Origin of the sequence: Microbacterium sp. EST19A, assembly GCF_019969685.1 — a bacterium.
GTDB lineage: Bacteria > Actinomycetota > Actinomycetes > Actinomycetales > Microbacteriaceae > Microbacterium.
The window spans coordinates 1300080-1357750 of record NZ_JAHXYZ010000002.1 but is presented as its reverse complement, the minus strand read 5'-3'; the positions used below and the strand labels follow the sequence as shown (position 1 = coordinate 1357750).

The 57671-nt window shown below is 67.0% G+C and carries 49 protein-coding genes and 1 tRNA gene (1 of these 50 only partly in view); 37 read left to right on the top strand and 13 right to left on the bottom strand.

The genetic code is table 11. The features are described from left to right. The 4 genes from LC452_RS16580 to LC452_RS16565 form a co-directional block, all read left to right on the top strand. Positions 1 to 108: the final stretch of a TIGR03885 family FMN-dependent LLM class oxidoreductase gene (locus tag LC452_RS16580; RefSeq protein ID WP_223627242.1), read on the top strand. Its footprint begins 858 nt before the window's first position; only the last 108 of its 966 coding nucleotides appear in the window; its start codon lies beyond the left edge, outside the window; its stop codon occupies positions 106 to 108. After that, a complete protein-coding gene (locus tag LC452_RS16575; protein WP_223627240.1) occupies positions 105 to 1769 on the top strand; it encodes an alpha-amylase family protein in 1665 nt (554 codons plus the stop codon). The genes LC452_RS16580 and LC452_RS16575 overlap by 4 nt, the downstream gene beginning before the upstream one ends. Before the next feature lie 659 nt (positions 1770 to 2428). Beyond that, positions 2429 to 7354 carry a DUF11 domain-containing protein gene (locus LC452_RS16570; RefSeq protein ID WP_223627238.1) on the top strand — a complete coding sequence of 1642 codons (4926 nt, stop codon included), beginning with the start codon at positions 2429 to 2431 and terminating at the stop codon, positions 7352 to 7354. Between the two features lie 229 nt (positions 7355 to 7583). Then, positions 7584 to 8210: a GntR family transcriptional regulator gene (locus LC452_RS16565; protein ID WP_223627236.1), complete on the top strand. Its 627-nt coding sequence runs from the start codon at positions 7584 to 7586 to the stop codon at positions 8208 to 8210. Between the two features lie 143 nt (positions 8211 to 8353). Here LC452_RS16565 and LC452_RS16560 read toward each other — a convergent pair whose 3' ends face one another. After that, positions 8354 to 8869, bottom strand: coding sequence for a hypothetical protein (locus LC452_RS16560; RefSeq protein WP_223627234.1), 516 nt, complete (start codon positions 8867 to 8869; stop codon positions 8354 to 8356). Here LC452_RS16560 and LC452_RS22130 point away from each other — a divergent pair. The 4 genes from LC452_RS22130 (at position 8862) to LC452_RS16540 (ending at position 17630) form a co-directional block, all read left to right on the top strand. Next, positions 8862 to 14075 carry a DUF11 domain-containing protein gene (locus LC452_RS22130; RefSeq protein ID WP_223627232.1) on the top strand — a complete coding sequence of 1738 codons (5214 nt, stop codon included), beginning with the start codon at positions 8862 to 8864 and terminating at the stop codon, positions 14073 to 14075. The genes LC452_RS16560 and LC452_RS22130 overlap by 8 nt on opposite strands. A 503-nt stretch (positions 14076 to 14578) precedes the next feature. After that, on the top strand, positions 14579 to 15886 hold the full coding sequence (locus LC452_RS16550; RefSeq protein WP_223627230.1) for an extracellular solute-binding protein: 1308 nt from the start codon (positions 14579 to 14581) through the stop codon (positions 15884 to 15886). 122 nt (positions 15887 to 16008) lie between these two features. Beyond that, entirely contained in the window at positions 16009 to 16806 is a 798-nt protein-coding gene (locus LC452_RS16545) for a carbohydrate ABC transporter permease (RefSeq protein ID WP_223627228.1), read from the top strand. Further along, on the top strand, positions 16803 to 17630 hold the full coding sequence (locus tag LC452_RS16540) for a carbohydrate ABC transporter permease (RefSeq protein ID WP_223627226.1): 828 nt from the start codon (positions 16803 to 16805) through the stop codon (positions 17628 to 17630). The genes LC452_RS16545 and LC452_RS16540 overlap by 4 nt, the downstream gene beginning before the upstream one ends. A 7-nt stretch (positions 17631 to 17637) precedes the next feature. Here LC452_RS16540 and LC452_RS16535 read toward each other — a convergent pair whose 3' ends face one another. Next, positions 17638 to 18570 (bottom strand): MurR/RpiR family transcriptional regulator, encoded by a 933-nt coding sequence (locus LC452_RS16535; protein WP_223627224.1) that lies wholly within the window; start codon positions 18568 to 18570, stop codon positions 17638 to 17640. Between the two features lie 107 nt (positions 18571 to 18677). On the opposite strand from LC452_RS16535, the gene murQ reads away from it, so the two are divergent. From murQ to LC452_RS16485, 10 genes are all read left to right on the top strand, one after another. Then, on the top strand, positions 18678 to 19598 hold the full coding sequence (murQ, locus tag LC452_RS16530) for an N-acetylmuramic acid 6-phosphate etherase (protein WP_223627222.1): 921 nt from the start codon (positions 18678 to 18680) through the stop codon (positions 19596 to 19598). 1 nt (position 19599) lies between these two features. Beyond that, complete coding sequence (locus LC452_RS16525; protein ID WP_223627220.1) at positions 19600 to 20544, top strand: N-acetylglucosamine kinase; 945 nt, start codon at positions 19600 to 19602, stop codon at positions 20542 to 20544. Next, positions 20541 to 21560 carry a Gfo/Idh/MocA family protein gene (locus tag LC452_RS16520; protein ID WP_223627218.1) on the top strand — a complete coding sequence of 340 codons (1020 nt, stop codon included), beginning with the start codon at positions 20541 to 20543 and terminating at the stop codon, positions 21558 to 21560. The genes LC452_RS16525 and LC452_RS16520 overlap by 4 nt, the downstream gene beginning before the upstream one ends. A gap of 5 nt (positions 21561 to 21565) precedes the next feature. Next, positions 21566 to 22618, top strand: a complete 1053-nt coding sequence (locus LC452_RS16515) for a serine hydrolase (RefSeq protein ID WP_223627216.1) — start codon at positions 21566 to 21568, stop codon at positions 22616 to 22618. Between the two features lie 583 nt (positions 22619 to 23201). Beyond that, positions 23202 to 23567, top strand: coding sequence for a SpaA isopeptide-forming pilin-related protein (locus LC452_RS22185; RefSeq protein ID WP_223627706.1), 366 nt, complete (start codon positions 23202 to 23204; stop codon positions 23565 to 23567). 261 nt (positions 23568 to 23828) lie between these two features. Further along, positions 23829 to 24359, top strand: a complete 531-nt coding sequence (locus tag LC452_RS16505) for a hypothetical protein (protein WP_223627214.1) — start codon at positions 23829 to 23831, stop codon at positions 24357 to 24359. 399 nt (positions 24360 to 24758) lie between these two features. Beyond that, positions 24759 to 25376: a hypothetical protein gene (locus LC452_RS16500; protein ID WP_223627212.1), complete on the top strand. Its 618-nt coding sequence runs from the start codon at positions 24759 to 24761 to the stop codon at positions 25374 to 25376. Between the two features lie 577 nt (positions 25377 to 25953). Continuing rightward, entirely contained in the window at positions 25954 to 27588 is a 1635-nt protein-coding gene (locus LC452_RS22125; RefSeq protein WP_223627210.1) for a LuxR family transcriptional regulator, read from the top strand. Between the two features lie 996 nt (positions 27589 to 28584). Beyond that, the gene (locus LC452_RS22120) at positions 28585 to 29502 is read left to right on the top strand and encodes a helix-turn-helix domain-containing protein (RefSeq protein ID WP_223627208.1); all 918 of its coding nucleotides are present in this window, start codon (positions 28585 to 28587) and stop codon (positions 29500 to 29502) included. Positions 29503 to 30009: 507 nt separating this feature from the next. Then, positions 30010 to 30136: transfer RNA gene (locus LC452_RS16485), tRNA-OTHER, on the top strand. A gap of 160 nt (positions 30137 to 30296) precedes the next feature. Here the strand turns inward: LC452_RS16485 and LC452_RS16480 are convergent. Then, positions 30297 to 31706, bottom strand: a complete 1410-nt coding sequence (locus LC452_RS16480) for an LLM class flavin-dependent oxidoreductase (RefSeq protein ID WP_223627206.1) — start codon at positions 31704 to 31706, stop codon at positions 30297 to 30299. A 230-nt stretch (positions 31707 to 31936) separates the two neighbouring features. Between LC452_RS16480 and LC452_RS16475 the strand changes: the two genes are divergently transcribed. The 4 genes from LC452_RS16475 to LC452_RS16460 are packed head-to-tail and all read left to right on the top strand — an operon-like array spanning position 31937 to position 37145. Beyond that, positions 31937 to 33583 (top strand): ABC transporter substrate-binding protein, encoded by a 1647-nt coding sequence (locus LC452_RS16475; protein WP_223627204.1) that lies wholly within the window; start codon positions 31937 to 31939, stop codon positions 33581 to 33583. Next, on the top strand, positions 33561 to 34580 hold the full coding sequence (locus LC452_RS16470; protein WP_223627202.1) for an ABC transporter permease: 1020 nt from the start codon (positions 33561 to 33563) through the stop codon (positions 34578 to 34580). Before LC452_RS16475 ends, LC452_RS16470 begins: the two co-directional genes overlap by 23 nt. Beyond that, the gene (locus tag LC452_RS16465; protein ID WP_223627200.1) at positions 34577 to 35443 is read left to right on the top strand and encodes an ABC transporter permease; all 867 of its coding nucleotides are present in this window, start codon (positions 34577 to 34579) and stop codon (positions 35441 to 35443) included. The genes LC452_RS16470 and LC452_RS16465 overlap by 4 nt, the downstream gene beginning before the upstream one ends. A 1-nt stretch (position 35444) precedes the next feature. Further along, complete coding sequence (locus LC452_RS16460; protein ID WP_223627199.1) at positions 35445 to 37145, top strand: ABC transporter ATP-binding protein; 1701 nt, start codon at positions 35445 to 35447, stop codon at positions 37143 to 37145. Here the strand turns inward: LC452_RS16460 and LC452_RS16455 are convergent. From LC452_RS16455 to LC452_RS16440, 4 genes are all read right to left on the bottom strand, one after another. Beyond that, the gene (locus tag LC452_RS16455) at positions 37142 to 37528 is read right to left on the bottom strand and encodes a hypothetical protein (RefSeq protein ID WP_223627197.1); all 387 of its coding nucleotides are present in this window, start codon (positions 37526 to 37528) and stop codon (positions 37142 to 37144) included. The genes LC452_RS16460 and LC452_RS16455 overlap by 4 nt on opposite strands. Before the next feature lie 89 nt (positions 37529 to 37617). After that, positions 37618 to 38010 (bottom strand): ester cyclase, encoded by a 393-nt coding sequence (locus LC452_RS16450; RefSeq protein WP_223627195.1) that lies wholly within the window; start codon positions 38008 to 38010, stop codon positions 37618 to 37620. Between the two features lie 24 nt (positions 38011 to 38034). Next, positions 38035 to 38388 carry a nuclear transport factor 2 family protein gene (locus LC452_RS16445; protein ID WP_223627193.1) on the bottom strand — a complete coding sequence of 118 codons (354 nt, stop codon included), beginning with the start codon at positions 38386 to 38388 and terminating at the stop codon, positions 38035 to 38037. 42 nt (positions 38389 to 38430) lie between these two features. Next, the gene (locus LC452_RS16440; protein ID WP_223627191.1) at positions 38431 to 38964 is read right to left on the bottom strand and encodes a cysteine hydrolase family protein; all 534 of its coding nucleotides are present in this window, start codon (positions 38962 to 38964) and stop codon (positions 38431 to 38433) included. Positions 38965 to 38999: 35 nt separating this feature from the next. Here LC452_RS16440 and LC452_RS16435 point away from each other — a divergent pair, with 35 nt between their 5' ends. Then, entirely contained in the window at positions 39000 to 39179 is a 180-nt protein-coding gene (locus tag LC452_RS16435; protein ID WP_223627188.1) for a hypothetical protein, read from the top strand. 6 nt (positions 39180 to 39185) lie between these two features. Here the strand turns inward: LC452_RS16435 and LC452_RS16430 are convergent, their stop codons facing one another. Continuing rightward, positions 39186 to 39809, bottom strand: coding sequence for a TetR/AcrR family transcriptional regulator (locus tag LC452_RS16430; protein ID WP_223627186.1), 624 nt, complete (start codon positions 39807 to 39809; stop codon positions 39186 to 39188). A 55-nt stretch (positions 39810 to 39864) separates the two neighbouring features. On the opposite strand from LC452_RS16430, the gene LC452_RS16425 reads away from it, so the two are divergent. Further along, positions 39865 to 41268, top strand: a complete 1404-nt coding sequence (locus LC452_RS16425; RefSeq protein WP_223627184.1) for a DHA2 family efflux MFS transporter permease subunit — start codon at positions 39865 to 39867, stop codon at positions 41266 to 41268. Between the two features lie 102 nt (positions 41269 to 41370). Continuing rightward, positions 41371 to 42936, top strand: a complete 1566-nt coding sequence (locus LC452_RS16420) for a CoA-acylating methylmalonate-semialdehyde dehydrogenase (RefSeq protein ID WP_223627182.1) — start codon at positions 41371 to 41373, stop codon at positions 42934 to 42936. Between the two features lie 24 nt (positions 42937 to 42960). On the opposite strand, the gene LC452_RS16415 is transcribed toward LC452_RS16420, so the two are convergent. Next, a complete protein-coding gene (locus LC452_RS16415; RefSeq protein WP_223627180.1) occupies positions 42961 to 44487 on the bottom strand; it encodes a PucR family transcriptional regulator ligand-binding domain-containing protein in 1527 nt (508 codons plus the stop codon). A 126-nt stretch (positions 44488 to 44613) separates the two neighbouring features. On the opposite strand from LC452_RS16415, the gene LC452_RS16410 reads away from it, so the two are divergent. Then, the gene (locus LC452_RS16410) at positions 44614 to 45945 is read left to right on the top strand and encodes an aspartate aminotransferase family protein (RefSeq protein ID WP_223627178.1); all 1332 of its coding nucleotides are present in this window, start codon (positions 44614 to 44616) and stop codon (positions 45943 to 45945) included. A gap of 7 nt (positions 45946 to 45952) precedes the next feature. On the opposite strand, the gene LC452_RS16405 is transcribed toward LC452_RS16410, so the two are convergent. After that, the gene (locus LC452_RS16405; RefSeq protein WP_223627175.1) at positions 45953 to 46468 is read right to left on the bottom strand and encodes a hypothetical protein; all 516 of its coding nucleotides are present in this window, start codon (positions 46466 to 46468) and stop codon (positions 45953 to 45955) included. Between the two features lie 173 nt (positions 46469 to 46641). Here LC452_RS16405 and LC452_RS16400 point away from each other — a divergent pair, with 173 nt between their 5' ends. The 3 genes from LC452_RS16400 (at position 46642) to LC452_RS16390 (ending at position 49054) form a co-directional block, all read left to right on the top strand. Further along, on the top strand, positions 46642 to 47505 hold the full coding sequence (locus LC452_RS16400; RefSeq protein WP_223627173.1) for an AraC family transcriptional regulator: 864 nt from the start codon (positions 46642 to 46644) through the stop codon (positions 47503 to 47505). Positions 47506 to 47596: 91 nt separating this feature from the next. Next, positions 47597 to 48244, top strand: a complete 648-nt coding sequence (locus tag LC452_RS16395; protein WP_223627171.1) for a GyrI-like domain-containing protein — start codon at positions 47597 to 47599, stop codon at positions 48242 to 48244. 9 nt (positions 48245 to 48253) lie between these two features. Further along, a complete protein-coding gene (locus LC452_RS16390) occupies positions 48254 to 49054 on the top strand; it encodes a DUF1206 domain-containing protein (RefSeq protein WP_223627169.1) in 801 nt (266 codons plus the stop codon). 23 nt (positions 49055 to 49077) lie between these two features. Here LC452_RS16390 and LC452_RS16385 read toward each other — a convergent pair whose 3' ends face one another. Then, on the bottom strand, positions 49078 to 49725 hold the full coding sequence (locus tag LC452_RS16385) for a LysE family translocator (RefSeq protein WP_223627167.1): 648 nt from the start codon (positions 49723 to 49725) through the stop codon (positions 49078 to 49080). Positions 49726 to 49818: 93 nt separating this feature from the next. Between LC452_RS16385 and LC452_RS16380 the strand changes: the two genes are divergently transcribed. Beyond that, a complete protein-coding gene (locus LC452_RS16380) occupies positions 49819 to 50580 on the top strand; it encodes an SDR family oxidoreductase (RefSeq protein ID WP_223627165.1) in 762 nt (253 codons plus the stop codon). A gap of 312 nt (positions 50581 to 50892) precedes the next feature. On the opposite strand, the gene LC452_RS16375 is transcribed toward LC452_RS16380, so the two are convergent. Then, positions 50893 to 51279: a hypothetical protein gene (locus tag LC452_RS16375; RefSeq protein ID WP_223627164.1), complete on the bottom strand. Its 387-nt coding sequence runs from the start codon at positions 51277 to 51279 to the stop codon at positions 50893 to 50895. Beyond that, the gene (locus tag LC452_RS16370; RefSeq protein ID WP_223627162.1) at positions 51276 to 52151 is read right to left on the bottom strand and encodes an RNA polymerase sigma-70 factor; all 876 of its coding nucleotides are present in this window, start codon (positions 52149 to 52151) and stop codon (positions 51276 to 51278) included. Before LC452_RS16370 ends, LC452_RS16375 begins: the two co-directional genes overlap by 4 nt. Positions 52152 to 52287: 136 nt before the next feature. On the opposite strand from LC452_RS16370, the gene LC452_RS16365 reads away from it, so the two are divergent. From LC452_RS16365 to LC452_RS16335, 7 genes are all read left to right on the top strand, one after another. Then, entirely contained in the window at positions 52288 to 53595 is a 1308-nt protein-coding gene (locus LC452_RS16365) for a cysteine desulfurase (RefSeq protein WP_223627160.1), read from the top strand. Continuing rightward, complete coding sequence (gene sufU, locus LC452_RS16360) at positions 53592 to 54026, top strand: Fe-S cluster assembly sulfur transfer protein SufU (protein WP_223627158.1); 435 nt, start codon at positions 53592 to 53594, stop codon at positions 54024 to 54026. Before LC452_RS16365 ends, sufU begins: the two co-directional genes overlap by 4 nt. Positions 54027 to 54059: 33 nt before the next feature. Then, a complete protein-coding gene (locus LC452_RS16355; protein ID WP_223627157.1) occupies positions 54060 to 54998 on the top strand; it encodes a GNAT family N-acetyltransferase in 939 nt (312 codons plus the stop codon). 58 nt (positions 54999 to 55056) lie between these two features. Then, complete coding sequence (locus tag LC452_RS16350) at positions 55057 to 55698, top strand: NADPH-dependent F420 reductase (RefSeq protein ID WP_223627155.1); 642 nt, start codon at positions 55057 to 55059, stop codon at positions 55696 to 55698. Between the two features lie 133 nt (positions 55699 to 55831). Beyond that, the gene (locus tag LC452_RS16345; RefSeq protein WP_308116481.1) at positions 55832 to 56449 is read left to right on the top strand and encodes a GntR family transcriptional regulator; all 618 of its coding nucleotides are present in this window, start codon (positions 55832 to 55834) and stop codon (positions 56447 to 56449) included. Between the two features lie 106 nt (positions 56450 to 56555). Continuing rightward, positions 56556 to 56801, top strand: coding sequence for a hypothetical protein (locus LC452_RS16340; protein ID WP_223627152.1), 246 nt, complete (start codon positions 56556 to 56558; stop codon positions 56799 to 56801). Positions 56802 to 56809: 8 nt separating this feature from the next. Further along, positions 56810 to 57670: a hypothetical protein gene (locus LC452_RS16335; protein WP_223627151.1), complete on the top strand. Its 861-nt coding sequence runs from the start codon at positions 56810 to 56812 to the stop codon at positions 57668 to 57670. Position 57671: the final 1 nt, after the last annotated feature.

Below are 57671 nucleotides of genomic sequence, written 5' to 3'. Positions count from 1 at the left end.
CAGATCGGATTCGAGCGTGTGTATCTGCACCACGTAGGCACCGACCAATCGTTGTTCCTCGATGCCGCTGCATCCGAGCTGATCCCTGCGCTGAAGGAGCGAGCATGAAGATCACAGACACCAGCGACCTCTGGTGGAAGACCGCAGTCGTCTACTGCCTCGACGTCGAGACCTTCCTCGATTCCAACGGCGACGGAGTCGGTGACCTGCAAGGACTCGCGGAGCGGATCGACTACCTTTCGCAGCTGGGCGTCACCTGCCTGTGGCTGATGCCGTTCTACCCGACACCGGATCGTGACGACGGCTACGACGTCAGCGACTTCTACGGTGTCGATCCTCGTCTCGGGAACCATGGCGACCTCGTGGAGGTGATCCGCACCGCACGCGATCGCGGCATGCGCGTGATCGTGGATCTGGTCATCAATCACACCTCTGACCGGCATCCATGGTTCGTCGCCGCCAAACGCAGCGTCGACTCTCCGTTCCGGGACTACTACGTCTGGCGCGACGACGCGCCCCCGAAAGGCCAGAAGAACGCCGTGTTCCCCGGCCAGGCGAACGGCATCTGGGGCAAGGATGAGAAGTCCGGGCAGTGGTATCAGCACAGCTTCTACGAACACCAGCCCGACCTCAACATCGCGAACCCCCGCGTGCGCGACGAGATCGCAAAAGTGATCGGGTTCTGGCTGCAGCTGGGTATCTCCGGATTCCGGGTCGACGCCGTGCCATTCCTTCTCGAGATCCCTGAGGGTGCGAACATTCCCGAGCCGCACGATCTGCTGCGCGACATTCGACGCTTCCTGCAGCGTCGGTCCAGCGAAGCGATCCTCCTCGGCGAAGTGAACCTCCCCTATGAGACGCAGGCACAGTACTTCGGCGGCGAAGACGGTGACGAGCTCACCATGCAGTTCGACTTCGTCGGGATGCAGTCCCTGTACCTGTCCTTCGCACGCAAAGATCCTGCCCCGCTGATCGCCGCACTACGCGCACGGCCTGCACTCGGATCGGAGGTGCAGTGGGCCAACTTCCTGCGCAACCACGACGAGCTGACGCTCGACAAGCTCAGCGACGGTGAAAGGCAGGAGGTGTTCGACGCGTTCGCGCCCGACGAGCGGCAGCGGGTGTTCGGTCGCGGCATCACCCGGCGTCTCCCCCCAATGCTCGACGGCGACCCGCGGCGAATTCGGATGGCCTACAGTCTGCTGTTCACCCTGCCGGGTACGCCGGTGCTGTTCTACGGCGAGGAGATCGGTATGGGTGAGAACGTCGAGATCCTCGGTCGCGAAGCCGTGCGGACACCGATGCAGTGGTCCGCGGATCGCAACGGAGGCTTCTCGGATGCCGCGCCGAGCAGGCTCATCGCTCGCCCACCTTCCGATGGGTACGCACCGGAGCACGTCAACGTGGCCGCACAGCTCGAGGACCGCGGATCGCTGCTTCACTTCATCCGCGCTCTCACCGAGCGGTACCGTATCTCTCCGGAGTTGGGGTGGGGCACCCTTCAGGTGATCGACCAGTCTGTCGACTCGCTTCTCGTGCACTCGCTGTCGGCTGACGTCGGACGTGTCATCGCCCTCCACAACTTCGCAGAAGTGCCCGTGACCACGGCCTTCCAGGTAAACGACGAGCCGGAGGGGACGACCCTCCTCGATCTGCTCGAACCGTTGCATCTCACTCTCGGCCCGACCGGGACGGTGGAATTGGAAGTCCCGGCGTACGGCTACCGCTGGCTTCGCGTATCGCGACCCGGCGACGGCCGCGTGATCTAGGGTCTAGTCGGGTCAGGGATCGACGAGGCTCCCGAAGTCGGGCCGCCGGTGACAAGCGTGCTGGTCTGGGCGGTGCCAAGTGTCCCCCAGGTGACCCCAGGCATAGTGAGAATACTGATAGAGACAGCTTCGCGCGTGTCCGACGTGCGCCAGGTGCGACACGAGATTCCCTGGTCAGCCGAGAAAACTTGGACTTTTCTCGGCTGATCAGGTGCGACGCCGTGGTATCCGAAAGTCGCTCGAATCACCCTGCTAGGGTGGAGTCCCCTCACGGGGACCAGGGGTTCAAATCCCCTCGTCTCCGCAGTACAATTCCCCGTTCAGGCGGGATTTGTTCGTCCTGGAATATTGCGCCAGTCCAGCGTGACAGCCGCGTTTCGACCGCCAGGTGTCTCCCGATAGGCTGGCGGGTTCCGAGACTGCCGAGCGCGCCGCCGCATGACCCTCGAGAGACATCTGCTCGCTCGCCGTAGGGGGGAGCGCCTCGGCGGGAGCGTGGCTGGGACAAGCAGCATGACGTCCGAGCGGGGTGAGACGAGGGTGAAAACCGCAAGGCTGCGGTCTTTCGTACGCCAGAGTGAGTGATGCCGTGGGCGCTCAGCGTCCGGGCTCAGGTGACAGGAGAGCGTGCAGTGAGATCCATCCTTGGTCGGAAACCCTTGAGCCACCGGCTTCGACTGGTCGCGGCGGCGGTCTCCGTGCTCGTGCTGGGCGCCACCCTCGCGACGCCCAGCGCAGCGCTCGCCGCGGTCCCCGGAGGGCCGGCAACGGTCACCACCACGGTCGACTACGTTTCGGCATCCGACTTCGTCACGCCCATCGCCGAACTCAAGGCCGCTCCGGCCCAGGGCAACGGGCCGGAGCGGCAGTTCGCCCTGCGCATAGGATACGGCTGCGGTTCATCCGCGGCGTGCACGGGGGTGTCGATCACCGTGGACCCGCAGCAGCTCGACCAGTTCTATGGCACTCAACGGTTCGCCTCCTTCGTCTCGGTCACCCTGCCTGCCGGCGCCTCGCGCACGGGAACCGACGCGACCGGCTACACGATCACCCTGGGCAACCTCGCCGCCGGTGCGACCGGTACGTTCACGATGGTCTTCGACTGGCAGGGCCGCAGCGGCGCACCCGCACCGCAGTCGTTCTTCCTCGACGGCACGAACATCGTCAACCGGGTCACGATCGATGCCAACAACGCAGGAGCGACCGCGTCGGCGACGGACAGCCTGGTCTGGCACGTCGACACCAAGGCACCCCAGGTGGCATTCGGCACGCAGGGCATCGCGCGGGCCGACACGAACTACGACTACGTGGTCCGCATGGGCAGTGACTGCATGTGGTACCAGTCGGTCGGCACGTTCGGCGAGCCGTCGAAGCTCTGCGCCCAGTCCTACACGAACACCTTCCATCTTCCCGACGGTGCCGTCTTCGTGCAGGCGTCGGACGGCGGAACATACGACAGCGCGCAACGCACCGTCACCTGGAGCGACAACGGTCAGGCGGCGGCCCCCGGGTGGGAGTCGATCACCGGCTTCGGTCTTGCGCGCACCGTGACCGTGCAGTTCCCGTCGTCGATGTTCTCAGAGGCGTGCACGGTCGACGTCACGGCTGGTTTCGACACCTCCGTCGTCTATCTCGACGGCCAGTCGAAGACCGCTCTGACGTCGGTGACGAACAAGGCGACCTCGTGCACGCCGTTCGCGGCCGCGCAACCGCTGGAGAAGTGGTCGTCGACGCAGCAGGCTCCGAACATCGTGTGGGACGGGGCGCAGACGAACAACTGGAACGTCCAGGTCGGCAACAAGGCGAACGTCGCCGGCGTCGCGGTGATCACTGACGACCTCCGCGACGTCGAGCACATCCGCGTCGACCGCGTCGTCGCGACAGGCGGCACCATCCGGTACACCCTGGACAACGGCGCGACCGGCACGGCCAGCGGCAGCTACACAGCGCCCGCCGCGCGGAGGATCGTCGAGGTCACGGTCACGAGCCCCGTGCTCGAAGGCCCGAACCTGACTCAGGCCGACATCTCCGCCACGACGAGGTGGACGTTCACCATGCGCTATTCGATCGTGGGAAGCGCACCGGCCGAAGGGTGGCCCATCTCGAACACGGCCAGCGCGGTCATGACCTATCCGGACACGGGTCTGGCCGACTTCGATGAGGGGGTCTCGACCGCCAGCGTCGTCGCCGCCCCCCGGCCGGCGAACTTCCTTGCGGACATCCGCTTCACCGCCCCCGAGGGGAACCCCGTGGCGGGCACGCCGGTCACGTTCTCGATGAGCGGCACGACCAGCGCGATGGATGCCGGTGCGACGCTCGAGCCGCAGTACGTCTTCACCGCCCCCTATCAGTGGACGATCATCGATGACTCCTGGGCGCTCGACGCGGGCGCACCCGCTGGAGCGATCGTCGAACGCAAGGTGGTCACTGTCGACGGCGACCAGCGACAGAGCCTCGGGGTCAGCTGGCCCGAGGGTACGGTCTGGGGTGTGAACAGTCGCTGGCCCGCACTCACGGTGCAGGCCACGCCGACCGCTGCGGCTCCGGCCGGGAGTCGCGTCACGGCCTCGGGCTTCATCGGTGACGCGTCCGGCACCTTCCGGGGGCTGGCTGCGACCTGGGGTGGCACCAACAACGGCCAGAGGTACGTCGACGCCACAGATCTCGACGGAGACGGCGATGTCGCCGAGTACCTCGGCCGCACGAGCACGAACATCATCACGGTCGGCGCCGCGTCGGCGCTGAGCACTCTGAAGGAGATCTGCCAGGCGGATCCCGAGGCGCGCGACGGGTGCGAATGGATCTCCGACAGCTCCCGGTCGATCCTCGTGTCGCCCTTGGAGACCGGCATCCGCTACCGGGTGACGATCCAGAACAATGGCAACACTGCGCTCCAGGACGTCGTGGCATACGACGTGCTGCCGTACGTGGGTGACGTGGGTGTCAGCGCCGGCAGCTCGACGACGCCGCGCGGCTCGCGGTTCGCCGAGTCCCTGTCCGACGTGTCCGAGGTCTCTTCGGCACTGACGCTCAGCTACTCGGCATCGACCAACCCGTGCCGCGAGCAGGTGTACCCCGGTGCGCCCGACTGCGTGGACGACTGGGATCAATTCGTCGACGGCAAGGTCGCCATCAGGGCCGCGCTCGGCGGCCCCCTCTCCGCGCACGCGTCGGTGTCGTTCGAGTACACCGCCTCCGTGATCGGCACCCCCGGCGCCGGAGAGAAGGCGTGCAACTCGATCGCTTCGGCCGCGACCGGCGTGCCGATAAGCGAGCCGAGCCCGGTGTGCGCAGAGATCGTCGCCGCCGACCTGGCCGTGACGGCCGGCAACGTGCCGAACCCGCAGGTCGGGCGCCCCGCCGTGCTGCCCTTCACGGTCGCCAACCTGGCCGGCACCGACTCGGCCGCGCTCGCCCCGATCAGCATCCCGGCGGGTATCCGGGTCACCGGGCTCGCCGGCGATGGCTGGTCGTGCGCCGCCGATGGCGCGGGCGATCTGCCGATCGACGGGCCGTTGCAGTTGGACTGCACCGTGAGCGAGCCGCTAGCACCCGGCGACGAGACCCGCATCGAGCTGCCAGTGGTCATCACGGCGGCGAACGCTGTGATCGATGCGGGCGTCGAGGGGCCGCTGTTCGACCCCGACACCGACAACAACGATGCGCGGATCACCATCGCCGCTGCTCCCCCCGGCGGTCTGACGGTGACCAAGGACGACCAGAAGTCCGCGCTCGTGCGCGGCCAGGAGACCACGTACGCGATCACCGTCGCGAACCAGCTCGTGGGCGAATCCGTGGCCGGCGTCACGGCGGTCGACACCCTTCCGGAGGGCATGGAGGTCGTCTCGGTGGGCGACGGCGGAGTGTTCGACGACGACGCGAGGACCATCACCTGGAACATCGCGCAGATCGGCGCAGCCGGCACCTGGGAGACCTCGGTGACTGTGCGAGTGGCGCAGGATGCCGTCGGCACGACCCTGTCCAACCTCGTCGAGGCGGATGCCACAGACCCGGCGTTCCCCGAGGCCACCCTCACGAGTGAGGCGACCGACGTCGATCACCTTGATGCCATCAGCCTGCGCAAGACGGGCGAGATCGTCGCGCCGGGAGACGGCGCGGACCCGAGGCCGGGCGACGTGGTCGAGTACCGCTTCGTAGTCGCGAACGTCGGTGGTGGAACGCTCACGGGCGTCGACCTGACCGACGGCATGGAGGGTCTGTCCGCCATCACGTTTCCCGAAGGCTGGCCGGCCGCCGTGGGCACACTGGCCGCCGGGCAGTCCGTGAACGCGGTGGCGAGATACACGCTGACCGGAGCCGACATCGACGGAGGACGGATCGAGAACCTGGCCGAGGTCACGGCGGACTCGGCCGGAGGCGGCCAGGTGAGCGACGAATCCATCGCGCCCCTCGACCTGCCGGCCATCGGCGGGATCGAGCTAACGAAGGACGTGGACTTCGCGGAAGACGCCGACGTCAGGCACGAGGGCGACGAGATCGTGTATTCGTTCGAGATCGGCAACTCCGGCAACGCGACCCTGCACGATGTCGCCATCTCCGATGCGCTCGAGGGACTGTCGAACATCGAGTACACGTGGCCGACCGACGCCGACGGCATCCTTCCCGCCGGATCTTCGGCGACTGCTTCGGCGACCTACGCCCTGACGCAGGCGGACATCGACAGGGGCACCGTCGACAATTCAGCTTCCGTCGCCGGGATCGACGTCACCGACGCCGAGGTCTCCGACACCGCCGATGCCCAGCTGGTCATCCCGGCTGCGCCCAGTGTCTCGCTCGAGAAGACCGGGACGATGGATGCCGAGCGTCCGGTGCCCGGTGACCTCGCCGAGTTCGAGTTCACCGTGACGAACATCGGCAACGTAACGCTCACGGGCGTGACGATCGAGGATGAGCTGGCCGGCCTCGGCGACCTGGAGTTCGCGGAGTGGCCGGACGGGGCGGGCGTACTGGCGCCGGGCGAGCACGTGATTGCCACCGCGCAGTATGCGCTCTCGCAGGAAGACATCGATGCCGGCGTCGTGGACAACGCGGCGACCGCGCTCGCCGTGCCCGCACGTGGTGAGGGCGTCGAGGCTTCCGACGATGTGTCCGTACCGCTCGCCCAGGTGCCGGGCCTGAGCGTCGTCAAGCGGGCGGCTCTCGCCGATTCCGACGGCAACGGCGTTGCGAACCCGGGCGAGACCATCGCCTTCGACTTCCTGGTGGAGAACACGGGCAACGTGACGCTCACCGATGTACGCGTCGTCGATGCGATGGTGAGCGGACTGCAGGCGGTCTCCTCGCTCGCACCCGGTGAGTCCGTGCTTCTCAGCGCCGACCGCTACACGGTGACCCTTGCCGACGCGCTCCTGGGCGCGGTGCGCAACACCGCGACCGTCGTCGGCGACGCGCCTGACGGCTCCGCGATCGTGTCGGATTCCTCCTCGACCTCTACCGCCGCAGGGATCGCGGAGTCGCTGGCGGCGACGGGCGGTGCGGCCGCGGCGTCACTGGCGCTGCTGGCCGTGGCGTTCGCAGGTGTCGGCGTGATGCTGTTGAGGCGACGAGCGGGCATCCGTTCGTGATGCAGTGCATGGCGTGATCACGTTCCCGGAACTGTCGCCCGGCAGCGGAGCCGGGCATTCGGCCTCACGCGACGTAGTGCAGAAGACGAGGTCAGAGCTGCCATTTCGGGATCGGGGTCTGCCATGAAACGGATTCCGAAGTGACGAACGCTCTTACGAGAACCCTTCGTGACAGATCGTCTGACCAGGTCGGCAAGAGACATGACGCTAGTTGTGTGGCTGGGGACAGATGAGCGGCGTAGAGTTCGATCGCGATAGCAAGAAGTCTCTTATGGAGGAGATCTTTCACCGTATCGGGCAGCAGATCATCAAGGGGAAGCTTCCCCCGGGAACCCGTATCCGCGACGTCACGATAGCGGCGGAGATGGAGGTCTCTCGAACCCCGGTCCGCGAGGCACTGCAGCGTTTCGAGCGGCTCGGACTCGTTCGTACGCGCCCGAGCCGGCATACCGAGGTGACTGCCGTCACTCAGGAGACGGTCGTCGAGACTCTGGAATTCGTCGGGCACCAGGCGGGGCTCGCCGCTCGTATGGCGATTCCGAAGCTCATGCCTGAAGACCGTGCTCATGCGGCGCACCTGATCGAGCAGATGGATGCCGCTTTGGACAGCGGCCTTCGAACGTCGCAGACGCGGTGGGCAGTGTTCTCGTACCTGAGCGAGCGGAGCGGCAACGCCAGCCACGCGGCGCTGATGAACGAGTTCGGTGTGGTGATGCTTCGCAATCTTCGAGGCTGGGTCGTGCCCTCAGCGGACCGCGATCACATGCGGTTGCTTCATCCGGATTTCCTCGATGCGACACTTCAGGGTGATGGCGATGAGGCAGAACGGCTGACCCGCGCCATGTTCTACGTCTGATGCCGGGGTTGTTCTGCGGAAACGGGATCCCCCGAGAGCTCCCGGGTGAAGCCGGGGTGAAAAGCATTCAGCATCGAGATCGCTCAGGCCTAATGTGACCTTGAGAGTGTTTCGACGCATTGTAATGCGTCGCTGAGAGGGGATCACGGCATCATGCCATTCGTTGTTCGCGCGCGCAGAAAAAGAGGTTCCGGACGTCCCACTCGGGCGAGCGTCCTGGCGGTCGCACTCATCGCGATCGCGGCCGTACTCGTACCGACACCTGCGCTCGCGGCCGACACGGGCATCACTCTGACGCCTGCGACGTCGACCGCGGAAAGCGGTGTGGCGACCACGTTCACGTTGACGGTCAGTTGCAGCACGAACGGGGGGTGCACCGACTCCCGCGTCGTGATCCCGACGACGAGCATCACGGGAACGCCGGGGATCACGGATTTCGGCTCGTGGATCGGCAACTCCTCTTGCGCCGATGTGACCAGGACGGTGTCGGCCGGCCAGGTCGTCTTCACGTACGGCACGATCGCGACAGGCTCGCGCCAGTGCACCTTCACCGTCACCGCGCCCGAGTACAAGACCCTCAACAACACCGTCGCGACGATCACCCCGACCCTGAACAGCAGCAACTCGACGTCGAGCTCGGCGACGCCCGTCGTGTTCACTGCGACTGCCGGGTACAACAACAGCCTTGAGAACTCCGCGCCCGCGCGGGCGATCTCCGGCGGCCCGTTCGAGTTCCGCATCGCCTATGACTGCGGCCTCAACGATGAGTACAACGGCGACATCGGCATCTCCGCGCTGAGCATATCCGCGACGCTCCCCGCCAACTTCGAGTATCAGACATATCGACTGCGCAACAACATGCCGGGGACCTTCGATTACGATCCCTCGACGCGTGTTTTCAGCTACGAGGACCCGACCGGAGCGTCGTGCGGGAACCCGCCCCTGAACATCTCCAACTCCATCGTGATCTGGATCGTCGGCAAGGCGTCGGTCGACGGCGCGCCGGCCCCGATCGGCTCCCGGATCTGCACATCATCCGCGGCCTCGTGGACGTACATCGACGGGGTCGCGGACTCCGACACGGCGTCGGAGTCCTGCAGCACCGTGTCGAGCATCGCCACGAAGATCGACAAGTCGACCACGACGTACTCCATGAACAACATCGGCCAGTACACGGCTGCGGATGGCGGGGCACGGGCGCAGTACGCCTACCCGGGCAACTGGGACGGCACGGGAGCGTCGACGTATTACGACATCGGGTTCAGCACGGTCCCGGCCACGACGAACGCGGGCATCTCGTATGACATCAAGGATCCCCTTCCTTGCCTGTCCAACGGTGCGAACAACAACTATTCCTCCAACCCCGTGGGGACGCTCTGCCAGAACCCGGCGTTCATTCCGACGCTCGTCGTGCCCAACGGCTTCGCGGTGACGACCGCCGACCGGATAACCGTCGTACGCGCGGACGGCTCGACGGCTCAGATCCCCTATACCTCAGGCAAAGGTTGGATCATTCCGACGTCTCCGACGATCGCCGAGATTCAGGCGCAGCCGTTCGCGTCGCAGGGAACGAACACCTCGACAGCGATGCGACTTCGTATCTTCGGGTACGCCTCTCCCGATGCGCCAGCGCCCTCGGTGCTGACCAACCGGGCCACCTCGACGCCGTACCTCACCGGCGACCAGTCGCCGATCCTCGCGCCGCAGACCGCCACTTCACGACTGCTGGTGGTCAGTCCGCCCGCGGACAAGGCCGCGCTCATCTATCCGGGCATCACTTCCGGTCAAGTCGGAACGTCTTGCACGGCGAACATCAATCTCAACAGTGGGACGAACGGCGCGTACAGCACGCGCATCGAGATCCCGACCGCGCCGTCCGAGGCGGTTTACATCGACTATCTCGCTCCGGCAGACGAGGTCAAGATCAACTCGACGACCTCGACGTTCACGTTCGACTCTCGCAACTCGAACGGCACGGGCAAGCGATCCTTCACGGCTACCGGAGTGATCGCAACGACGACTCCGGACTACAACGGCACCGGACGGACCCTGGTCCGCTGGACGATCCCAGCCGGGGTGGTGACGCAGGCCGGCTACTACAACATTCTGTCCGGCACCCTCGCGAACATCAGCCTGGCACCCGGGTGCGCCGGCACCTATCAGAACGACATCACCGTGGGCTACGGTGCTCCGATCGCCCAGTGCTATTTTAACAACTACGTCAGCGAGCATCTCGAGACGCCTCCGATGTTCCCTGCCGCGTCACCGGACCTGCGATCGAACGGATCGCCCCTCGCGAACAACTACTGCGGATACTCGGCGCCTCTCAAGATCGCCGCGATCAATCCCGGGTTCACGGTCGACAAGACAGTGCAGGGCAATCTCGACGCCGCTCCGATCGGCGCGGGAGGCACCGGACACGTGAGCGTCGACGGCGGCACGGCCACGTACGCGGTCACCTTCACCAACACGGGCCAGTCGACCCTCGCGAACCCGGTCATGTATGACCTGCTGCCTCGATTGGGCGACACTCGGGCGTCATCGACCGCGCCCCGTGGGTCTCAGTTCGCCGTGGCACTGACGGATGTCGTCGATAAGCCGGCAAACCTCTCGGTGTCGTATTCACAGGCCGTCAACCCGTGTCGACCGGAGGTGCTCGCCGCCAACCGCGGATGCGTGGATGACTGGTCGACGACAGCGCCGGCCTCGCTGGGGACGGTCACGGCACTGAAGTTCGTCTACACCGGCAATGTTTCGGTGTCGAAGGGCTTCACCGCGACCTATTCCGTGAGCACGCCTCCTTCCGCAGCAGGCAATGTCGCCTGGAACAGCATCGGCACCAACGTGACAGCGGGCGATGCGCTGGTCGGTGCAGCGGAGTCCTCGCTGACCGGTCTGCAGGCGCAGAGCGCCCAGCCGGCGATCACGAAGACGGCCGACCGTACGACGGTGGATGCTGTCGGCCAGGTCGTGAACTTCACGTTCACCGTCACCAACAACACGGCGGTGGTGCTGCGCGACGTGCGGGTCGCAGATGCGCTCGTGAATTCTGCGGCATCCAGCGTGGCTCCTGATCCTGTGTGCACGTCGTTGACGACCCCGGCGGGCGCTTGCTCGGGTGCGTCCACCGCGCTGGCTCCAGGACAGTCGGCGATCTTCACAGCGGCATACACCGTGACACAGGCCGACCTCGATCACGGATCAGTGTCCGATCAAGCAACCGCCAGTGCCAGCCCGCCCACCGGACCGGCGCTGAGCAACAGCACCGATGTCGTGACGGTCACGGCGACCCAGAGCGGCGCGCTGACCATGAGCAAGACCGCCGAGCCTGGCACGGTCGATTCCGTCGGTGACGTCATCGACTACACGTTCACGGTCACGAACGCCGGCAACGTGACGTTGCGCTCGCTCTCGATCGCAGAGACCGCGTTCACCGGTTCGGGCTCGATGTCGGCGGTGGAGTGCCCGACCACCACCCTTTCGCCCGGCGCATCGACCGAGTGCAACGCGACGTACTCGGTGACGCAGACTGATCTGACGGCAGGCTCCGTATCCAATACGGCTACAGCGAACATGCTCACGTCGGCGAACGCGCCGGTCGCGTCGCCGGCATCGACTGCCACAGTCGCGGTCGATCAGGTTGCGGCTCTGACGCTCGTGAAGTCGGCATCGCCGTCGAAGGCAGCGGCCTACAATGCCGGGCAGCTCATCACCTACTCGTTCGTTGTCACCAACACCGGCAACGTACCGGTGGCCGACATCGGGGTCGACGAAGTGGCTTTCACCGGTTCTGATTCCCTGTCGGCGATAGACTGCCCGACCGACGAGTTGGCCCCGACAGAGCAGTTCACCTGCACGGCGACCTATACGCTGACGCAGATCGACGTGGACGCGGGTTCGCTGACGAACACGGCAATCGTCGCAGGCACCGCGCCGAGCGGACTGGTCACGTCTGAGGAGTCGACGGTGCGAACCCCGCAGATCGCGGAGTCGAGCCTCGAGCTGACGAAGACGGCCAGTACCGGCTTCGTGAACGATGCAGGTGAGGCCATCGCGTACACGTTCATGATCCGCAACGCGGGCAACGTGACGGTTCACGATGTCGCCGTCGAGGAGGTCGCGTTCACAGGAAGCGGCGGAACGCCCGTCGTGACCTGCCCTGCGTCGACGCTCGCTCCGGGCCAGCAGCTCGTCTGCACCGCGCCATATATGGTGACCCAAGCGGACATGAACTCCGGCGGGGTGGAGAACACCGCCCGGGCGACGGCTGTCGACACCACCGACGCCGACGTGGCGTCCCCGGAGTCCAGCGCGATCGTGAAATCCAACGCTGCTCCGGCGGTGTCGGTGGCCAAGACGGCGGACGTCACCTCATACGCGGCGGTCGGAGACGAGATCGAGTTCTCGTTCCTCGTCACCAATACCGGCAATGTCACGCTGACGGATGTCGCAGCAACCGAGCGCCTGTTCACCGGATCGGGACCGCTGAGCGCGATAGATTGCCCGATCAGCGAGCTCGCCCCCGGTGAGTGGACCGAGTGCGCCGCTGCATACGAGGTGACGCAGGCAGACCTCGATCGCGGCGGGGTCACCAACACAGGTTCCGCCACGGCGAAATCGCCCGAGGGTGAAACGGTGCTCGCAGACCCGTCGACGGTCACCATCGACGCCGCCCAGAGCGCTGTGCTCGAGCTCGAGAAGACCGTGACCCCGGAGGAAGCCGACGCTGCTGGCGACGAGGTCATCTATACATTCCATGTGACCAATTCCGGCAACGTCACGCTCTCCGGCCTGGAGATCACCGAGACCGCGTTCTCGGGCGCGGGCCCACTGAGCGCTCCGGACTGCGGGGCGTCGCTCGCTCCCGGTGCGGACGCGACCTGCGAGGTGACGTACGTACTCACGCAGACGGATGTCGATTCCGGCGAGCTCTCGAACACCGCCGTCGCCACGGCGTCAGGCGCGGGTGCGACAGTGTCCTCGGAGACGTCCACGGCGATCGTGACGATCGACCGACGCGCTGAGTTGTCCCTGGTCAAGTCGGCCGACATGGCAGATCCCGAGAACATCACCGCCGGCGATCTGGTCACGTACTCCTTCGTCATCACCAACACCGGCACCGTGACCGTCACGGATCCCACGGTCGTCGAGGGCGAATTCTCCGGGACCGGCGTGCTGGGCGAGATCTCCTGCGCGGACTCCGCCCCGCTCGCTCCCGGCGAGCAGCTCATCTGTGCACTCGACTACACGGTGACGCAGGAGGATGTGGACTCCGGTGAACTGTCGAACACCGCAACCGCGACCGGCCTCGCCCCGGACGGCGTCGAGCCGCCCATCTCGCCCGCATCGACCGTGGAGCTCCCCGCCCCAGCGAACCCCTCCCTGACGCTGGAGAAGACGACAGCAGTGACCGAGATCACCGCGGCGGGTCAGCTGGTCGGCTACGTGTTCACGATCACGAACACGGGCAATACGACGGCGCGGGGCGTGACGGTGACCGAAGACTCGTTCTCCGGCCACGGTGACCCTCTTGCGGTCGACTGCCCGGCGATCGAGGCGCTCCTCCCCGGCGAAGTCACTGTCTGCTCGGCTACCTACACGGTCGTCGGTGCAGACCTCACCGGAGAACCTCTCCTGAACACGGCGAGTGCGCACAGTGTCGCGCCCGACGGCACCGAGGTCGTCTCGGACCCGTCTACGGCGCGGATCGTCGACGTCGTCACCGCGGACCCGCCGACGGGCACAGGGCTCGCGATCACCGGCGGGGCGATCGCGTGGGGTACCGGCATCTTCGCGGTCGGACTTCTGATCGCCGGAGGGCTGCTGCTGCAGGTGCGTCGTCGCCGCGAGCACACGCGAGACTGATTCGAACATTCCCGAGCGGAAGGGCCCCCGAGCGATCGGGGGCTCCTCCGTGCCCACCGGTGCGCCGTGCGCGCGCTGTGGGCGGCTCGCGAGCCGGCCCCGAGATCTCATCGTGGGGATGACTCGCCGCCTTCATGCGGATGCCGCCGACATCGACCCTGGATTGCTGCTGAATCGACCAGCTGCACCACGTCTGTCCCGCATCCCGCAGCGACGCCTGGGGTGTCACGCTGACGTCGTCGCGGGCTTTTGTGCGCTCGATTTGCGCACTTTGTGTTTGGTTACGAAAACCGCACAAACTACCCACAATGCCTTATGTCGCGTGATTCGCATACCTTTTTCACCCCGCGTTCACCCTATGCAGGATATGGTCCCCGATGCGATTCCAATTCGGTAAATTCATTCCCTTTTCTGCGCGTAGAAGGTAATGTGTTGTCCGCCCACCCTGGGCCGCTGACGGCATAACCGCAGCGAAATGGCACGTATTGCAGAGAGGCAACACAGTGAAGAAATCAGGAGTACTGATCGCCGTCGGCCTGTTGGCTGCGGCGAGTCTCGTCGGCTGCAGCGCCGATCAGCCGGATGCCGACAACGGGGTGCCGCAGGAGGAGGGAAAACCGGATTCCCTCACCATGCTCGTGACGGCGAGCCCGAGCGCGGACGGTCTTCGCGCTCTCGCGGCCGACTACGAGGATGAAACGGGGATCGCGATCGAGTTCGTCGAGGTTCCGTATGAACAGCTCGCCACTCGAATCATCCTCGCTGCCCAGAGTGGTGAATCCACATTCGACATGGCCCAGGTCGATGGCTTCACCATGCCGCAGGTCGTCGCCGGCAAGGGCCTTCTCGACCTCGATGAGTTCATCGCAGAGGACGACGAGTACGACTACGATGACTTCCCGGAGGGCATCAAGAACTACGCCATGCAGGACGGCGTGAGCTACGGTCTTCCGCTGTCCACCGAGCCGTATCTCCAGTGGTACCGTTCCGACCTCTACGACGAGGTCGGCATCGAACCTGCAGCAACCTGGGATGACCTGTTCGACAACGCGGACGCTCTCAAGGAAGCGGGCCACTACGGCGCTGTCGGGGTATACGGTGCAGCCGGATCGGCTCATCACTACAACGCGGTGCTGGTCGGATTGGGCGGACGCTTGATCGATCCCGAGACGAATCGCCCGATGCTCGACACCGAGGTCGCCGCGACAGCACTCGATCGATACCTCGACCTCCTCGAGTACGGCCCCTCGGGGACGGCATCCGCGACAATCTTCGACGCCGTCAACTCGTTCAGCCAGCTGGATGTGGGGCAGATGGCTACGCTGGCATCGGGCTGGTGGAGCACGATCAACGATCCCGAGGAGACACCGAACGCCGGCAACTACAAGACCGCGCCGCCGGCTCTTCAAGCGGTCGGTGACTTCGAACCGTCGGCCGTGCTGTACGGCTGGGTGGCCAGCATCTCGCAGGCCTCGCCGCACCAGCAGGCTGCGTGGGACTTCCTGTCCTGGGCGTTGAGCAAGGACAACGCTGAGGCGTTCATCGATGCCGGTGCGCCGCCACCCGCCCGGATCTCAACGACCAGCAACCCCGAGTTCCTCGAGAAGCTGCCGTACCTCGAGGCTGTCGGCGAGTCCGTGGAATCCGGCGTGCCGATCGACCGGATTCCTGAGATGGCGCAGATCATTACCGTGCTTAGCCAGACCCTGAACAGCATCGCCACCGAGCAGATGACCCGTGAAGAAGGGCTGGAGAAGGCGCAGGATCAGCTTCTCAACATCCTCGTCCAGTCGGGGAGGTACACCGGGTGACCTCTCAGCTCGCTCCGACCGGTGCCCTCGTTTCTCACGAGGGCCCCGGTCGGGGGAGCCGAAGCCGCGCGCGACGAGAGTCCCTCATATCGCTCGGCTTTGTCGCTCCCACGTGGATCTTCATGCTCGCGATCGGGCTCATCCCCATCGGCTATGCCGTTTGGCTCTCCTTCAGCGACCTCGGGCTCTACAGCAACGGAACTCACTTCGTCGGTTTCGACAACTATGTGAGATCCGTTTTCACGCCCCGGTTCCTCGGAACTCTGGGTACGACTCTCGGCTTCGTCGTCGTCGGCCTCATTATGCAGTTCGCCCTCGGATATCTGCTGGCCAGCGCCCTCCACCGACAGCTACGCGGCTATCAAATCGCCCGGACCGTCCTACTGATACCGATGCTCCTCACTCCCGTGGTCGTGGGCCTCATCTGGCAGTTCATGTTCAATCCTGACCTGGGCATCATCAACGCCGTTCTCGGCGTGTTCGGCGTGGACCTGAACTTCTTCGCTGATCCTCTGCTCGCCCGCGGACTGGTCGTGCTCGTCGACGCATGGATGCACATCCCCTTCGTCATGCTGATGCTCGTCGCAGGAATGTCGAGCGTCTCGGACGAGCCGCTCGAGGCGGCGGCTCTCGACGGTGCCGGCTGGTGGCAGACGACGCGGTACATCATCCTGCCGGCCCTCGCGCCGGTCATCATGGTCACGCTGATCGTCCGTTGCATCGATATCGTCCGCATCTTCGACGTCGTATTCACCACGACGCGAGGTGGCCCCGGAACCTCAACCGAGACGGTCTCCATGCTCTCCTACGCCACGACCTTCCAGTTCTACGAGTTCAGCGACGGCGCTGCGATGTCGGTCGCGCTCGCCGTCCTCATGTTCCCCGTCTACTTCCTCTACATCAGATTGACGAAGGTATGAAAACCCGTCGCTTCCTCGGTGTCACTGCCACGCAGATCACACTCCTCGTCGCCGCGCTCCTCGCCGTCTTCCCGCTGTTCTGGGTGCTCATCACCTCTTTCAAGACCAACAAGGATGCTGCCGCGCCAGCCGAGCGCGCACTGATCTTCACTCCGACTCTCGCCAACTACGGCGAACTGTTCCACTCCGCCGTCTTCCTCCGTGCTGCGTTAACCTCGGCGCTCATCACGCTTGTGGCGACGGCGATCGTCGTGGTGATCGCGACCCTCGGTGGCTATGCGTTCGCCCGCCTCCGAGTTCCAGGTCGTCGCATTCTCGCCTCGGTCATGGTCCTCGTCCAGGTCATCCCCGGCGTCGTCCTCATCGTGCCGCTGTTTCGTATTGTGAGCTCTCTCGGCGCATACGACTACTGGTGGCCCATTTCGCTCGTGCTAGCGGGACTCAGCGTGCCTTTCGGAACTTGGCTCATGCTCGCTTTCTTCCGCGGGTCACCCATCGAGATCGAAGAGGCAGCGCTCGTGGACGGGGCAAATCGATTCAAGCTCTTCCGCTACGTCCTGATCCCGATGGTGGCCCCCGGGATCGCCACGGTAGCAATCTTCACGGCGATCGCCGTATGGAATGCGTTCCTGATCCCCCTCGTCCTGGGGCAGACGCGGTCGCAGACCCTCACTGTTTTCGCGGCTCAGTTCATCACCTTCCAAGGAGTCAACTGGGGACCGCTGTGCGCAGCCGCCGTTCTCATCCTCGCGCCCATCGTCATCTTTGTGCTCGCTATGCAACGCCCGCTCGTGAAAGGGCTGACCGCTGGAAGCGTGAAGTGACGACGTGTCAACGACTGCGACGACCGACGCTGAGTCGATGGGCCTGGACCGCGTCATAGGTGAGCTGCAGCGGCGCCGCCATACGATCCGAAAGATTCTGCGCGATTCGCACGAACAGGAAGTCGATCACAGTCAACTGAGCGATCCGCCCGGACATCGCCCCCGGACGATAGCGCGTTTCGCTGGCGCTGGTCACGAGCATGTGATCGACGTTCACGGCGATCGGCGACGCGGGGAAGTTCGTCACAAGCACCGTCGTGGCTCCGCGCTCGCGCGCTGCGGCGAGGCTGTCGGCGACCTCGACGGTGAGTCCGCTGTGGGAGAAGCCGATCGCGACGCAGCCGGCGCTCAGTACGGCGGCGCTGGTCAGAGCGAGATGGACATCACTCCAAGCGAACGACGTCATGCCGATCCTGTGCAGCTTCTGCTGCAGATCGAGGGCCGCGAGGCCGCTCGACGCGACGCCGTAGATGTCGATGCGCGGTGCACCTGCCACTGCCGCAGCGACCGCGTCGAGCGTGTCGGTGTCGATCGCCGACGCCGTGGCTTCGATCGCTCTCGCTTCATGGAAGGCGATCTTGGCCACGACGGAATGCGCGTCGTCATCCGACGCGATGTTGCTGTCGGAGACGCCAAAACGCCCGAGCGTCACCTGCTCGCGTCCGACGGACGAGGCGAGTTCGCGGCGGAACTCCGCGTATCCCGAGAACCCGAGGCTTCGGCAGAATCGGACGACCGAGGCACCGGACGTTTCGCACAGCACGGCAAGTTCACTGATCGTGATCCCCACCGCCGCGGCAGGGTCCTCGAGCACGAACTTCGCCACGCGTCGTTCCGATGGCCGCAATCCCGGCAGGGCGGCGCGAAGCTCACGAACGACGTCTTCTCCCACGAGCGATCTCCCTCGATTGTCTCCGTGCAAACGCACGTTCTTTGGCATCCGCAGGCTGCCGAATCCAGTTTGGCAAATCGATTACATGTTTGTACAGATTTCAGGAATCCAATGACCGGCAACGACCGCCGTCCCCAGATTGAGATTGGAAGCTCGTGAGAAAGACATCTGCCCCGCAGAGCGCAGAATCACCCACAGAGCGGCGCAACCCGAGATCCATGGAGCTCGACAGCATGAGCGCCCTTGAGATCCTGCAGCTCATGAATGCCGAGGATATTGCGGCCGTCCAAGCCGTCGAGCCCGTGCTCACAACCCTCGCGATTCTCGTTGACAAGGCCGCGGACAGAGTCCGTGAAGGGGGTCGGGTCCACTACTTCGGCGCAGGAACCTCGGGACGGCTCGGGGTCCTCGACGCAGCAGAGCTGATTCCGACCTTCGGGGTGGACCCGCAGCAGTTCCAGGCTCATATTGCCGGCGGGCCCCAGGCCATCGTTAAAGCGGTGGAGGGGTCCGAGGATTCCGACGGCGATGGGCGGAGAGAGGCGACGGCGGCGGTCAACCAGCGGGACGTGGTGATCGGGCTCGCAGCGTCGGGAACGACTCCTTACGTCGCGGGCGCGTTGCGAGTCGCGCGGGCGACGGGCGCGCTCACCGCACTCGTCACCAGCAATCCTGCCTCTCCGCTAGCTGCGCTCGTCGACCACGCGATAATCGCCGATACCGGGCCAGAGGTGCTCACAGGCTCAACCCGGCTCAAAGCCGGGACGGTGACGAAGGTCATCCTCAACGCGTTCTCGACCGCCCTGATGGTGAAGCGCGGGCGCACGTACTCGAACCTGATGGTCACGGTGGTCGCCGGCAACCTGAAACTTCGCGAGCGGACGCTGCGGATACTGCAGGAGGTCACGGGCGCCTCCGCTGAACAGAGCGCGCGGATGCTCGATCGAGCGGGCGGTGACCTTCAGGTCGCGGTCGTATCCGCCCTCGCCGACGCCTCGACGGATGCCGCAGCCGACGCGCTCGAGGCGACCGACGGATCCATTGGCGACGCGATTCGCAGGCTGACAGGTATGTGAGATGGTGCAAGTCGGAATCGATCTGGGTGGATCCGGGTCGCGCATCGCCACCTCGGGCGGTGCTTTCGCCGCAGGCCCGGCCTTCGCTGTCCGGGACGGACGCGCCGAGCACGCGCACGTGGTGCGGCTCCTTGGCGCCGTGCTCGCGTTCCAGGCGCAACCCGTGACCGCGGTCGCAGTCTGCGCTGCCGGCCTCATCGGCCTGGGAGATGTGGACGAGATCCGATTCGAGGTCGCCCGTCGCTGGCCCGAAGCGCCGATCGCGATCGTCTCGGATGCGGTCGGAGCGGCCGTAGGGGCGTGGGGGAGCGCCGGCGGTGCGGTCGTCGCAGCCGGGACCGGAGTGGTGGGCTTCGCCACGGACCTCGGCGAACTCTGGCGGAGATCGGACGGATGGGGCGATACGTTCGGCGACGACGGTGGCGCGGCCTGGATCGGGCGGAAAGGTATCGCGGCCGCGCTCCGCGCGATCGACGGCAGGCCCGGAGGTTCATCCCGACTTCTTGATGCGCTGCGATCGGAGGCGGGGCATGATCCGTACAGGCTGGCCGAAGAAGTGCGTGCATCTGCCAACCGCGCAAGTCTGCTCGCGTCGTTCGCGCCGACCGTCACGCGTGCCGCAGCAACGGACCTCGTTGCGCGAACGATCGTCGAGGCGGCGGCCCGCCACCTCGCGGATACGGGGCTCAGCCTCATCGGCGACGGAGTACCCCAGCGGCTCGCACTCGTGGGCGGCCTGTCCGAGGAAGCGGCGATCGTCGGCGCATTTCGCGCGCACGTACGGGGACTGCGACGCGACGTCCAGGTCGAAACGGGAGTGGGAACGCCCCTCGACGGAGCGCTTGCTCTCGCGGAGCTCGCGGGCGAAGGGCGACTCGCCACGCATCTCCCGTATCTTCATTTCTTCCCATCCACAACACCTACAGAAACAGAAGGAGCATCATGAAGTTCGGTGTCATCGGCGCGGGCACGTTTGGTTCGCGTCACATCCAAGCGTTCGACCGCCATCCCGACGCAGAGCTGGTCGCGGTACTCGACCTCAACCGGGAGTTGGCGGAGTCCGCGGTGGCGAATTTTGCGAGTGGGCCCGTCCCTGTCTACACGGACATCGACGCGTTCCTCGCCATTGAGGGGCTACAGGCCGTCTCGGTGGCGACGCCCGATCACCTGCACAAGGCGCCCGCGGTCGCTGCTGCCAAGGCCGGCAAGCACGTTCTGGTCGAGAAGCCGCTTGCGACCAGCATCGAGGACGCACGCGAGATCCTCGACGCCAGCAGAGTCGGCGGCGGTCTGCTGATGGTGGACTTCCATAACCGAGTCAACCCGCCGTTCGTGGACGCCTACAGAGCAGTGCGTGACGGACGCGTCGGGGATGTGAAGTACGTGTATGCCCGTTTGAGCAATACCGTCACGATCGCGTCGATGATCAAGTGGGCTTCCTCCTCCTCCTCTCTCTGGTTCCTGGCGAGCCATATGGTCGACATCGCGCAGTGGATCGTCGGCGAGCGGATCGTCAAGGTCACCGCACGGGCTCTCAGCGGCACGCTCGAGGCGCGGGGTATCAACACCCCTGACCTCTTCGTCATCATGGCGGAGTTCGAGTCCGGGGCCATCGGCGTCTTTGAGCACGCATGGATCTTGCCTGCGGCGAATCCGAGCAACACCGATCTCAAGTTCGAGTTGCTCGGATCAGAAGGTGCTGTGCATATCGACACCACGCATAATCGCACGGTCGAGATTCACACGACCGACACCGTGCAGTACCCCGCTGTGCTCGTGCCGCCCTACGGCCCCCGCCTCACCGGGTTCGTGCTCGACGCCATCGCCCAGTTCGTCGATGCGGTGCACGGCCGGGGCGAAGTCCTCGCGACGGGAGAAGACGGACTTCAGGTGACCGCAGTCCTCTGCGCGATCCTCGAATCGATCGAATCCGGCGCTCCGGTGCAGGTCGAGACGGTCTGACCTCGATGGATAGTCGCGACGCCATCATCGTCGGTCTCGCGTCCGTCTTGGAGAATCTTCTCCAAGACGGACGCGAGCGCGGGCTCTATTCTGGGGCGGCGGCTGCAGTATCGACGCCGCAAGGGCGAGCCTTCGCGACGATGGGATCGCTCGCCTTCGACGATCCGACGCCGGTCGAATCCGATAGTTTGTTCGATCTGGCGTCCCTGACGAAGACGTTCACGGCTGCGACGCTCGTGCGCCTCGCGGAGTTGGGCCTCCTGAACCTCGATGCGCGAGTGCAGGAGATCCTCGGCCTCGGCGAAGACGCCCAGGACATGACCCTCAGCCACCTCCTTCTGCACACCTCCGGGATGCCTGCAGAGTCGAGAATTTGGCGGGAGCGGGCGACTCTCGTGCCCGACCGGGTTCAGCGTCTTCTCTCTGTGCAATTGGAGTCCCCGGTCGGCGCCGTCCATCGCTACTCATGCATTGGATACATCGCGGCGGGCATCGTTGCGGAGAGAGTCACGGGCGAATCTCTCCAGGTGCTCATCCGTCGTCACCTGCTCGAACCGCTCGGGCTCGATTCCGTGACCTTCGGTCCTGTCGATCCCGCACGCGCCGTTGCCACGGAAGAACAGCCCTGGGCACACCGAGGCCCAGTGAGAGGTGAGGTGCATGACGAACTCTCGTGGTATCTCGGCGGACGGGTCGGCAACGCGGGGCTCTTTGCTACCGCCCCAGATGTTCTCGAGCTCGTCGAGAGCCTTCTCGACACTCGGATGTTCAGTCAGGAGTCAAGGCGACTGCTCACCACGAACCTACTCACGCCCCGTCAGCACGCCCCTTACGGACAGGCGATGGGGGTGCGCATCGAAGACCGGGAACTGAGCTTGGGGTCCGGCGCGCTGGGACACCCCGGCTTCACGGGCACCATGTGGCTGGCGCTCCCCGATAGTCGGGTCGCGGCTGTACTGCTGACGAACCGGGTCCACCCAGAGCGTCACCGTGTGGATCTGGGGCCGTTCCGTCGACGTTTCAGTTCAGTCGTGGCGGCGATCGCCGAGCAACAGTGAGAATTGTCGGGCCTCCGGTCGCGCCGCTGTCGGCTCGCCCCTGCAGTGAATCCGCGCGAGCTCGGCGATTCGGATGCACCCTCGACCGGATGAGCGCTCCGTCCACTGCGGGTGGGCATTCGCCGAAGAGTCGGTCTGGCGGTGTGTCCGACTTTGGAGGCCTCATCCTCGGGTGATGCAGAGGTGAAATCGCAAGCGGCGAAGGGCGCTCGAAGTCTAGGCTCCATCGAGGGCAGATGTTCGTCGCGGTCACATCGTGATCGCAGCTGACCGCTGGGGACTGCGGCGGTAACGATTCGGCTGCTCTCGGGTGTTGCGCCAACCCTCGGCGTAACACCCGCCCGTCGTACGACGCGGTTGGATCGCAGCCTTCACGCCGTTGTTCCGACGTCCTCGGACAAGTATCCGACCTCGTCCTTCCTCGGGTGAGGCGGGGGTGAAATGCGAGGCGTTCGCGTGAGGGTTTCAGCGATCCTCGGTCTCATCGAGTACCTGGATACTCGGGAAGTTTCGCCCGTGACCCGCTATCCACTTCGACGCGAACCGCGTCGATGTTGCACCATCGAAAGGGGAATGCTCGTGACTGACCGCGCTATCCAGAGCAACCGAGACGAACCCTTGTTCCGCTGCGGCGGCCGGCGTAATTCTGCTCGATGGGCTGAGCGCAGGGGAGTACACGCTCACCGAGGCGGCAGCGCCGAGCGGATATTCACTCCTCGACCAGGGGATCGCATTCACGGTTTCCCCGGAACGGACTGACATCGACCTCGGCTCCATTGAGAACTCCCGTATTCCCAGCGGCACAGGCGCGCGCGAAGGCGGAGATGATGACCCAGGCGCTCTCGCGCACACAGGTGGAGATAGTGTGTTGCCACTCTTAATCGGTGCGATCCTGATCGTGCTCGGGCTCGCATCGCTCGCGATCCAGGCCCGTCGTTCACGGGCCTGATAACGGGCTTATGGAGATGTTCATCGTGGAGCGAGATGCATGTCGGGGCGCGCGGGCAAAGCATTTTCGCGGGCACCTCCGTTCGAGGGTGAGGCCGGGGTGAAATCTCGACCTCCGACCTTCCTTGCTCGATATCGTGAGCGACACGAGCGTATCGAGGATGGACACGCTATGTCCCCAGCATTGGAGCAACATATGAAGAGTGAGCAGCCCCCGACCCAAGCGCTTCCCGCACGCCGTGAAGGAATCTCGCGTCGAACGATGGCGAAAGGCATGGCCTGGTCTGTTCCCGTAGTCGCAGTCTCCGTCGCCACTCCTGTCGCAGCGGCCTCGCTTCCGACCGACTTCAGCATGACATTGACCTCTTTGCAGGCGGCGCCAGTGGCAGGAACCGGCACCGGCGACCAGGGCACCCAGGCTCTTCTCCCCACGAACACGACCTTCAACACCGTGGGTGTGGTGCAGAACAATGGCCCCGCCGCCGCGACGAACTTCACTGCTCAGGTAACGTTCGATGCTGTGGCGATCCCCGAGGAATTCACTGTCAACGCTCCCTGGGTCGTCACTTCCGTGGTCCAGAACACCGACCTGAATCGTTGGCTCGTGAACCTCAGTTACGCGGGGACGGTCGCCTCTGGCGACAGTGCGCAATTCGTGGTCACTACACGAACGCGACTGGCTTCGGCGTTCCCTGCGGGGCAGTCGGGGGCGTACCAGGTGCTCGGTCGTGCGTACGATTCCACGGGCGCGATCACGAACGACCTCAGTGACTACTTCTACGTGCTCCGTTGAGCTCAGCGCCGCTCGATAGTCAGGCCTTGACTGCGGCCAAGAGATGACCCGCAGAGCCGCTTGACCGAGACTGATGCGTCGCGGCCGAATTACTCCGGTCAGCGAGGGGAACTCGCCGTTGGTGCTCATGTCGACACGCTCACCGCGTCTCGCCGAACTCCATGCTCTTACGATTGATCGGTCGCGAAAAGATGCGGCTGCCCCGGGAGTGAATTCTTGCCTCTCGAGGCGTGTTGCTATAACGCGCCGTCGAAAGCCCAGCATCCGAAGGTAGGTGTTGGGCTCTTCGCCGCGAGTGGACAATTCTCGAATTGGAATCGGTGGTCACGATTTGAGCATCAATCTCTGCGTGAGGACGCTGGCTGAACAGTTCGGGCCAGGGAGCCGTAATATCGGACCATGATCGACTCGGCAGACACATCGGCTACTCGCGGTGGGGCGATAGCCACGAAGGCTTATCTCCAGATCGCGGCTTTCTCTGGCGTACAGGCCGTGATTGTGGTCGCACTCGCACCCCTGACGCCTCACATCGCTGCGACGTTCCCCCCTGCCTACGCTCTGGTCGCCTTCGCGCAGACGCTCATGATCTTCACAGCGCGCCGATTCACGGGCGTCCGCTGGAGTGCGACGCTGGCCGCAGGTCTCACAGCCCTCATCTGTGGCCCGTTCACCGCGATCGGCTGGCTGCTGGCCGTGCCGCTCCTGACCGCAGGGTCGATTTTCGACGGCATTGTCTTTTGGTCACAGAAGCGGCACTGGCCGCTCCGGCGAGAGAACCTCGTGGCTGGCATCGCGGTTGGGCTGGGACTCTTCATCGTCTCGTTGCCAGTGATGTCTCTCGAACACCTCAGCCCGTTCATCCTCGTGAACACCCTCGCTGCCCGTGTGTTCGCTTCATGGCTCGGCTCCGTCCTTTCCGCACGACTCGTGAGCAGGCTCGAACGGGTCGGGGTCCACCCCGCGCATCGAAACGATTCATCAGCCGCGCGACAAGAAGCCGCCCGAACGGCACGATGAATTTCCCGGGGACGGATCGGGATCACCGCTTGGATTGTGCGCGGCGAATCGAAATTCCCCTTCCCCCGATGAGTCGTCAGTTGACGTGCCTCGGAAAAGAGGGTGAGGGCCAGGTGAAAATATCGGCGATGTGATGCGCTCAAGCGCGTGAAGGGGTTGTATGAGCTTGCTGGAATCTCGCTCCCGATTGCTTCCAGGCAATAGCGAGATGTAGCCTCCGGGCGTCGACGGTCCATCCTCCCCACCTGATCGCGACGCCCGGATCAATTCTCTGCATTCATGGTTGGCTGCCCACTCATCTCCGCATGATCTTGCCTCTTTACACAAGAGAATTCATATCGTGTATTCCTTTGGTTGCGCCGAAGGCATCGCGGACGATGCGCCGATGGCGCGGCCGCTGACGCGACGCCATCGGCGAGGCGCCACGAGATCTGAGTCGACGGTCGGTGCACGAATGCAGCGCTTCCCGAAACTGCGGATGCCATCATGCAGCGACATTTTCCTGTGGCGATCCGAGACTGGCGCGCGTTGGAGTGGAATCATGGGGGTACTTGCGTGATGACAGGGAGAGGGCATCGTGGATGACAGATCGTCGGATCGGGAACAGGCGGATCTCGCTCTGAAACTGCTGGAGACGGCTGTTTCCAACAACGACTGGGAGGCTGCGAAGACCGCGGTTCGAACGGGATGGTTCCTGCTCGCCGCGTTGCATCCGATCGAGACTCGAGCGGCTCTGGAGCGAGTGCCACCCGCGACGTTGCGTGGCGAGCCGCTCTTGGCTATGGAACTCGGAATCCTCTTGAATCGCCTTCGGTACCAACGGATTAGGGCGCTGCGATATTTCGTCGGCGTGACGCGTGCGGCGCGCTCGCCTGAACGCCGCGGCATCAGCGCGGTGGATCTCGTGCTCATCCGCACCGCGGAGAGTGCGGCGTATCGGCTCCTCGGGCGCTACTCCGAGTCCGCGAAGACCGGGCATGCTGCTCTCAGACTGGCGCATGAGCTCTCCGACGAGGATCGCGCATCGATCGGTGAGCTGCCGCGCGTATTCACCACCATCGGGGTGTCACTGTTGTACGCCGGACAGTCGGCCGAGGCGATCAGAGCTGTGAACGCCGCTCTCGAAGATGCTCTGCTCGGCCCTGCCGCCGCCCAGATGAGTCCTCTCGCCCTCCTCGCGGGCATGCACGCAATGCGGGGCGACATCCCGCAGGCACAGGAGTACATCGATGAGATCCGGCGCGGACCGTGGTCCGAGAGGCAGAAGAACGGCTATTCGGGGACGTTCTATCGCCTTGCGGAAGCGCTGGTGGCGCTCGAGGCCTTCGACCCCGAAACTGCGAGACGAGCGCTGAGCAGATCAGATGCTTTGAGCGATGGTCGAGACACCAACGAGCATTGGGCGATCGTGGCTCGTGTGCAAGCCACGATCGAACTCGTCGAGGGCAACGCGGGCGCCGGGCTCGCTATGATCGACGACCACCTTCAGCGTCGCGGACATGAGGCGGGAAAGCGCTATGCGCGCGCGCATCTCGCGCCCGTAAGAGCGAGGCTGCTGCTCGCACTCGGACATCCATCCGGCGCCGCGGCGGTGTTGAAACGCGATCTGCCCGATGGGCCCAACGCGCATATCGAGCGTGCGCGGATTGAGCTTGCGTTGGGCAACACCGGCAGCGCACTGAATGAGTTGCGAGTGCTCTCGGGGGAGCACCTCTCGAACCGGCAGCGAGTCGAGGCGGCAGCCATCGATCTCAGCATCCTCCTGCGTCTTTCGCGTACCCCGCGACAACCGGGAGTGGTGCAGAGGCTTGGCTCGTTGCTCTTGGGGTCGAATCAACGTCTAGCCGTCGCGATCCTCCCGCCTGCGGACTATGAGCGTGTCATCGCCGAGTTGAAGGGGAACGGGTTCAGGGGATTCCTCGATGAGTCGCCGATTCGTTCTCTGCTCGCCGACGTCGAACCGGATGTGCTTCTCACCCAGCGTGAGCTTGCCGTCCTTGAGCAGCTCATGCTCACCGGATCGGTCGCGGACCTCGCGGCCAGACTCGTGGTCTCAAGCAATACTGTGAAGACGCAACTTCGTAGCATCTATCGCAAACTCGGCGTGAGAAATCGTGAGGACGCGATCGCTCTCACCCACGAGCGGCACCTGCTCCAGGGGGCCATACGTCTTGAATCGAGCAGCGGCTCGGCCCAACAACCCATCGGTTGAGCGCCTCTTCGTCGGTGCAATGTCTCGCCTGAAGGCCGTCAACTGGCAGCCGACTTGCGCAGATTCGAGGTGCTGGCGGAGAGCATCAATGCCAAAGGAGACGGCTCGTCGCATCCTCGACGACCGTTGTCCCGAGGGCGGCTGTCATCATCGACGCCTCGCGGACCATCAATCATGTCCGTGATGACAAAGTCGTCGCCACGGACCGAATCATCCGGTATGAGTTCGACAAATTCTCCGGCGGTGCAACGGGCAACTGCAACGCCGTCTGCCCGAAGAATCTTGCCACTGCTCTAACGGTTCCGGTCTTGATGATCCGCGCACCTTCGAAAACTAGCGCCGCGACGAGACGACACTGTCACGAAGCGCTGCTCGATCGATCGGGCAGTGCCGACGCTCTCAGTCCCGAGGACGCCCGAGCTGTTCTTTTGGGCGCGGGCTCGATCGGCACCTCATCGCGTTGGTCGAGGGGAGGCATCCGAAGCGAAGAAGCAATTCATTCGAGCCGATGGCTAAACGAGTCGGGCGTCCGCACTTCGCCGAATCCGACTCGGGTGACCTGCTGCAAGCATATCCGGGTGATACCGAGGTGAATCCATGTGCGTGCCGGGTCCCTGCGGCTCTAATCTCGGCATAGGACAATCGTCCGCCATGGTCGCTCCGCCAGGATCTTCTTGACACTGACTATGTGATGTTTGCCACGCGGGCGGCCTCGGGTGTTGCGTCCTCCCCCTCGGGCGCAACACCCGCTTCTCCGCTATGGAATCTGGTGGCGCTCGCTCGGATGCTCCGAGGCCTCTGGTGACCTCTCGCATCAGCGGTTATCGAAAAAAGATAAGCCGACTCGCAATCGACCCGGGGCGATACCGAGGTGAAATCGGGTGCACGACCTATTGCCGTCCTTTACTCTCGCGCCAGAACCATGTCCCGAGCAAGCGCACCGCAGACCTTTCGTAGCGTTGAGCGAGGGATCCGCTCAATCATGAAAGGGCACCCGTGGAATTCGGAATCGTCAAGGAGATCGATCCCGATCGATTGGTCGAGCATGGCATCCGTGCCGTAGGCGATAGCTGGGCGCCACGAGTACTTCGGTGGACGGCCGGCGGCGTCACTTTGCTCGAAATGCACAGCTCTTCGACAGAACTTGCGATCGATAACGTGACGGCGTACGCAGGGCACGCCGTCTTTGCGTTCATCGAGGCTGACTCTCTGTCGTTGCGACGCCTCGACGGATCGTGGTGGCAGGGCCGGGGTGACCTGATGATCAGTGTGTTCGGTTCGTCTCTCGGATTGCGCGTCCAGGGCGCCTGGCGAGCGATCGTCACGCTCATTCCTCGCGCCATGATGACAACGTTCGTGTCGACCCTTTCGGTCGACACGCAGGTCTTCTCCGATCGGCGATTGCTCGACCGTGCCATGCAGAACTTCGTGGAGGGGCTGCTAAAAGTCGCCCACGAACAGGCTACGGCGATCGAACGATATGCCGTCGAGCGGTTGATTGTGGAGATGGGGGAGGCGATCCTTCTTGATCGCTGGGGTGCGATGTCGGGACCGCGCTCGCCGCGAGCCGCGCTGCGTGATCAGGCGATCGCAGTGATCGCGCAACAGTGCGCCGACCCGAACCTCACCCCGACGCGGGTTGCCCGCGAGGTGCATTCGTCGTTGCGCAAGTTGCAGATCGTGTTCGCCGAGTTCGGAAACAGCGTCGCGGGTGAAATTCGGCGTCAGCGCACTTGTATCGCCCGGTCGTTGCTGACCGACAGTAGATACGACGTGCTGAGCATCGAACAGATCGCCGAGCAGGCAGGCTTCCGGACGACGATGAGCCTGCGCCGCAACCTTGAGCAGGCGTACAAAATGACGCCCCGCGCTCTTCGAACCGGACGCTCGATAGAACTCGGCCCGCCGGGCTAGCAGCGCGGCCGGGGGAACCGAGTCTATGAGGACCTGAACTGGGCGGCGGCGCCGTTCATGAAGAAGTCCTCGGGCCTGTGGCTCACCCGGTCAAGTTTCGGCGGAGGGTGATCGCGCCCGCGCGGTCGAAGGAGAAGCCGAGCCCAAGAGCGCCGAAGGGTTCATAAAGGGTCAACGATACATCTGTCACCACTAGCCCATGATTTCGAACCGCTGCCAGTGCCTCTCGCACGCGCGGCGGTGATGTTGCTCCTAGAGAGGATCGATCCGCAGGTCCGCCCAGGCTCATTTGTCGCGCCCGTGGTCAAGTGCGGGCCCCGATGAAATGGCGACCGACTCGACGGCAACTAGGACGATGCCTGGCCCACTATCAGGCGACAAACACGACCATCCGTTTGCGGCCACAAGTGTCCCCCAAGTGTCCCCGGATGCCGCGAGGATGGCGCCTCAGGAGGCTCCATGCGTGACTGACGTGTTACACGTGCATCCAGAGAATCCCCGGTCGTGGCGGAGAATTGCCACTTCCATGGAGTGATCAGGTCCAAAGCCGTGGAATCGCAACGTGGCCGTATTCACCCTGCTAAGGTGGAGTCCCCTCACGGGGACCAGGGGTTCAAATCCCCTCGTCTCCGCAGTAGATTTCCTGATCAGATACTGATTTTCGCGCGCGCTCGCCGTGGTCCTTCCGGCCTGCTCCCGGACGTCCGCCGAGGACCCGGTAGCTCAGCCCGCCGACCTCGCGCTCACGTCGCCCCTGGCGTCGCGCTCACCGGTCCCCATCCCGCATGGCCTCCTCACACCGCCTGCAGGTTCGCCCCCTCGATCGACTCGTCGAGATTCCGTCCCCCGCGGAAGCGCGCCGCCGGATGCGTCTCTGCCACGCGGGGCCCGACACCGTGCACGCGCTCGCGCAGGGTCTCGCCCGGCACGTAGCCGTCGCGGAGCCGGCCGCGTCGACGCAGCTCCGGCACGGCGAATTCGATGAAGTCGCGTGCGGTGCCGGGGGAGTGGTACTGCACCAGGTTGATGCCGTCGATGTCGTGTTCGTCCAGCCAGCTCTCGATCTGGTCGGCCACGTCGGTGGGCGAGCCGACCGCCATGAACGGCTGACGGTGGAACCCGCTCATCGAGGCGAGGAACTCGGCGATCGTCTTCTCCTGCGGCAGGAAGGCCGAGGCGAGATCATCGCCGCGCCCTTCACGGCGCAGCGCCTCGCCGAGCGTGACATCGCCCGGATGTGCCGTCGGATCGAAGGGCAGGCCGGCGTGCGCGAGCACCCCGTCGATGCTCGCGTAGCGGTCGTACTCGGCGAGTTTGGCCTCGGCCTCCTCCCTGGTGGCCGCGACGATCACCGTCGCGCCGACGACGAACTTGACGTCGTCCCGAGCGCGCCCCTGTCGCTCCAGCTCGTCGCGGATCTTCCGCACCGTGCCGCTCACCTGCTCGAAGGAGCGGCCACCGGTGAAGATCAGTTCGGCGTGGCGGCCGGCGAACTCGATCCCGCGCGTCGACTGCGTCGCCTGGATCAGGAACGGCGTGCGCTGCCGAGACGGCGAGGAGAGGTGGGGCCCTGCCACCGCGTAGCGCGGTCCGCGATGGTTGATGTAGCGGATCTTCTCCGGATCGGCGTAGACGCCGTGCTCCCGGTCCTCGAGGATCGCATCCTCGTCCCACGATCCCTCCCACAGCTTGTAGAGCACGTCGAGGTACTCGTCGGCGATCTCGTAGCGGGTGTCGTGGTCGATCTCGCCCTCCAGGCCGAAGTTGCGCGCGGCGTTCGGCAGATACGACGTCACGATGTTCCAGCCCACCCGCCCCTTCGTGAGGTGGTCGAGCGTCGACATCCGGCGCGCGAACGAGAACGGCGGCTCGTAGGTCGTGGAGAACGTGATGCCGAACCCGAGGTGCTTGGTGACGGCGGCCATCGCTGGCACCACCAGCATCGGATCGTTGCTGGGGATCTGCAGCCCCTCGCGGATCGCGGTCTCCGGACCTCCCCGGAACACGTCGTACGCGCCGACGACGTCGGCGAGGAAGACCGCGTCGAACCCGCCGGCCTCGAGCTGCTGCGCCAGATCGGTCCAGTACTCGATGTCGTTGAACTCGGTGCGCCGGTTGCCGGGGAGCCGCCACAGACCGTGAGTGATGTGGCTCACGCAGTTCATCTCGAACAGGTTGAGGATGAGTCTCTTGGGATCCGACACGAGGCGGCGCTCCTTTCGTCGGCGCACGCGCGCCGCCAGCGATCCTGGCGCGGACACCGGGGCGCCCCGGCATCCGATGTCGCTGCGTGAGCCCGGATGACGCGATGTGACGTCTGACGGCCGCGCGTGACGGATGAGGTGTGCGCCGGCATCCGGATCGGGAGGATCGCTGCAGCACGGCTTCCGGATGCCGTCGCAAGAAGTCACCCGACGAAAGGCACCCGAGCCCCATGAACGCCCCCAGGATCCGCCGCTCGTTGGCGGCGACCGCCGCCGCGGCCGTCTTCGCCGTGGCACTGACCGCCTGCAACGCCGGCGCGGTCGCCGCACCCTCGGCCGACGCCGAGCGCGTCGACGGCGGCACGATCGTCTACGCGCACCAGCAGGAGCCGCAGTGCCTCTTCGGCGGGTGGATCGAGCAGGCGTACATCTCGTACCAGTTCCTCGACAGCCTGTTCTCGCTGACCGAAGAGGGCGAAGCCGTGCCGTGGCTTGCGGAGGACTGGGCGGTGAGCGACGACGGCCTGACGTACACGCTCACGCTCAAGGACGGTGTCGAGTTCACCGACGGTACGCCTGTCGACGCCGAGGCGGTCGCGTACAACTTCGACTACTGGGTCGACGGCGGCAACAGCACGGCGGCCGTCTGGCTCGGCGGCTATTACGAGTCCGCGGAGGCCGTCGACGATCTCACGGTCGCCATCCACCTCTCCCGTCCGTACACGCGCTTCATCGAGAATCTGGCGCAGGGCTACTTCGGCATCCAGTCGCAGAAGGCGCTCGAGACCCGCACCGATGAGGAGAACTGCGAGCAGCCGATCGGCTCGGGAGCGTTCATCGTCCAGGAGTGGAACCGCGGGGAGAACGTCGTGCTCGTCCGCAACGACGACTACACGTCGTGGCCCCAGAACGCCCAGCACACCGGACCCGCCTATGTGGAGAAGATCGACTGGAAGTTCGTCGCCGACGGCGTCACCCGTGTGTCGGCGCTTCGCTCGGGTGAGGCCGACGCGATCTACGACATCCCCGCGATCGAGTGGGACGGACTCGACGGCGAGCAGTACGAGCTGCACAAGTACGTGACGCCCGGGCGCCCCCAGCAGATCTCGTTCAACACGACTCGCGCCCCGTTCACGGACGAGAACCTGCGCAAGGCGTTCATCTACAGCCTCGACCGGGAGAGCATCGTCGAGACGATCGGTCACGGCGTGATCCCCTTCGAGGGCAACGGCGGGGTCAGCCAGGCGACTCCCGGGTACAGCCAGAAGGCAGCCGACTGGTACGCCTTCGACGCCGACGAGGCGAACCGCCTGCTCGACGAGTCCGGATGGACCGATCGCGACGACGACGGCTACCGGGTGAAGGACGGGAAGACCCTCGAGGTCGTGTTCCCCTACAACGCCGGCACCATCATCAACGCCGACGGCGCCTCGATCTTCCAGGCCGTGCAGGAGCAGGCGAAGGCCACCGGCTTCAAGGTCGACCTCATCCCGGTGCCGCCGTCCGAGACCTGGGCGGGCACGTACAGCGGCCCCGACGCCTACGACATCTCCGCCGGGTACTGGACCTCCGTGAACGCGGGGATCCTCTACATCAACTGGCGTCCGAGCACCGAGGACAACCCGAACTACTCGAACAACGCGTTCTACGACAGCCCCGAGCTCGAGGCGCTGATCCTCCAGGCGAACTCCGAGCCGGACATCGACACGCAGAACGAGCTCTACGGGCAGGCGCAGGAGTTCATCGCCGAGCACGCCCTCTCGTTCGGCCTCTACGACCGGCTGAGCACGCTCGGCGTCAACCCTCACCTGCGCGGTGTCTGGCAGGAGAACGCACAGGGAGGACCGACCTTCTATGACGCTTACTTCGTCGAGTGAGGCCCTCCCGGCCGACCGGATCGCCTCCGGTCGGCCGGGAGCGCCCCGACGCTCGCTCCGGCCACTCCGGCGCGCGGCATCGAACATCGCGGGCGCGGTCGTCGTGCTGTGGGGTGCGGCCACCGCCGCCTTCCTCGCGCAGGTGGCGCTGCCCGGGGACCGTGCCACCGCGATCCTGAACATCCGCACCGGGCAGGCGCAGGAGCGCACGCCCGACGAGCTCGCCCCGATCATCGACGCCTACGGGCTCGACAACCCCGTGCTCGTCCAGTACCTGAACTACATCGGCGGTCTTCTCCGCGGCGATCTCGGCACCTCGTACCAGCAGTTCCGTCCGGTGTGGGATCTGATCGGCGAACAGCTCGGCTCGACGCTCGTGCTCACCGTCACCGGCATCCTGCTCGCGTGGGTGCTGATGGTCATCTGGGTCACCCTCACCGCCGGACGCGGTCCGCGCGTGCGGGCGCTCGGGTCCACCGTCGACACCGTCACTGCCGCGCTGCCGCCCTATTGGCTCGGCATCCTGCTCCTGCTGTTCTTCGCTCTGACCCTCCGCTGGTTCCCGGTCATGGGCGGCAGCGGGGTGAACGGCATCGTGCTTCCCGCGCTCACCCTCGCGATCCCGCTGGCCGGCTTCATGGGGCAGTCGGTGCGAGCGGAATACGAGCGCGCCCTGGACCAGCCGTTCGTCCTCAGCGCCCGGATGCGGGGCATGGGCGACCTGGGCATCCGGCTCCGCCACGTGCTGCGGCACGGAGCGATCCCCGCCGTCACCCTGACCGGATGGGCCCTCGGCGCGACCGTGTCGGGCGCCGTGATCGTCGAGCAGATCTACTCGCGCCCCGGCATCGGGAAGACGCTGGTCGCCGCGGTCGGAGCGCAGGATCTTCCCGTCGTGACCGGCATCGTGGTGCTCGTCGCCGTCCTCTACGTCGTCGCCAACCTCCTGGTCGACATCGTGTACACGCTCATCGACCCGAGGCTGAAGACGTCATGACCACCGCCCCTCCCGCGAAGATCGCCCGCCCCGCCGCGAAGGCGGTGCAACGCCGACGCCGTCCGGTGAGCTGGTCGCTGATCACCGCGATCGTCCTCGCCGTCCTGTTCGTGATCGCCGCTGTCGCGCCGAACGTGCTCGCCACGCAGGACCCCACCGCGCAGGGATTCGCCGACGCGCTGCAGCCGCCGTCGTTCGCGCACTGGTTCGGCACCGACGAGGCCGGCCGCGATCTCTACAGCCGCGTCATCCACGGCACGCGCGAGTCGCTGCTGATCGGGATCGGAGCCGCGGGGATCGCCCTGATCGCCGCCCTCGTCCTCGGGTCGATCGCGGCGCTCGGCGATCGCGTCACGGCGGCGATCGTCAACCGCCTCATCGAGGTGGTGTTCGCCTTCCCGAACCTGCTGCTCGCGCTGCTGCTCGTGTCGATCCTCGGCCCGTCGCCCTGGACGCAGGTAGTGGCCGTCGGCGTCAGCACCGCGCCGGGCTACGCCCGCATGGTGCGGGGCCAGATCCTGTCTGCGAAGAACGCCGGCTATGTCGAGGCCGCGCGCGCGCTCGGCCACGGCTGGTGGAGGATCCTCGGGCGGCATGTTCTGCCGAACGCGATCCGGCCGCTCGTGGCGGTGTTCACGATGGCGATCGGGCAGTCGATCGTGTGGGCGTCCGGGCTGTCGTTCCTCGGTCTCGGCGTCGCGCCACCCTCGTCGGAGTGGGGAGCGCTGCTGGATGCCGGGCGTGCCAGCATCCTGCAGGCGCCCTGGCTGACGTTCATCCCCGGTCTGGTCATCCTCGTGCTCGCGCTGACGGCGACGACGATCGGCAAGCACATCCAGAACAGTCTCGAGAAGGGCAGATGACATGAGCGTCGCCGAACTCATCACCTCGCAGCCTTCCGCGCCCGCGGTGGCGAAGGAGCGTCTCACGGTGCGGAACCTGAACGTCGGGTTCGCCCGCGACGGCGAGACCGTGAGCGTCGTTCGCGACGTCTCGTTCACGCTCTCCGCCGGCCGATGCGTCGCGATCGTCGGCGAATCCGGTTCGGGCAAGAGCGTCACCGCGCGCACTCTGGCCGGGCTCACCGGCGCGGGCGCCGTGGTCGATGCGGAGCAGATCTCGCTCGGCGACATCGACCTCACCGCACAGACGGACCGGTCATGGCGCGGCATCCGCGGGAAGCGCATCGGCTTCATCCAGCAGGACGCACTCGTCTCGCTCGACCCTCTCCGCCCCGTGGGGCGTGAGATCGAGGAGGCGCTGCGCCTGCATGGGTGGCGCGACCGCGCCGCGCGTCGCCGCAAGGCGATCGAGCTGCTCGCGAGCGTCGACGTTCCACAACCCGAGGTGCGCGCCAGACAGCGACCGGGCGAGCTGTCCGGAGGGCTTCGGCAGCGCGCCTTGATCGCCTCGGCCATCGCGCTCGACCCGGAGGTGATCATCGCCGACGAGCCCACGACGGCCCTCGACGTCACCGTGCAGGCTCAGGTGCTGTCGCTGCTGGAGGACGCGAAGGTGCAGGGCGCGTCGATCATCCTCATCAGCCACGACCTCTCCGTCGTCGCGCAGCTCGCCGACGACATCCTCGTGATGCGCGGGGGCGAGGTGGTCGAGCAGGGTCCGGCGGCGCAGCTGCTGGGAGCGCCGCGTCACGCCTACACGCAGAGCCTGGTCGACGCCGTTCCGAGCGGTCACACCCGCGGTGAGCGTCTCGCACCGCAGGAGCGTACCGTTCCGAACCTGCATCTCGCTCGCCCTTCGTCGGGGGAGAAGGGGGAGCCGGTGCTGGAGGCCCGCGACCTGGTCAAGCGCTTCGTCTCGCCCGACGGCACACATCAGACGGCGGTGGATCACGTCTCGTTCACGCTGCACCGCGGCGAGACCCTCGGGATCGTCGGAGAGTCCGGATCGGGCAAGAGCACGACGGCGCGCATCGCGCTGGCGCTCGAGCACGCCGACGAAGGGGAGGTGCGACTGCTCGGGGAGGCGTGGTCCGCCGTCCCGGAGCGCCGTCGTCGTCCCCTGCGCCCCCGCATCGGCGTCGTGTACCAGGACCCGCTGAGCTCGTTCGATCCCCGCTGGAACACCGAGCGCATCCTGCTCGACGCCATCCCCGCGGATGCCGGTCTGACGCGGCGTCAGCGCGAGCAGCGCGTCGTCGATCTGCTCGCCCAGGTCGCGCTGCCGGCATCCGTGCGTGAGCGGTTCCCCCTGCGCCTGTCCGGCGGTCAGCGCCAGCGCATCGCGATCGCGCGGGCTCTGGCGACGTCGCCGGAGATCCTCGTGCTCGACGAGGCGGTGTCGGCGCTGGACGTCTCGGTGCAGGCACAGGTGCTCGATCTGCTCGTCGACCTGCAGGACGAGTACGGGCTCAGCTATCTCTTCATCTCCCACGACCTGGGTGTCATCCATCACCTCAGCGACCGCGTGCTCGTCATGAAGGACGGCGTGGTCGTCGAGCACGGAGACGCCGAGCAGATCTTCCGTGCGCCGGCACACCCGTACACGCAGGAGCTGCTGCGGGCGCTCCGGACCATCGAGGTGGGAGACGAGCAGCCTCGCTAGCGCCCCCGCCGCGGGGTCGCGCGCCAGGCGAGGAAGAATCCGACGCCGAGGATCAGGTCGATGATCGCGGCGCCGACGTAGAGAGCATCCGCACGCCCTAGCGCGAAGAGGATCAGCACGGGAACGCCGTAGGCGAGCTTCTCGACGACCCCGACGAGCATCAGGGCACGGTGTCTCCCCGGATCTCCCGCGATCACGAAGAAGACCAGTTGGAAGGCGGCCGCCGTGCCGATGAAGCCGTAGAAGAAGACCTCCGCACCGGCCGGCGGCGGCAGGAAGTACTGCGGGATCAGCACGACGAGCCCGTAGACGGCAGCGCCGCGGAACCACCAGGAGACCCAGCGCGGCGTCGTGGCCGTCGAGTCTTCGTCACGCGTCGTCATCGTCGCTCCTCCTGATCCGCATCGGATTCGTTCCGTGCCGGATCCCCGTCCGCGAAGAGTACTCGCGCGCGCCCGTCCCGCACCAGCCGTCAGCCCGAGAGGGCGTGGAGGAGGGCGCCGGCATCCGTCCCGCTGAACTCCGCCACCCGTCCGTCGACGATGCGGAACATTCCGAACTCGGCCACGTTGACGCGGCGGCGGGTCGCGGCGACTCCTCGGAAGGCGCCGAGGTGCGTACCGCCACCGCGCAGATGCGCGGCGATGCGCTCATCCTCCACGATGAGCTGGATGCGTCGCCACTGCCAGTCGGGGAAGGCCTCGATCAGTTCGGCGACGTCGGCGATCCACGCGTCTGCGCCCCCGGGAAGGTGAGCGCGTCGTACATCCGAGTGGACGAAAGCACGGATGGCGTCGAGGTCATGCCGGTTGCAGGCGTCGAGGTAGTCGCCGAACCACTCCCGCAGCTCCCACGATTCGATCACCTCACCATTGTCTCGCGCGGGTGATCAGGTCGTCGTGTCGGTGATCTTCACGTCGGCGATGAGTCCGTCCCTCAGGGTGAAGATCATCGGCCCGGTGCCGTTGTAGCCGTTCCCGCTGACGGCGAGAGTGACGACGTACGTCTGCGGCTCCTCGCCCTCGACGACGCTGACGACGTCGAAGTGGCTCTGCTTGCCGATGTTGTCGCTGTCGTTCCAGGAGCGGATGCCGTCGTGCCCGTGGAACTTCCGCCCCCAGTCGTCGAGGTTCGCGTCTTCGGTGAAGACGCCGACGAAGCGTTCCGTGTCGCCGGCGTTGGTGGCGTCGACGAACTCCTGGATCGACGTGGGCAGTGCGGGAGTGATGTCCGGGTTGCTCATGCTCCCAGCGTCCTCCGTCTTCCCCTGTGAGAGCAAGGGGGGTCAGGCGAGGTCGGCCGCGCGCATACCGCGCCCGAGGGCGGGCAGCACGCGGGTGAGGAAGCCGTCATGCCGCTCGGCATCCGGATCCGACACCGCGTCGGTCACGACGACGACCGAGAACCCCGCGTCGTAGGCGGCGCGGGCGGACGACTCGATGCCGAACGTCGTGGCCAGCCCGACGAGCACGACGGTGTCCACGTCGACCCCGTGCAGAGCGTCGATGATGCCGGTGCCGGCGAACGCGCTCCATCCGGCGCGGCGCCAGAGAGGCTCGCTCTCGTGGCGCTGCAATCGAGGGTCGAGAACATCGAAGCCCTCCGGCCACATGCGTCCGCCCGAGCCGGCGGCCGTGTCACCGGGCGGCGTGCCCGTCGATACGACGAAGTGGACGGGGCGGCCTGCCGAGCGGAAGGCATCGACGACCTCTCGCACGTGCGCGACGAGCTCATCGGGGGTCACTGCGCGCGCGTTGGGTAGGGTCCCCGCCTGCACATCCACGACGACGAGTCCGCTGCGTTCGAGAGAAGCATCCATCGTCCGAGTATGACGCCCTGGCCGAACTGCCGGCCGTGCCGGTCAGGATCATGGGCTTCTCGTGCGTCACCGGGATGCGGGGTCGGATGCCGTCGGCCGATGCCGAACGCGCGATCGACGCGATCCGCGAGACACTGATCGCGCACACCCGGAAGGACGGGGTCTGGTTCGATTCGCGGGCGTGGATCGTCAGCGCGCGGCGGCCGGAAGCCTGACCGGCCTCACCCGTTCCCGAACGCGGCCAGGAAAGTGTCGACTCCGGTGCGCACCGGCTCGTCGAGCTCGTCATGGCTGAGCACACGCCCGCCGAACCCGCTGCTGGCGAGCGCATCGTCCGAGACCAGGGCGAGGAACTGGCGAGCTGCCCGGGGCGCATCCGTCAGGCGGAGATACCCGGCGGTGGCCAACTGGGCGAGCTTGCCGGCGAGCGCGTCGATGGTGCGTGTGCGGTTGCCTTCGCGGATGCCGTCCATCAGTTCGGGAAAGCGCGCCCGTTCCGAGAACTGCAGCCGCATCAGTGCCGCGCCCTCGGCATGCGAGACGCACCCCACGAGCGCCTGCCCGAGTCGCTCGAGCTCGGACCGCAGATCATCGGGGTGCACGTCGACCGTGGCGATCACGCCGAGGACCCTCTCGTTCGCCCGCGCCGAACCCCGCTCGACCGTCTCGGCGAACAGGGTCTGCTTGTCGCCGAAGCGGTTGTAGACCGTGGGCTTCGCGACACCGGCGACTTTGGCGATCTCCTCGACGTTGCCGTCGGTGAAGCCGTCGCGGCCGAAGACGGCGAGGGCGGCGTCGAGGATCTTCTCGCCTCGGTCGGGGCGGGTGTCGCGCGGAGTGGCCATGCCCTCAGCCTAACCCGGCAGTTGCACATTGTGAACTCCGTCGTATAGTTAACGCGTGAGTTCAAAAATTGATACGAAGAAGTTCGTTCCGGTCGACCGGTCCTCCTTCGGCGCGACGGCCGCCGTGCTCGTCGCGGGCGGAGTGCTCGCGCTCCTGAGCACCACGGTGGTCGGTGTGGCCGTGCCGCAGATGGCCGGCGAGTTCGGTTCCGACGTGGCATCGGCTCAATGGGTGACCACGGCCTACCTCCTGGCTGCAGGGATCTCGATCCCGTTGAGCGGATGGGCGACGCTCCGATTCGGCGTACGCCGCACGTGGCTCATGGCGATCTCGATCTTCGCCGTCGGGTCGCTGCTGGCGGTGTTCGCGGCCGACTTCGGCACGCTGTCGGTCGCTCGCGTCGTGCAGGGTTTCGGCGGTGGGGCCCTGGAACCGGTCATGCTCACCGCCCTCGCTCGACTCGCCGGTCCCGCGCGCATCGGACGCGTGATGGGGTCCACCGCCGCGGTGATGTCGGTGGGCCCTCTGGCGGGCCCGGCGCTCGGCGGCCTCGTGGTCGACACCCTCGGGTGGCGCTGGACCTTCGTCTTCACGGGGATCGCGGCGATCGTGATCCTGATCGGCTCGGTGCTCGTGCTGCGTGCCGGTTCCCTCGAACGCGCCCGACTGGACGTGCGGGGCCTGGTGCTCCTCGCTCTCGCCACCGCATTCGGGCTCTTCGGGCTCTCCCGTGCGGCGACGGCCGACGGCTTCGACGCCGTCACGATCGGTGTGCTCGCCGCCGGAGTCGCCGCGCTCGTCGGGTTCGTGGTGTCTGCTCGCCGCCGCGGCCGCGCGGCAATCGTCGATCTCGGGACCTTCGGCCATCGCGGATTCGGTCCCGCGGTGTGGATCATGGCGTTGATGGGTGCGGGGATCTATCCGCTGTTCTTCGGACTGCCGCTGTACTACGTCGGCGTCGCGGGGCTGGACGCCACGACCGCGGGCCTGCTGATGATCCCGTACGGCGTGGGGACGCTCGTCGCCATGCCGATCGCCGGACGCCTCAGCGACCGCGTCGACGGGCGCGTCCTGGTCTGGACGGGGGTCGCGCTGGGGCTCGCCGGGTTCCTCGGCATCATGACCACAGACGGGTCCAGTTCGATCTGGACGTTCGCGGGTATCGCCCTGCTCATCGGGCTCGGGTTGGGCTCCATCGGCAGCCCGACCGTCTCCACGCTGTACCGGGTGCTGCCCGCGACGATGGTTCCCTCCGGCAGCACCATCCTGTTCATCGGCAATCAGCTCGGCGGGGCGCTCGGGGTCAGCATCCTCGTGATCCTCATCGGTCATTCCGAGTGGGATGCCGGCGTCGGCGCGGCGCCGTTCTGGCTGCCGGTGGCGGTGATGGTCGGCATCGGTGTGCTGGCGACCCGGCTCGCGGGGCGCCCTGCGGTCGACGACCTGACGGCTGCCTGACTGTCGATGACTCGCGTCAGTGCAGGACGTACTGGCACCCGCCCCGCGTCACGCATCCTGCTTCACTGGTCTCACCCCGCTCGACGACCCCTGAGGTGAAGAATGACCATCACTGACACGTCCGCCGCCTCGACGACGGACTCCTCCGTCCCGGTGATCGCGCACTGGATCGACGGCGCGCTGCGCGCCTCGGAGTCGGGTCGCACGGCGCCGGTGTTCAATCCCGCGACCGGTGCGGTGCAGGCGCAGGTGGCGCTCGCCGACCAGGCCGAGATCGATGCGGCCATCGCCTCGGCGGATGCCGGATTCCGCGTCTGGTCCGCCTACTCGATCGCGAAGCGCCAGTCGGTGCTCTTCGCGTTCCGTGAGATCCTGAACGCCCGCAAGCGCGAACTCGCCGAGATCATCACGGCGGAGCACGGCAAGGTCGTCTCCGATGCGATGGGCGAGATCCTCCGCGGCCAGGAGGTCGTGGAGCTCGCGACCGGATTCCCGCACCTGATCAAGGGCGCATTCAGTGAGAACGCCTCCTCGGGCATCGACGTGTACTCCCTCAAGCAGCCCCTCGGAGTGGTGGGAGTGATCTCGCCGTTCAACTTCCCCGTCATGGTGCCGCTGTGGTTCGTGCCCATCGCGATCGCCGCCGGCAACGCCGTGGTGTTGAAGCCCTCCGAGAAGGACCCGTCCGCCGCCCTGTGGCTGGCGCGCGTCTGGCAGGAGGCCGGCCTCCCCGACGGCGTCTTCACGGTGCTGCAGGGCGACAAGCTCGCCGTGGACGGCCTGCTCACCTCTCCCGTCGTGCAGTCGATCAGCTTCGTCGGCTCGACGCCGATCGCGCAGTACATCTACGAGACGGCATCGAAGAACGGCAAGCGGGTGCAGGCCCTCGGCGGGGCGAAGAACCACATGCTGGTGCTGCCGGATGCCGACCTCGACCTCGTCGCCGACAACGCTGTGAACGCGGGATTCGGCGCCGCGGGCGAGCGGTGCATGGCGATCAGCGTGGTGCTGGCCGTCGAGCCCGTCGCCGACGACCTGATCGCGAAGATCACCGACCGCATCGCGGCTCTGAAGATCGGGAACGGCGCCGGCGTCGACGGCGTCGAGCCCGACATGGGCCCGCTGATCACGGACGTGCACCGCGACAAGGTGTCGTCCTACGTCGACATCGCCGAGGCGGACGGCGCGAGGATCGTCGTCGACGGCCGCGGCTTCACGGTCGACGGGCACGAAGACGGCTTCTTCTTCGGGCCGACCCTGATCGACGGCCTCCCCACGACGTCGCGAGCCTATACGGAGGAGATCTTCGGACCGGTGCTCTCCGTCGTGCGCGTCGACTCGTACGACGAGGGCCTCGCGTTGATCAACTCGGGTGAGTTCGGCAACGGTACGGCGATCTTCACGAACGACGGTGGAGCGGCTCGTCGGTTCCAGAGCGAGGTGCAGGTCGGCATGATCGGCATCAACGTGCCGATCCCGGTGCCGGTCGCGTATCACTCGTTCGGCGGCTGGAAGAAGTCGCTGTTCGGCGACGCGAAGGCGTACGGCGTGCACGGCTTCGACTTCTTCACCCGCGAGAAGGCCGTCACGAGCCGCTGGATCGACCCCGCGACCCGCAACGACCCCTCGCACACCGGCATCAACCTCGGCTTCCCGCAGAACAGCTGAGCCCCCGCGTCGCAGGCCCGCGCGTCAGGGCTGCGTGAGCTTCAGCGCGCCCCAGAGCTCTGAACGGGCCCCGAAGGTGTCGAGGTCGAGGTCGAGCAGCACGGCCGCGGCATCGACCCGGGCGCGCAGGGTGTGCCGATGGATGCCGAGGGCCTTGGCCGCGGGATCCCACGCGCCGTTGTGCTCCAGCCACACCTCGAGCGTGCGGCGGAGGTCGGCCGGAGCGTTCGCGTTCTGCAGCGGCAGCAGCATCCGGCGCGCGATGTCGTGCGCCTGCGTGTGCTCGAGGTGCCCGAGGAGTCCCACCCGGGCGATGGCGTCGAAGTCGCTGATCGGCTGAGCGGGGGTCGCGCGCGCCAGCGCCCGCTCGGACTCGGTCATCGCCTCGGTGAACCGGTCCCACGTGGTCGGCGCCGAGAAGCCCGCGACGACGCCGTGGCGATGCAGCAGCGAGACCAGGTCGGCTCTGCCCTCGTCGGAGGTGATCGTCACGATGCGGTCGTCGCGCTCGGCGAAGAACAGGGCGCCCTCGCTCTCGACCGCGAGCAGCTCCAACCCGGAGCGCAGGGTCTGGGCGCCCTCATCCGCTCCGCCGGGAAGCGTGATGCAGCCGACGCGGAGCGCGCCGTCGGGCAGCGGGCCCCAGAGGTGCGACACGGTGCGCTGGGCGACGCCGGTGATCCCCGCGGTCAGCAGCTCCAGCACCCCGGAGCGCAGTCGCCGACGCGCCTCGTCGAGAGTGCGGCTCTGCTCGAGGGCGATGCTGGCGAGCGCGATCACCGCGTCGACCAGGTCGGCGCGTGCGCGATCGAGAGCGCCGGTGCCGGTTCCGACCGCGAGGATGCCGCGAAGGTCTCCCCGCTGCCCGAGGGTCTGCAGCGTCACCTCCCCGGCGCCGGCGATGCTGAGTCGCACGGCCGCGGTCCGGCCGCGTGAGAGAGCGCTCGCCACGGCATCGTCGATCTCAGGCGCGAGCGATGTCGGGATCTCATGTCGAGTCGGCACGGTGACGCGCGAGCCAGCGGCATCGAAGAGAGCCACCCAGCACCCCAGCTCGCGCTCGAGCTCGCGCAGGATCTCGGCGAGTCCGTCGGGGCGCAGGGCCGCGCGGGCCACGGATCGCTGTGCACGCAACGACCGCTCCAGCATCTGCCGATCGTCGTCGGCGACGGCGTCGGACACGAAGCGGATGATGCCCATGAACGGGGTGTCCCGCGGGACCTCGAACAGCGGAAGGCCCTCCGCGGTCGCCGCCTCGACCAGGTCGTCCGGAATGCGGTCGTGCACGATCCCCGTCGAGAACCCCAGGGCGAGCACACCGTGATCGACGAGGCGCCGTACATACGGCCGCATCGGCGTGGGGTCGGGGGCGCCGAACTGCACGCCGTCGGTCAGCAGCAGTCCGCCCGAATCGAGCCACGGCGTCGGGTCGGGAAGATCGGAGTTGTGCGCCCAGAGCACGGCCCGCGTGAGCAGGCCGTCGTCGACGCCGCTGATCGGGCGGAGGTCGAAGCGCGATTCGCTGAGCAGGGCGCGGAGGGTGGCGGGCACCTCCGCATCCTGTCCGATGCCGTTCTGTCCGTCAAGACAGCACTCGATAGACGGATTGGCGATTCGCCGTGTCGGCGGAGACTGAGATGATCAGATGCCGCTCCCGCACGGATCCGAAGGACTCCCATGTCGAACCCCTCGCCCTCTGCCGTCTCGACCTCGACCAACGCCGAAGTGTCGGATGCCGACCGCTCGCGCGTCTTCCACTCGTGGTCGGCGCAGGGCGCGCTCGCGCCGCTGCCGCTCGCCGGCGGCTCGGGCACGACGGTGTGGGATGCCGACGGCAATCGCTACCTCGACTTCTCCAGCCAGCTCGTCAACGTGAACATCGGCCACCAGCATCCGAAGGTCGTCGCGGCGATCCAGGCCCAGGCCGACATCCTCACGACGGTCGCTCCGGCGCACGCCAACGCCGTGCGCGCCGAGGCCGCGCGGCTGATCGTCGACATCGCGCCCGAGGGCTTCGAGAAGGTGTTCTTCACGAACGGCGGCGCCGACGCCAACGAGAACGCGATCCGCATGGCTCGTCTGTTCACCGGCCGCGACAAGGTGCTCTCGGCCTACCGCTCCTACCACGGCAACACCGGGGCCGCGGTCGTCGCGACCGGTGACTGGCGGCGCATCCCGAACGAGTACTCCCGCGGTCACGTGCACTTCTTCGGACCGTACCTGTACCGCTCGGAGTTCTGGGCGACGACGCCCGAAGAGGAGTCCGCCCGCGCGCTGCACCACCTCGAACGCGTCGTGCAGGCCGAGGGCCCCGAGAGCATCGCCGCGATCCTCATCGAGACCGTCCCCGGTACGGCCGGCATCCTCACCCCGCCTCCGGGCTACCTCGAGGGCGTGCGCGCGATCGCCGACCGCTACGGCATCCTGCTGATCCTCGACGAGGTGATGGCGGGCTTCGGCCGCACCGGCGAATGGCTCGCTCTCGACGCCTTCGGCGTGCGTCCCGACCTGATCACCTTCGCGAAGGGCGTCAACTCCGGTTACGTGCCGATCGGCGGCGTCATCATCCCCTCAGAGATCGCCCACCACTTCGACGAGCGGGTCTTCCCCGGCGGGCTCACCTACTCGGGCCATCCCCTGGCCGCGGCGAGTGTCGTCGCGACCATCGAGGCCATGCGCGAGGAGGGCATCGTCGACAACGCGAAGCGCATCGGCGCCGAGGTCATCGGACCGCGCCTGGAGCAGCTCGCCGAACGGCACGACGTCATCGGCGAAGTCCGGGGCAGCGGCGTGTTCTGGGCGGTCGAGCTGGTCGAGGACCGCGAGACGCGTGCGCCGCTGGCTGCCGCATCGATCGGTGCGCTCAAGAGCGACCTGCTCGCCCGCGGACTGCTGCCGTTCTTCGCCGACAACCGCATCCACGTGGTGCCGCCGTGCGTGATCACCGCAGAGGACGCGACCCGAGGGCTCGACATCATCGACGAGGCTCTGGCGGCATTCCGGCGCTGACCGGGCGTCAGACCTTCTCGGTCTGCGTCGAGCGTGCGACCCCCACCGCTTCGCACTCCGTGCTCTCGTCCGCGACGCCGAAACGGATCAGCTCCCGTGGGTCGTTGAGGTAGTCCGGGGGAGCGGAGGGCAGTGCTGCGGCCTCCAGCAGGATGAACTCCGCCGCCGAGCCCACGACGCGCACGGCGCCGGCAGGAAGGCACTGGGCGACGAACTGGAACTCTCCCGCGCGCTGATGGATCCTCGCGCCCGAGATCGACCAGGCGGTGAACTCGTTCGCCATCGCGGTGGCGATCCAGTTCTGCTGCGCCACCCCGGTCACGCGCAGCAGGGCGGTGTTCGCCGGCAGGTGCTCCACCTGCCGCAGCTCGAAGAGGATGCCGACGGTGCCCGTCATCACATCGACGAGGATGCGGGTGACCTGGGCGTGCACGAAGAGCTCGGTGTGCAGGAACGGATTCTCGGCGTCGGGCAGCTCGGGTGCCGTAAAGGGGACGCCGGAGAGAACATCGTTCACTCTCATGTTGCTTCGCCTTCGCCGTTTTCCCCAGGACTATCAACACTAGCTGTACCCCGTTCACATAAGGTCCATCGGGTGTGATGGGCTCCCTGTGAAAGGGGTCGATCGGATCCGGCAAGAATGATCGGGCGGAGGAGTGCGCTCTGCGCACACGATGGTGGGGAAAGGAGGACCTCATGATCGGCACGCTCAACGCCCTGATCGATCTCGTCGACGCGACGGGCGCCGAGGAGATCGACGTCGCCGCGTTCGCGCGCGAGAACGGCACGACCGAGTATCACCTGCGCCGGATGTTCTCGGCGCTGGCGGACATGCCGCTGTCCGAGTACGTGCGGCGCCGGCGGATGACGCGGGCCGCGGCCGAACTGGTCGCGGGTGCCGCGAACATGCTCGACGTGGCCGTGCGCCACGGCTACGGATCGGTCGAGGCGTTCGGTCGGGCGTTCCGCGCGGTGCACGGCATCAGTCCGGTCGACGCGCGTCGAGACGGGGGCCCTCTCCGCACACAACCCACGCTCCGGTTCCGCCTGAGCGTCGAAGGGAGCACTCCGATGGATGTCACCATCACCCCCCTGCCCGAGCTCGTCCTCGCCGGCCATTCGGTCGAGGTTCCGCTCATCCACAAGGGTGTGCATCCGCGCATCCAGGAGCACATCGCCGCCATCCCGATGGCCGAGCATGCGCGCCTCAAGGAGCTCGGGGAAGCCGAGCCCGGAGGCATCCTCGCGGTCACGGCCGACGTCGAGCCCGACGCCCCGGAAGGCACCCTGCTCACCTATCTGCACGGCGTCGCTCTGCAGGCATCGACCCCGGTGCCGGACGACCTCGACGTCATCCGGATCGAGGAAGGATCCTGGGCGGTCTTCGCCGCCCGCGGTCCGTTCCCCGAGACGCTGCAGAACCTGTGGGCGGCGACGGCGACCGAATGGTTCCCGTCGAACCCCTGGCGTCTGCGTCCGGGCCCCTCGATCGTCCGCTACCTCGAGTTCACGGGCGACTTCGCGTCGTGCGAACTCTGGCTGCCGGTCGAACAGGGCTGAGGCGAACGGTCGGGCCGGGGAGCGGCATCCGCCCTCCTCGGCCCGATGTCGGCGGGCGATGGCACACTGAGGGCACGAGACGGAGGCGCGCATGGCGATCGATCCCAAGAAGACGCTCGACGCGTATCAGGCGAAGCGCGGCGAGATCCGGCTGGTCGAGGTGCCGCCCCTGCAGTACCTCATGGTCGACGGCGCCGGCGATCCGAACACCTCGCAGGCCTACCAGGATGCTGTGACCGCGCTGTTCCCTCTCGCCTACACCCTGAAATTCGCGAGCCGGGAAGAGCTCGGCATCGACACGGTCGTCATGCCGCTCGAGGGGCTCTGGCACGCCGCCGACATGGACGCGTTCACGTCGCAGCGCGACAAGTCCGCCTGGCTGTGGACGCTCATGATCATGGTCCCCGATCATGTGACGACCGAGATGTTCGCCGCCGCCGTCGCCGGCGTCGAGGCCAAGGCGGTCAAGAAGAAGCAGGCTCCCTCGCCGGCTCTCTCGGCGGTGCGTCTCGAGACGCTCGACGAGGGACTGAGCGTCCAGACACTGCACGTCGGTGCCTTCGACGACGAGGGGCCGGTGCTCGACGACCTGCACCATCGCTTCATCCCGGAGAACGGCCTGCGGATGAGCGGGCGGCATCACGAGATCTACCTGAGCGACATGCGGCGGGTGGAGCCCGCGAAGCTGCGCACGATCCTGCGGCAGCCGGTGTCGAGAACCACCGCCCCGTCCGCGTAGTCTTCGACGATGAGCACCGCCAAAGACGCCGCGCGCGCCACCAAGGGATCCGACGGATTCCGCCGGGTCGCCCGCGTCGGCTTCATCGTCGTCGGCATCATCCACATCATCATCGGATGCCTCGCCGTCTCGATCGCCCTCGGCGGCGGCGGCGACGCCGATCAGGACGGCGCCATGGAGCAGGTCCGCCAGAGTCCCGTCGGAGGACTGCTGCTCGCCGTGATCGCCGCCGGCCTCGTCGCGCTCGCTGTCTGGCAGATCGCCAGCGCGTTCCTCGCGGCGAATCACGAGGAGACGAAGAAGTGGGGCCGCCGGGTCAAGTTCTTCGGCATCGCGCTCTCATATCTCGTGATCGCCGGGATGGCGACCGTCTTCGCGTTCGGCGGTCAGGCCGATTCCGAGAAGGCGTCGCAGACCCTCAGCGCGGTGCTGCTCGCCGCGCCCGCCGGTGTCGTGCTGCTCGTCATCATCGGTCTCGTGGTGTTCGGCGTCGGCATCGGCTTCGTGGTGAGCGGTTTCACCCGCGGGTTCAAGAAGCTGCTCGATCTGCCGTCCGGTGTCGAGCGCGGAGGCATCGTGACGTTCGGCGTCGTCGGGTACATCGCCAAGGGGATCGCCGTCGCCGTGACGGGTGTGCTGTTCGTCGTCGCGGCCGTCACCAACGACCCCGACAAGTCGTCCGGGCTCGACGGTGCGCTGCACAGCCTCGTGTCGCTCCCGTTCGGACCGGTGATCCTCTGCGCGGTGGGCGCAGGTCTCGCCGTCTACGGTCTCTTCTGCATCGCGCGATCGCGGTACGCGCGGATGTGACCGCGACCCGGTCGCACCTCGGGTCAGGTGGTGGCCGGCTTCTCACTCCAGACCAGCAGGAACGCGCCGAGTCCGATCATGAGGCCACCGCCGGTCGCGCTCATCGCCTCGATCCGGCGCGGTGAGCGACCGAACCAGTCGCGCGCGGCGCTGGCGAGCAGCACCCACACGGCGTCGCACGTGACGCCGATCGTCACGACGATCGCACCGAGCACGAAGAGCTGCACGGGGATCGAGCCCGCATGCAGGTCGACGAACTGCGGCAGGATCGCCAGGAAGAAGGCGATCGACTTGGGATTCGTGACGCCGACGACGAAGCCCTCCAGCAGAAGCCTCGGCCCTGAGCGCTTCGTCTGCACGCCGGTCATCGCGAGCGCGGCATCCTTCCGGTGCCGGATCGCCTGGATGCCGAGGAACACCAGGTAGCCGGCACCGAGGATCTTCACGATCGTGAACAGCACGACGGACTGCGCGACCACTGTTCCGACGCCGAGGGCGACCGCGACGACCAGCACGATCGAGCCGACCGCGGTTCCGACGATGCTGAGGAACCCGCCCAGACGCCCCAGAGCCATCGCCCGTCCGATCGTGAACAGCACGGTGGGACCGGGGATGACGACCATGACGAAGGCGGCGACGATGAAGGTCGCGAGGGTGTCGGCGCGGAACATGGTGTGAGCCTAACTGTCACGGATCGCCGCCGCGTCCGGTCTTAGCCGTCAGATGCGGGCGCATTCGCGCCCCACTGTCACGGAAGGAATCCCATGTCGAAGATCGTCGTCATCGGGGGCACGGGTCTGATCGGATCCAAGGTCGTCCGCCTGCTCACCGAACACGGCCACGAGGCCGTCGCCGCCTCACCGAACACCGGAGTCGACACGCTGACCGGAGCGGGGCTCGCCGCGGCGTTCGCCGGGGCATCGACCGTGCTCGACGTGTCGAACTCGCCGTCGTTCGCCGACGCGGATGTGCTCGCCTTCTTCACCACGGCCACCGGCAACATCTCGCGCGTCGCGGCCGAGGCCGGCGTCGGCCACTACGTCGCCCTGTCGGTCGTGGGAGCTGCGCGCATGACCGACAGCGGCTACATGCGGGCGAAGGTCGAGCAGGAGCGTCTCATCGCCGACTCCGGCATCCCGTACTCGATCGTCCACGCCACGCAGTTCTTCGAATTCGTCGGAGCGATCGCGGGCAGCGCCACGGTGGGGGACGAGGTGCGTCTCTCGTCGGCGCTCATCCAGCCCATGGCCGCGGACGACGTCGCCACAGCCGTCGCCCGGACGACGGCCGGCGCGCCGACCGGGACGATCACCGAGGTCGCCGGGCCCGAGCAGTTCACGCTCGCGGACTTCGTCCGCACCGGTCTGACGTTCCGTGAGGACCCTCGCCCGGTCGTCGTCGACCCGGAAGCCACGTACTTCGGCGAGCGGCTGAGCGACGACATGCTGCTCCCGGGCGAGGGCGCACAGCTCTTCGAGACGCGCTTCGCCGACTGGCTGCCGCTGAACCCTCCGCCGGCGCGCTGAGCCGAGACGCACGAAGGGCCGGGATCCGCAGGGATCCCGGCCCTTCGTCGACATGCGACGTGATGCGGCCCGTGGTCAGCCCCGCCCACTCTGCCAGTCGTGGAAGGTGCGGGTCGCGAGGATCGCGTGCGGCCCCGGCAGCAGTTCGCGCGGCGCGAGGGCGGCGCCGAAATACGTGGCGAGCGGGTCCGCGACGACCTCACGATCGTCGTGACGGAAGCGGAGCGCGCTGGGGGAGATCGGCGATCCGGAACTCCTCCGGACCGGCGAACTCCCGCATCCCGTTGCGAACTGTGACGGCCCCGGCCACGTTCAGGACCGGTCGTCCCAGCCGCGCAGCTTCTCCGGGTTGCGCACCGACCACAGCGTCACGATGCGACCGTGGCGCACGCTCGCGCTGATCGTGGCCACGACGCGGTCGTCGCGCCGCCCCACGATGCCGGGGGCGCCGTTGATGCTGACGACGGCGAGGTCCGAGGGGTACGTGAGCAGCTCCACCGCGGCGGCGTCGTGTCCGCGCAGCTCGCCGCCGAGCTCGAGGGGCCCGCTGTCGATGGTCATGGTCACGTCGGGGTCGAGGAGTCGACGGATCGCTGCGGCATCCCTCTCCGTCATCGCCTCGGCGAGCGCGACCAAGGGTGCGGCGTCGTGCGCGCCCTCACGTCGTCGTCGCCACCACCGAGACGGATGCGCCGTCATCCCCGAACCAGCTCGGCGTGGCCGAGCTTGTCGGGAGCCATCACCCAGAGCACCTGCTCGATGCCGTCGGGTCCTGTCGTGAGGGTGACGAGCGTGCGCACCTCGCCGTCGGCCACGAGCGTCGCCGCGGGCTGTCCGTTGACCTCGACCCAGCCGATGCTCTTCCCCGTCCAGAAGTGGCTCGAGAACGCGGCGATGAAGGCCGCGACGCGCGAGCGACCGAACATCGGGATCCGCGCGGCGAGCTTCACGCCGTTGCCGTCGGTGTAGCTGACGACCTCGGAGGCGAATAGCGACTCGAGCTCGCTGACATCGCCCCTCTGCGCCGCGGAGAGGAACGCCTCGAGCAGGCGGCGCTGGTCGGCTCTGTTCGTCTCGGCCCTGCGCGCCGACGCCAGGTGCCCCCGCGCGCGGCTCACGAGCTGGCGGGCGTTGACGGCCGTCGAGGAGATGACCTCGGCGATGCGGGGGTAGGGGTAGTCGAAGGCCTCGCGCAGCACGTAGGCGGCGCGCTCGGTGGGCGTGAGCTTCTCGAGGAGGAGCAGCACCGCATACTGCAGCGCCTCGCCCTTCTCCGCACCGAGGGCGGGGTCGTCGGCGGTGTTGACGGGCTCCGGCAGCCAGGGGCCGATGTAGGTCTCCCGACGCGAGTGCGCGGACTGCAGGGCGTTGATCGCGAGACGCGTGGTGACGGTCGCGAGGAAGGCGGCGGGCTCACGCACGGAGGTCCGGTCCGTGTTCTGCCAGCGGATCCAGGTCTCCTGCACCATGTCCTCGGCATCCGCGACGGTTCCCAGCATCCGATACGCGATGCCGAACAGCCGTCGCCGGTGGCTGTCGAAGACGGCGATCGCGTCGTCCAGCTCGGTCATCGGCTCTTCCTGCATGGGTGCCCATCCTCGTCCTGGTCAGCGTACGCCCGCGTGCACGGGTCGTCAGCTGAGACCGGACACCTGCCCGATGTGTGACACCGCCCCTTCTCCGAGCCTGAGATGAGAAACTGGAACGATGAGCATTTCGCCCGAAGCCTCTGTCCTCGCCCCGTTGAGCGACGCCGAGGTGCGGCGCATCCGGGACGACTTCCCGATCCTGCGGACCGAGGTGCACGGGCATCCCCTCGTGTATCTCGACTCGGGAGCGACGTCGCAGCGACCGCTCGCGGTGCTCGATGCGGAACGGGAGTTCGCCACCACGCTGAACGCGGCCGTGCATCGCGGGGCGCACACGCTCGCCGCCGAGGCGACCGAGCTCTTCGAAGACGCCAGGAGCACCCTCGCACGGTTCGTGGGTGCCGGCGACGACGAGATCGTCTGGACGTCGAACGCGACCGAGGCCATCAACCTGGTGGCGTACTCGCTGTCCAACGCGTCGATCGGACGCGGGGGAGCGGCCGCCGATCGACTCCGGCTCCGCGAGGGCGACGAGATCGTCACGACCGAGATGGAGCACCACGCGAACCTCATCCCGTGGCAGGAGCTCGCGGCCCGCACCGGTGCGACCCTGCGCGTCATCCCGCTCGACGACGACGGCGCCCTGCGGCTCGACATCGCCGCGGACCTCATCACCGAGCGGACTCGGCTCGTCGCGTTCACGCACGTCTCGAACGTCCTCGGCGTGATCAACCCGGTCGATCAGCTGGTCGCGCTCGCCCGCGGGGTCGGGGCGCTGACACTGCTCGATGCCTGTCAGTCCGCCCCGCACCTTCCGCTCGACGTGCGCGCCCTCGGCGTGGACTTCGCGGTTCTCTCCGGCCACAAGATGCTGGGTCCCACGGGGATCGGCGCGCTGTACGGGCGACGTGAACTGCTCGAGGCCATGCCGCCGTTCCTCACCGGCGGTTCGATGATCACGACGGTCACGACGACCGAGGCCGAATACCTCCCGCCGCCCCAGCGCTTCGAAGCCGGCACGCAGCGCGTCTCGCAGGCGATCGCGCTCGCCGCGGCCGTGGACTACCTGACCGCGGTGGGGATGCCGCGCATCGCGGAGCACGAGGCGGCCTTCGGGCGGAAGCTCGTCGCGGGACTGGGCGCGATCGACGGCGTGCGCGTGCTCGGCGCCGGCATCGACCTTCCGCGCGTGGGGCTCGCGAGCTTCGACGTCGCCGGCATCCACTCGCACGACGTCGGGCAGTTCCTCGACGACCTCGGCATCGCCGTGCGGGTCGGCCACCACTGCGCGCAGCCGCTGCACCGCCGCCTCGGCGTCACGTCGTCGACGCGGGCGAGCACCTATCTCTACACGACGGATGCCGAGGTCGAGGCCGTGATCGACGGCGTCGCCGGCGCGATCGAGTTCTTCCGGAGGAGCGTATGAGCGACCTGCAGAACCTGTATCAGGAGCTGATCCTCGATCACTCCCGCACCCCGCACGGCTACGGGCTGCGCGACGAGATCGCCGCGCAGTCGCACCAGGTGAACCCCACGTGCGGCGACGAGGTCACCCTGCAGGTGCACCGTGCCGCTGACGGCAGCGTCGAGGCGATCGCGTGGGAGGGGCACGGCTGCGCGATCTCGCAGGCGTCCGCATCGCTCCTCGCCGAGCTCGCCGAAGGTCTCACCGTCGAGCAGCTCGAGGTGCGCATCGCGGCGTTCCGTGAGGCGATGCGCTCGCGCGGCAGGATCGAGCCCGACGAGGAGCTGCTGGGCGATGCGGCCGCCCTGGGTGGGGTCTCGAAGTACGTGGCCCGCGTCAAGTGCGCGATGCTCGCCTGGGTCGCGGCCGAGGACGCGCTGGCTCGGAGCTGAATCCTGGACTCGCCATGCGGGCAGGATGGGAGCATGTCGCTCCACCTGCTGCCGCTGCCTGCCGATCGATTCGACGACTGGCGGGCCGCGGCCCGCCAGCGGTTGATCGACGGCAACCAGGCGTCGGGGATGCGCGTCGGTGAGGATGCGGTCGCCTACGCCGACCGGGTCCTCGGCGAGGTGCCTGATGTCCCCTCGACCCCGACCATGCGGGTGCTCCGCATCGTCGACGACGAGCAGAGTGAGCTCGGCACCGCCTGGGCCGTGCTCCGCGACCGGAAGCTGTTCCTGTTCGACCTCGCGGTGACCGCCGATCTGACCGGCGCTCAGCGCGACGAGCTGTTCACGCAGACTCTTGCGCTCGCGGCCGAGCTGGAGGCGACCCAGCTCGGAATCCCGCTCTTCCCGCACGATGACGCCGCGCGGGCTCTCGCCGAGGGGCGCGGCTTCACCCTCGCCTCCATCCAGATGATGCTCGAGCCCCTGCCCGATCGCGCGGTGGAGGCGCACGTCGAGGTCTCGCCGATGACGCCGGAGCGCTACCCGCGTTTCGCCGCCCAGTCCGAGGCGGGGTTCGCCCAGGATCTCGCCGCGTCCGGCCGGTACACGCCCGAGGAGGCGGCGGCGGAGTCGCACCGGCAGATGCTGCTCGAGCTGCCGGACGGGCTCGCGACCGAGGGCCAGGAGCTCTTCACGGCTTCTGTCGACGGTGTCGAGGTCGGCATCCTCTGGCTCGGCATGCGCGTGCGCGACGGTCGTCCCCACGCGTTCATCCTCGACGTCGAGGTCGACGCCCAGCACCGGCGCAAGGGGTACGGCCGGGTGCTGATGCACGCGGCCGAGCGGGAAGCGCGCCGCCTCGGCGCGGACTCGATCGGGCTGCACGTGTTCGGCTTCAACACCGGTGCGATCGCCCTCTACGAGGGGCTCGGCTATCGCCGGGTGGAGGAGGGCCTGCTGCTCGACCTCTGATGCCGACACGCGGGGTCACGTGCGGGAATAGCGCGGCGGCACGGGCGTTGGGTCGAGCATGACAACACTCGGAATCATCGGTGCAGGACACATCGGCAGCCAGGTCGCGCGGGTCGCGGTGGCGAACGGCTACGACGTCGTGATCGCCAATTCACGCGGACCGGAGACGCTCGCCGATCTCGTCGCCGAGCTCGGCCCGCAGGCCACGGCCGCCACCGCAGCGGATGCCGCCGCAGCCGGCGATGCCGTCGTCGTGACGGTGCCCCTGCACGCCATCGACCGTCTCCCGGTCGAGCAGCTCGCGGGCAAGATCGTGCTCGACACGAACAACTACTACCACGAGCGCGACGGGCACATCGAGGAACTCGACAAGGGGGAGACCACGACGTCGGAGCTGCTGCAGCGCCGGCTGCCGACCTCGCGTATCGCCAAGGCGTTCAACCACATCTACTCCTCGGCGATCACGACCGACGGCACTCCCGCTGGCACCCCGGATCGCCGCGCCCTCGCCACCGCGGGCGACGACGCCGAGGCCGTGGCCTTCGCCACGCGCTTCTACGACGAGGCGGGCTTCGACACCGTCAACATCGGACCGCTGAGCGAGTCCTGGCGCGTCGAGCGGGACCGGCCGGCGTACGTGACCCGGCAGAACGCCGAAGAGCTCGAAGCCAACCTCGCGATCGCGAACCGCCTGCCCTGAGCAGCCGCCCCCGTCGTGCGAGTTGCGCGTGCCTGCAACGGTTGGGATACCAAAACTTGGTGAACGGCCGTGCAGGTGAGAGAATGCGGGCATGACGGCGGCGGGGGCTACCGGCGAACTCGAGTCGGTCAGGGTGACGCGCATTCTGCGCGACGACATCGTCGTGGGTCGGCGCGTGCCCGGATCCCGGCTCGTCGAGCGCGACATCGCCGCGGAACTGGACGTCTCGCGCCTTCCCGTGCGCGAGGCCATCCGCGCTCTCGTCGCCGAGGGCGTCGTCGTCGCCCGCCCGCGCAGCTGGGCCGTGGTGCGCGAGTTCACGCAGCGCGACATCAGGGACTTCGCCGAGGTGCGGGAGTCGATCGAGACGCTCATCTTCGTGTTCGCGGCCGAGCGGCATGATGCGGAGGGGATCGCCCGACTCCGCGGCGTGTACGAACGCGAGTTCGCCGCCGCCCGGGCGGGAAAGCCCGAAGAGGCCAGGATGGCCGCGGGCGAGTTCCACGAGGTGGCCGCGGTGCTCGCCGGCAACGACATGCTGTGCGAGCTGATCGACGTGTTCGCGACACGGCTGCGGTGGCTGTTCGGCCAGCACGACGATCTCCTCGCCATGGCGGAGGAGCACCGGGTCATCCTCGAGGCGATCGCCGCCCGTGACGTCGATGCGCTGCGTCGCATCGTGCCGGCGCATCTCGCCAGCGGGCAGCTGACGGCCGAACGTCGTCTGGCGAGCAGCGACATCACCATCTGACCTCGACGACGCGGACCGGCAGCTGCGCGAGTCGGCGCGCGCCCCAGTTGTATATTGGGCACATCGGAGTGGTTCCGGAGCTGTCGCGATTGTCCTGGGGAGCGAGATGCGAAATCTTGCTGTCGTCGTCGGAGGTCTGCTGCTGGTGGGCGGATTCGCCCTCGTCGTGGTCGCCGACCAGGAGCGCACGTCGGCCCTCGCCGCCGTCAGGGCCGAGATCGATCGCGTGGAGCAGCAGCTGGACGCCTCGCACGGCGAGAACCTCGAACTCGCCGAGAAGCTGACCGCGCTGCGTTCGCAGATCGCCGAGCAGGACGCGAAGCTCGCCGACACGACGGGCTTCCTGAAGTGATCCGTCGGATGCTCGCGGTCACGGTCGCATCGGCCGTGCTGCTCTGCGCCGGGATCGTCGCCCGCGCGGACGGCCTCGACCAGCAGCGGGCCGATGCCGTCGTCGAACTGCGCGCCCTGGCATCCCAGTCGCATTCCGCCGCGCAGCGCACGGACTACCTCGAGGGAGCGGTCGAGCGCGCCGAGCAGGACACTGCGGACCGCGCGGCCGTGCTGGAGGTCCGACCGGCATTCGTGGCCGAGCTCGCCGCTCTGAGCACGGCGATCGAGGGCGCCAAGGGCAAGGTCGACACGACCACGCACGTCGCCTCGGCACTGTCCACGCAGCAGACGGTGCTCGCCGAGAACAAGAACCCCGACACGGTGACGGCCGCGACGGCGACGATCCACGCGATCACCGAGAAGGTCGGCTCCGAGGTGTCGAGCTGGGAGGCGATCCAGTCGGCGCGGAGCGCCGGACCGGGGGGACCGGCATACACGACCAGCGGTGCCGACGGCTATGCCCGGGTGCGGGCGGCGCTCGACCGTGTCGGCGGCGGGGGAGTCGGGCTGTACGAGTCCTCGTCCTGCGCGGGTGGCAGCGCTCCGGCGTGCGCGAACAGCAATGGCTACATCAAGTACCGGGCCGACATCGCGAACTGGGGAGAGGGGCGCCTGAACTGGGCGATGGCGCACGAGCTCGCGCACATCTACCAGTTCCGCGTCTGGGGCGCCCTCACCTCGTCGTCGGGGTACGGCTCGCTGTTCGGCAACGACCCGGAGTTCCTGGCGAACTGCATGGCGGTCGTCCGCGGGTATCCGGGCTCGGTCGGGTGCAACGGCGACCAGCAGGCGTGGGCGTCGGGCATCTGGGTCGGCGCCGTGCGCTGAC

What these genes read in the sequence shown, in the direction of transcription:
- LC452_RS16365 (WP_223627160.1), top strand. Translation starts at nt 52,288, where the DNA reads ATGAGCATTTCGCCCGAAGCCTCTGTCCTCGCCCCGTTGAGCGACGCC.
- LC452_RS16470 (WP_223627202.1), top strand. Translation starts at nt 33,561, where the DNA reads ATGACGCTTACTTCGTCGAGTGAGGCCCTCCCGGCCGACCGGATCGCC.
- LC452_RS16430 (WP_223627186.1), bottom strand. Translation starts at nt 39,809, where the DNA reads ATGGCCACTCCGCGCGACACCCGCCCCGACCGAGGCGAGAAGATCCTC.
- LC452_RS16405 (WP_223627175.1), bottom strand. Translation starts at nt 46,468, where the DNA reads ATGAGAGTGAACGATGTTCTCTCCGGCGTCCCCTTTACGGCACCCGAG.
- LC452_RS16440 (WP_223627191.1), bottom strand. Translation starts at nt 38,964, where the DNA reads ATGGATGCTTCTCTCGAACGCAGCGGACTCGTCGTCGTGGATGTGCAG.
- sufU (WP_223627158.1), top strand. Translation starts at nt 53,592, where the DNA reads ATGAGCGACCTGCAGAACCTGTATCAGGAGCTGATCCTCGATCACTCC.
- LC452_RS16575 (WP_223627240.1), top strand. Translation starts at nt 105, where the DNA reads ATGAAGATCACAGACACCAGCGACCTCTGGTGGAAGACCGCAGTCGTC.
- LC452_RS16475 (WP_223627204.1), top strand. Translation starts at nt 31,937, where the DNA reads ATGAACGCCCCCAGGATCCGCCGCTCGTTGGCGGCGACCGCCGCCGCG.
- LC452_RS16420 (WP_223627182.1), top strand. Translation starts at nt 41,371, where the DNA reads ATGACCATCACTGACACGTCCGCCGCCTCGACGACGGACTCCTCCGTC.
- LC452_RS16385 (WP_223627167.1), bottom strand. Translation starts at nt 49,725, where the DNA reads ATGTTCCGCGCCGACACCCTCGCGACCTTCATCGTCGCCGCCTTCGTC.
- LC452_RS16410 (WP_223627178.1), top strand. Translation starts at nt 44,614, where the DNA reads ATGTCGAACCCCTCGCCCTCTGCCGTCTCGACCTCGACCAACGCCGAA.
- LC452_RS16370 (WP_223627162.1), bottom strand. Translation starts at nt 52,151, where the DNA reads ATGACCGAGCTGGACGACGCGATCGCCGTCTTCGACAGCCACCGGCGA.
- LC452_RS16540 (WP_223627226.1), top strand. Translation starts at nt 16,803, where the DNA reads ATGAAAACCCGTCGCTTCCTCGGTGTCACTGCCACGCAGATCACACTC.
- LC452_RS16355 (WP_223627157.1), top strand. Translation starts at nt 54,060, where the DNA reads ATGTCGCTCCACCTGCTGCCGCTGCCTGCCGATCGATTCGACGACTGG.
- LC452_RS16380 (WP_223627165.1), top strand. Translation starts at nt 49,819, where the DNA reads ATGTCGAAGATCGTCGTCATCGGGGGCACGGGTCTGATCGGATCCAAG.
- LC452_RS16535 (WP_223627224.1), bottom strand. Translation starts at nt 18,570, where the DNA reads ATGCCAAAGAACGTGCGTTTGCACGGAGACAATCGAGGGAGATCGCTC.
- LC452_RS16445 (WP_223627193.1), bottom strand. Translation starts at nt 38,388, where the DNA reads ATGAGCAACCCGGACATCACTCCCGCACTGCCCACGTCGATCCAGGAG.
- LC452_RS16545 (WP_223627228.1), top strand. Translation starts at nt 16,009, where the DNA reads ATGCTCGCGATCGGGCTCATCCCCATCGGCTATGCCGTTTGGCTCTCC.
- LC452_RS16375 (WP_223627164.1), bottom strand. Translation starts at nt 51,279, where the DNA reads ATGACGGCGCATCCGTCTCGGTGGTGGCGACGACGACGTGAGGGCGCG.
- LC452_RS16500 (WP_223627212.1), top strand. Translation starts at nt 24,759, where the DNA reads ATGATCGACTCGGCAGACACATCGGCTACTCGCGGTGGGGCGATAGCC.
- LC452_RS16340 (WP_223627152.1), top strand. Translation starts at nt 56,556, where the DNA reads ATGCGAAATCTTGCTGTCGTCGTCGGAGGTCTGCTGCTGGTGGGCGGA.
- LC452_RS16455 (WP_223627197.1), bottom strand. Translation starts at nt 37,528, where the DNA reads ATGACGACGCGTGACGAAGACTCGACGGCCACGACGCCGCGCTGGGTC.
- LC452_RS16565 (WP_223627236.1), top strand. Translation starts at nt 7,584, where the DNA reads ATGAGCGGCGTAGAGTTCGATCGCGATAGCAAGAAGTCTCTTATGGAG.
- LC452_RS16390 (WP_223627169.1), top strand. Translation starts at nt 48,254, where the DNA reads ATGAGCACCGCCAAAGACGCCGCGCGCGCCACCAAGGGATCCGACGGA.
- LC452_RS16505 (WP_223627214.1), top strand. Translation starts at nt 23,829, where the DNA reads ATGGCGAAAGGCATGGCCTGGTCTGTTCCCGTAGTCGCAGTCTCCGTC.
- LC452_RS16515 (WP_223627216.1), top strand. Translation starts at nt 21,566, where the DNA reads ATGGATAGTCGCGACGCCATCATCGTCGGTCTCGCGTCCGTCTTGGAG.
- LC452_RS16460 (WP_223627199.1), top strand. Translation starts at nt 35,445, where the DNA reads ATGAGCGTCGCCGAACTCATCACCTCGCAGCCTTCCGCGCCCGCGGTG.
- LC452_RS16465 (WP_223627200.1), top strand. Translation starts at nt 34,577, where the DNA reads ATGACCACCGCCCCTCCCGCGAAGATCGCCCGCCCCGCCGCGAAGGCG.
- LC452_RS16400 (WP_223627173.1), top strand. Translation starts at nt 46,642, where the DNA reads ATGATCGGCACGCTCAACGCCCTGATCGATCTCGTCGACGCGACGGGC.
- LC452_RS16520 (WP_223627218.1), top strand. Translation starts at nt 20,541, where the DNA reads ATGAAGTTCGGTGTCATCGGCGCGGGCACGTTTGGTTCGCGTCACATC.
- LC452_RS16525 (WP_223627220.1), top strand. Translation starts at nt 19,600, where the DNA reads ATGGTGCAAGTCGGAATCGATCTGGGTGGATCCGGGTCGCGCATCGCC.
- LC452_RS16335 (WP_223627151.1), top strand. Translation starts at nt 56,810, where the DNA reads ATGCTCGCGGTCACGGTCGCATCGGCCGTGCTGCTCTGCGCCGGGATC.
- LC452_RS16395 (WP_223627171.1), top strand. Translation starts at nt 47,597, where the DNA reads ATGGCGATCGATCCCAAGAAGACGCTCGACGCGTATCAGGCGAAGCGC.
- LC452_RS16350 (WP_223627155.1), top strand. Translation starts at nt 55,057, where the DNA reads ATGACAACACTCGGAATCATCGGTGCAGGACACATCGGCAGCCAGGTC.